General features: G+C 36.1%; 54 protein-coding genes (2 of these 54 running past the window's edge). 18 read left to right on the top strand and 36 right to left on the bottom strand.

Going from position 1 to position 57,671, the window contains the following annotated elements:
- The 4 genes from ACVYAD_RS08365 to ACVYAD_RS08350 form a co-directional block, all read right to left on the bottom strand.
- Positions 1–326, bottom strand: the 5' portion of a protein-coding gene (locus tag ACVYAD_RS08365) for a VanZ family protein (protein WP_476425783.1). The gene continues 208 nt to the left of window position 1, outside the view; the window shows 326 of its 534 coding nt (coding positions 1–326); it begins with the start codon at positions 324–326; its stop codon lies off the left edge, out of view.
- Between the two features lie 165 nt (positions 327–491).
- The gene (gene vanY, locus ACVYAD_RS08360) at positions 492–1,379 is read right to left on the bottom strand and encodes a VanY-A/VanY-F/VanY-M family D-Ala-D-Ala carboxypeptidase (protein ID WP_476425781.1); all 888 of its coding nucleotides are present in this window, start codon (positions 1,377–1,379) and stop codon (positions 492–494) included.
- 431 nt (positions 1,380–1,810) lie between these two features.
- Positions 1,811–2,521: an IS3 family transposase gene (locus ACVYAD_RS08355; protein WP_476425814.1), complete on the bottom strand. Its 711-nt coding sequence runs from the start codon at positions 2,519–2,521 to the stop codon at positions 1,811–1,813.
- 204 nt (positions 2,522–2,725) lie between these two features.
- Positions 2,726–3,145, bottom strand: a complete 420-nt coding sequence (locus ACVYAD_RS08350; protein ID WP_476425779.1) for an HTH domain-containing protein — start codon at positions 3,143–3,145, stop codon at positions 2,726–2,728.
- A gap of 216 nt (positions 3,146–3,361) precedes the next feature.
- On the opposite strand from ACVYAD_RS08350, the gene ACVYAD_RS08345 reads away from it, so the two are divergent.
- Positions 3,362–3,484 (top strand): hypothetical protein, encoded by a 123-nt coding sequence (locus tag ACVYAD_RS08345; protein WP_349660934.1) that lies wholly within the window; start codon positions 3,362–3,364, stop codon positions 3,482–3,484.
- Positions 3,485–3,732: 248 nt separating this feature from the next.
- The gene (locus tag ACVYAD_RS08340; protein ID WP_476425777.1) at positions 3,733–4,104 is read left to right on the top strand and encodes a hypothetical protein; all 372 of its coding nucleotides are present in this window, start codon (positions 3,733–3,735) and stop codon (positions 4,102–4,104) included.
- Between the two features lie 524 nt (positions 4,105–4,628).
- On the opposite strand, the gene ACVYAD_RS08335 is transcribed toward ACVYAD_RS08340, so the two are convergent.
- From ACVYAD_RS08335 to ACVYAD_RS08320, 4 genes are all read right to left on the bottom strand, one after another.
- The gene (locus ACVYAD_RS08335; protein WP_476425775.1) at positions 4,629–5,897 is read right to left on the bottom strand and encodes an MFS transporter; all 1,269 of its coding nucleotides are present in this window, start codon (positions 5,895–5,897) and stop codon (positions 4,629–4,631) included.
- A 345-nt stretch (positions 5,898–6,242) separates the two neighbouring features.
- Entirely contained in the window at positions 6,243–7,430 is a 1,188-nt protein-coding gene (locus tag ACVYAD_RS08330) for an MFS transporter (protein WP_476425773.1), read from the bottom strand.
- A gap of 191 nt (positions 7,431–7,621) precedes the next feature.
- Entirely contained in the window at positions 7,622–7,777 is a 156-nt protein-coding gene (locus tag ACVYAD_RS08325) for a hypothetical protein (protein WP_386827026.1), read from the bottom strand.
- 328 nt (positions 7,778–8,105) lie between these two features.
- Complete coding sequence (locus ACVYAD_RS08320) at positions 8,106–9,053, bottom strand: bile acid:sodium symporter family protein (RefSeq protein WP_476425771.1); 948 nt, start codon at positions 9,051–9,053, stop codon at positions 8,106–8,108.
- Positions 9,054–9,202: 149 nt separating this feature from the next.
- Here ACVYAD_RS08320 and ACVYAD_RS08315 point away from each other — a divergent pair, with 149 nt between their 5' ends.
- Complete coding sequence (locus ACVYAD_RS08315; RefSeq protein ID WP_349660940.1) at positions 9,203–10,228, top strand: S-layer homology domain-containing protein; 1,026 nt, start codon at positions 9,203–9,205, stop codon at positions 10,226–10,228.
- 198 nt (positions 10,229–10,426) lie between these two features.
- Here ACVYAD_RS08315 and ACVYAD_RS08310 read toward each other — a convergent pair whose 3' ends face one another.
- Entirely contained in the window at positions 10,427–11,317 is an 891-nt protein-coding gene (locus ACVYAD_RS08310) for a LysR family transcriptional regulator (RefSeq protein ID WP_476425769.1), read from the bottom strand.
- A gap of 113 nt (positions 11,318–11,430) precedes the next feature.
- On the opposite strand from ACVYAD_RS08310, the gene ACVYAD_RS08305 reads away from it, so the two are divergent.
- On the top strand, positions 11,431–11,988 hold the full coding sequence (locus ACVYAD_RS08305; RefSeq protein WP_476425767.1) for a flavodoxin family protein: 558 nt from the start codon (positions 11,431–11,433) through the stop codon (positions 11,986–11,988).
- A 238-nt stretch (positions 11,989–12,226) separates the two neighbouring features.
- On the opposite strand, the gene ACVYAD_RS08300 is transcribed toward ACVYAD_RS08305, so the two are convergent.
- The 3 genes from ACVYAD_RS08300 to ACVYAD_RS08290 form a co-directional block, all read right to left on the bottom strand.
- On the bottom strand, positions 12,227–12,865 hold the full coding sequence (locus tag ACVYAD_RS08300) for a hypothetical protein (protein ID WP_476425765.1): 639 nt from the start codon (positions 12,863–12,865) through the stop codon (positions 12,227–12,229).
- A gap of 86 nt (positions 12,866–12,951) precedes the next feature.
- On the bottom strand, positions 12,952–13,299 hold the full coding sequence (locus ACVYAD_RS08295) for a hypothetical protein (RefSeq protein ID WP_476425763.1): 348 nt from the start codon (positions 13,297–13,299) through the stop codon (positions 12,952–12,954).
- Between the two features lie 257 nt (positions 13,300–13,556).
- Positions 13,557–13,979, bottom strand: a complete 423-nt coding sequence (locus ACVYAD_RS08290; protein ID WP_132359637.1) for a pyridoxamine 5'-phosphate oxidase family protein — start codon at positions 13,977–13,979, stop codon at positions 13,557–13,559.
- Positions 13,980–14,138: 159 nt separating this feature from the next.
- Here ACVYAD_RS08290 and ACVYAD_RS08285 point away from each other — a divergent pair, with 159 nt between their 5' ends.
- The 3 genes from ACVYAD_RS08285 to ACVYAD_RS08275 all read left to right on the top strand — a co-directional run bounded on the left by ACVYAD_RS08285 (position 14,139) and on the right by ACVYAD_RS08275 (position 15,789).
- Positions 14,139–14,765: a YczE/YyaS/YitT family protein gene (locus ACVYAD_RS08285; RefSeq protein ID WP_349661022.1), complete on the top strand. Its 627-nt coding sequence runs from the start codon at positions 14,139–14,141 to the stop codon at positions 14,763–14,765.
- A gap of 144 nt (positions 14,766–14,909) precedes the next feature.
- Positions 14,910–15,197: a PadR family transcriptional regulator gene (locus tag ACVYAD_RS08280; protein ID WP_349661023.1), complete on the top strand. Its 288-nt coding sequence runs from the start codon at positions 14,910–14,912 to the stop codon at positions 15,195–15,197.
- A complete protein-coding gene (locus ACVYAD_RS08275) occupies positions 15,184–15,789 on the top strand; it encodes a DUF2812 domain-containing protein (protein WP_476425761.1) in 606 nt (201 codons plus the stop codon). Before ACVYAD_RS08280 ends, ACVYAD_RS08275 begins: the two co-directional genes overlap by 14 nt.
- A 49-nt stretch (positions 15,790–15,838) precedes the next feature.
- On the opposite strand, the gene ACVYAD_RS08270 is transcribed toward ACVYAD_RS08275, so the two are convergent.
- The 4 genes from ACVYAD_RS08270 to ACVYAD_RS08255 form a co-directional block, all read right to left on the bottom strand.
- Positions 15,839–16,474 (bottom strand): 50S ribosomal protein L25/general stress protein Ctc, encoded by a 636-nt coding sequence (locus ACVYAD_RS08270; protein WP_349660946.1) that lies wholly within the window; start codon positions 16,472–16,474, stop codon positions 15,839–15,841.
- Between the two features lie 237 nt (positions 16,475–16,711).
- Positions 16,712–18,001: an opine metallophore biosynthesis dehydrogenase gene (locus ACVYAD_RS08265; protein ID WP_476425759.1), complete on the bottom strand. Its 1,290-nt coding sequence runs from the start codon at positions 17,999–18,001 to the stop codon at positions 16,712–16,714.
- 24 nt (positions 18,002–18,025) lie between these two features.
- Entirely contained in the window at positions 18,026–18,817 is a 792-nt protein-coding gene (locus tag ACVYAD_RS08260) for a methyltransferase domain-containing protein (RefSeq protein ID WP_476425757.1), read from the bottom strand.
- Positions 18,818–19,437: 620 nt separating this feature from the next.
- Positions 19,438–20,139 (bottom strand): YjjG family noncanonical pyrimidine nucleotidase, encoded by a 702-nt coding sequence (locus tag ACVYAD_RS08255; protein WP_349660949.1) that lies wholly within the window; start codon positions 20,137–20,139, stop codon positions 19,438–19,440.
- Positions 20,140–20,405: 266 nt separating this feature from the next.
- On the opposite strand from ACVYAD_RS08255, the gene yfkAB reads away from it, so the two are divergent.
- Positions 20,406–21,518 (top strand): radical SAM/CxCxxxxC motif protein YfkAB, encoded by a 1,113-nt coding sequence (gene yfkAB / locus ACVYAD_RS08250; protein WP_386827057.1) that lies wholly within the window; start codon positions 20,406–20,408, stop codon positions 21,516–21,518.
- Between the two features lie 292 nt (positions 21,519–21,810).
- Here yfkAB and ACVYAD_RS08245 read toward each other — a convergent pair whose 3' ends face one another.
- Complete coding sequence (locus ACVYAD_RS08245; protein WP_476425755.1) at positions 21,811–22,812, bottom strand: LLM class flavin-dependent oxidoreductase; 1,002 nt, start codon at positions 22,810–22,812, stop codon at positions 21,811–21,813.
- 73 nt (positions 22,813–22,885) lie between these two features.
- Complete coding sequence (locus tag ACVYAD_RS08240; protein WP_349661374.1) at positions 22,886–23,311, bottom strand: hypothetical protein; 426 nt, start codon at positions 23,309–23,311, stop codon at positions 22,886–22,888.
- A 216-nt stretch (positions 23,312–23,527) separates the two neighbouring features.
- On the opposite strand from ACVYAD_RS08240, the gene ACVYAD_RS08235 reads away from it, so the two are divergent.
- Positions 23,528–24,295 carry a TSUP family transporter gene (locus ACVYAD_RS08235; protein ID WP_476425753.1) on the top strand — a complete coding sequence of 256 codons (768 nt, stop codon included), beginning with the start codon at positions 23,528–23,530 and terminating at the stop codon, positions 24,293–24,295.
- Positions 24,296–24,569: 274 nt separating this feature from the next.
- On the opposite strand, the gene ACVYAD_RS08230 is transcribed toward ACVYAD_RS08235, so the two are convergent.
- Positions 24,570–24,764, bottom strand: a complete 195-nt coding sequence (locus tag ACVYAD_RS08230; RefSeq protein ID WP_386827062.1) for a hypothetical protein — start codon at positions 24,762–24,764, stop codon at positions 24,570–24,572.
- 611 nt (positions 24,765–25,375) lie between these two features.
- Between ACVYAD_RS08230 and ACVYAD_RS08225 the strand changes: the two genes are divergently transcribed.
- The 8 genes from ACVYAD_RS08225 (at position 25,376) to ACVYAD_RS08190 (ending at position 33,772) form a co-directional block, all read left to right on the top strand.
- Positions 25,376–25,894 (top strand): sigma-70 family RNA polymerase sigma factor, encoded by a 519-nt coding sequence (locus tag ACVYAD_RS08225; RefSeq protein WP_349661378.1) that lies wholly within the window; start codon positions 25,376–25,378, stop codon positions 25,892–25,894.
- Positions 25,887–26,777 carry an anti-sigma-V factor RsiV gene (gene rsiV / locus ACVYAD_RS08220; protein ID WP_476425751.1) on the top strand — a complete coding sequence of 297 codons (891 nt, stop codon included), beginning with the start codon at positions 25,887–25,889 and terminating at the stop codon, positions 26,775–26,777. Before ACVYAD_RS08225 ends, rsiV begins: the two co-directional genes overlap by 8 nt.
- A 293-nt stretch (positions 26,778–27,070) precedes the next feature.
- The gene (locus ACVYAD_RS08215) at positions 27,071–28,195 is read left to right on the top strand and encodes an endospore germination permease (protein WP_349661383.1); all 1,125 of its coding nucleotides are present in this window, start codon (positions 27,071–27,073) and stop codon (positions 28,193–28,195) included.
- Entirely contained in the window at positions 28,195–29,658 is a 1,464-nt protein-coding gene (locus tag ACVYAD_RS08210; protein WP_476425749.1) for a spore germination protein, read from the top strand. The genes ACVYAD_RS08215 and ACVYAD_RS08210 overlap by 1 nt, the downstream gene beginning before the upstream one ends.
- The gene (locus tag ACVYAD_RS08205) at positions 29,655–30,806 is read left to right on the top strand and encodes a Ger(x)C family spore germination protein (protein ID WP_349661385.1); all 1,152 of its coding nucleotides are present in this window, start codon (positions 29,655–29,657) and stop codon (positions 30,804–30,806) included. Before ACVYAD_RS08210 ends, ACVYAD_RS08205 begins: the two co-directional genes overlap by 4 nt.
- 759 nt (positions 30,807–31,565) lie before the next feature.
- A complete protein-coding gene (locus ACVYAD_RS08200) occupies positions 31,566–32,327 on the top strand; it encodes a TerC family protein (protein ID WP_349661386.1) in 762 nt (253 codons plus the stop codon).
- A 194-nt stretch (positions 32,328–32,521) separates the two neighbouring features.
- A complete protein-coding gene (locus ACVYAD_RS08195) occupies positions 32,522–33,154 on the top strand; it encodes a Bax inhibitor-1/YccA family protein (RefSeq protein ID WP_476425747.1) in 633 nt (210 codons plus the stop codon).
- Positions 33,155–33,262: 108 nt separating this feature from the next.
- Positions 33,263–33,772 (top strand): ferritin, encoded by a 510-nt coding sequence (locus ACVYAD_RS08190; protein ID WP_349661388.1) that lies wholly within the window; start codon positions 33,263–33,265, stop codon positions 33,770–33,772.
- A 200-nt stretch (positions 33,773–33,972) separates the two neighbouring features.
- On the opposite strand, the gene ACVYAD_RS08185 is transcribed toward ACVYAD_RS08190, so the two are convergent.
- The 17 genes from ACVYAD_RS08185 to ACVYAD_RS08105 all read right to left on the bottom strand — a co-directional run bounded on the left by ACVYAD_RS08185 (position 33,973) and on the right by ACVYAD_RS08105 (position 57,148).
- Complete coding sequence (locus ACVYAD_RS08185; RefSeq protein WP_476425745.1) at positions 33,973–35,154, bottom strand: iron-containing alcohol dehydrogenase; 1,182 nt, start codon at positions 35,152–35,154, stop codon at positions 33,973–33,975.
- Between the two features lie 17 nt (positions 35,155–35,171).
- A complete protein-coding gene (ahlS, locus tag ACVYAD_RS08180; protein ID WP_476425743.1) occupies positions 35,172–36,017 on the bottom strand; it encodes an AhlS family quorum-quenching N-acyl homoserine lactonase in 846 nt (281 codons plus the stop codon).
- Positions 36,018–36,234: 217 nt separating this feature from the next.
- The gene (locus tag ACVYAD_RS08175; protein WP_476425741.1) at positions 36,235–37,656 is read right to left on the bottom strand and encodes an aldehyde dehydrogenase family protein; all 1,422 of its coding nucleotides are present in this window, start codon (positions 37,654–37,656) and stop codon (positions 36,235–36,237) included.
- 105 nt (positions 37,657–37,761) lie between these two features.
- Positions 37,762–38,751 carry a LacI family DNA-binding transcriptional regulator gene (locus tag ACVYAD_RS08170; RefSeq protein ID WP_476425739.1) on the bottom strand — a complete coding sequence of 330 codons (990 nt, stop codon included), beginning with the start codon at positions 38,749–38,751 and terminating at the stop codon, positions 37,762–37,764.
- Positions 38,752–38,847: 96 nt separating this feature from the next.
- The gene (locus ACVYAD_RS08165; protein WP_476425737.1) at positions 38,848–40,074 is read right to left on the bottom strand and encodes an RtcB family protein; all 1,227 of its coding nucleotides are present in this window, start codon (positions 40,072–40,074) and stop codon (positions 38,848–38,850) included.
- A 239-nt stretch (positions 40,075–40,313) separates the two neighbouring features.
- Complete coding sequence (locus ACVYAD_RS08160; RefSeq protein WP_476425735.1) at positions 40,314–42,164, bottom strand: dynamin family protein; 1,851 nt, start codon at positions 42,162–42,164, stop codon at positions 40,314–40,316.
- A gap of 231 nt (positions 42,165–42,395) precedes the next feature.
- On the bottom strand, positions 42,396–43,277 hold the full coding sequence (gene rbsK, locus ACVYAD_RS08155; protein WP_476425733.1) for a ribokinase: 882 nt from the start codon (positions 43,275–43,277) through the stop codon (positions 42,396–42,398).
- A gap of 316 nt (positions 43,278–43,593) precedes the next feature.
- Positions 43,594–44,787: an MFS transporter gene (locus ACVYAD_RS08150; RefSeq protein ID WP_476425731.1), complete on the bottom strand. Its 1,194-nt coding sequence runs from the start codon at positions 44,785–44,787 to the stop codon at positions 43,594–43,596.
- A gap of 380 nt (positions 44,788–45,167) precedes the next feature.
- Entirely contained in the window at positions 45,168–45,758 is a 591-nt protein-coding gene (leuD, locus tag ACVYAD_RS08145) for a 3-isopropylmalate dehydratase small subunit (RefSeq protein WP_476425729.1), read from the bottom strand.
- A gap of 30 nt (positions 45,759–45,788) precedes the next feature.
- Positions 45,789–47,198: a 3-isopropylmalate dehydratase large subunit gene (gene leuC / locus ACVYAD_RS08140; protein ID WP_476425728.1), complete on the bottom strand. Its 1,410-nt coding sequence runs from the start codon at positions 47,196–47,198 to the stop codon at positions 45,789–45,791.
- 16 nt (positions 47,199–47,214) lie between these two features.
- The gene (leuB, locus tag ACVYAD_RS08135; RefSeq protein ID WP_476425727.1) at positions 47,215–48,315 is read right to left on the bottom strand and encodes a 3-isopropylmalate dehydrogenase; all 1,101 of its coding nucleotides are present in this window, start codon (positions 48,313–48,315) and stop codon (positions 47,215–47,217) included.
- Between the two features lie 445 nt (positions 48,316–48,760).
- Complete coding sequence (gene ilvC, locus ACVYAD_RS08130) at positions 48,761–49,795, bottom strand: ketol-acid reductoisomerase (RefSeq protein WP_197144330.1); 1,035 nt, start codon at positions 49,793–49,795, stop codon at positions 48,761–48,763.
- Between the two features lie 98 nt (positions 49,796–49,893).
- Positions 49,894–50,409 carry an acetolactate synthase small subunit gene (gene ilvN / locus ACVYAD_RS08125; protein ID WP_349661400.1) on the bottom strand — a complete coding sequence of 172 codons (516 nt, stop codon included), beginning with the start codon at positions 50,407–50,409 and terminating at the stop codon, positions 49,894–49,896.
- Positions 50,406–52,172, bottom strand: coding sequence for a biosynthetic-type acetolactate synthase large subunit (ilvB, locus tag ACVYAD_RS08120; RefSeq protein WP_349661401.1), 1,767 nt, complete (start codon positions 52,170–52,172; stop codon positions 50,406–50,408). The genes ilvN and ilvB overlap by 4 nt, the downstream gene beginning before the upstream one ends.
- A 467-nt stretch (positions 52,173–52,639) precedes the next feature.
- Complete coding sequence (gene ilvD / locus ACVYAD_RS08115) at positions 52,640–54,310, bottom strand: dihydroxy-acid dehydratase (protein WP_476425725.1); 1,671 nt, start codon at positions 54,308–54,310, stop codon at positions 52,640–52,642.
- Positions 54,311–54,662: 352 nt separating this feature from the next.
- Positions 54,663–55,985 (bottom strand): D-arabinono-1,4-lactone oxidase, encoded by a 1,323-nt coding sequence (locus ACVYAD_RS08110; RefSeq protein WP_476425723.1) that lies wholly within the window; start codon positions 55,983–55,985, stop codon positions 54,663–54,665.
- Positions 55,973–57,148 (bottom strand): amino acid deaminase/aldolase, encoded by a 1,176-nt coding sequence (locus tag ACVYAD_RS08105; protein WP_476425721.1) that lies wholly within the window; start codon positions 57,146–57,148, stop codon positions 55,973–55,975. The genes ACVYAD_RS08110 and ACVYAD_RS08105 overlap by 13 nt, the downstream gene beginning before the upstream one ends.
- 434 nt (positions 57,149–57,582) lie before the next feature.
- On the opposite strand from ACVYAD_RS08105, the gene ACVYAD_RS08100 reads away from it, so the two are divergent.
- Positions 57,583–57,671 carry the 5' portion of a cysteine hydrolase family protein gene (locus tag ACVYAD_RS08100; RefSeq protein WP_476425720.1) on the top strand. It continues 457 nt past the right edge of the window, so only the first 89 of its 546 coding nucleotides appear in the window; its start codon is at positions 57,583–57,585; its stop codon lies off the right edge, out of view.

The raw sequence follows: 57,671 nt of genomic DNA, 5'->3' as shown, positions 1-57,671 counted from the left end.
TTAAATGAGTATTGCAAGATCTCAACTGCCACACTAATAAGAACGCTCCATAAAGTGTTAATGAATATCCTTTTATTGTGATTAAACAAAATCAAATAGATACCTAATGGTATAAATAAAACAATATTACCCAGTACATTAACTAATGAAAAAATACCACCAATAGATAAATAATCTGTTATAGTATAAAACGGTATAAGATTTATAGATTGAAATGAATTCGCTTTTAAAAATAAAAATGCAAATAAAATAAAAATATAAAATCCTAATCCTATAATTAACAAAATATAGTTGTGTTCTGTTTTTTTGCTTTCATTAATCTTCATAGAGTATTCTCCAAATTCTAATTTATTTTCTTATAAGATATCTGCCTATATTATTATAATCCCCTGTAAACATTAATATTTTACTTAATTTAATCCCTATTTTCGCCGTGTGGTAATACCGTTCATCAATTTCGTTCAGTTTATTCCGCACCCTCACCTAAGTTTCTACACGTTATCAGGAAATATTGTCACTATCACACCATCCGTATTATTGCCCGATACCTCAAAACGAAGATTTGCTGGCACATTAATAGTGGTATTTTCACTAACAGGATAATAAAAGACCTCATATTTTTGACCATTTACAGTAGCAGAAATATGCTTTTCTTCTTTTAGATAGTCTAAATATTCCTCTAACACAAAATTCTTTTCTTTCATAATCGCACTATGTGGTAAACCGACATAGCGAATATGCCATGGTTCATTCATAATTCCCGTTATGTCCGTTTTATCCTCTGGATAACGTAGAGTAAACCCGTATTTCCAAGCGTTCTCTGCAATCCACTCTCCCTCAGGTGCTACCTCCATCTTCCCTTGGGTACTTCCCACATCAAGCGATAAACCTAAATTGTGTTCGCTGTAACCTGCTGGCAAGGCTCGAATGGAACCCATTTCTTTATAAAGTTTAGATTGCTCATCAAATCCTCGAAAACCACTTGTAATTAAAAAACTAGAAACTTCATCTTCTTCCGCATCAAGAACCATATCCGAAAATTTCCTTGCAATATCTTCTGATAAATATGTTTCGCTATTAAACAATCTGTATCCTTTTACCAATTCTTTGCGAACATTTAAATTGATGACATCTGATTTTATACTTTCATTGTGAACTGGATGCTTACTGTTGACCAAAAGTAAATTTCCTTGATAAATTTGTTCTACTGGAATTTCTACTTTTTTTATATTTCCAAAAGACAACTTTCCCTCCACTACACCATTCTCATTATAGGCATTTCCTATTACACCTTTTTCATCTCGAAAGAATGGTCCTATCTTAAAGGCTGTCACACCCAAACATATTGAAAAAATTAATAAAAAGCCCCACTTTTTCATTCTTAATTTCTCCCTTATTCTTCTTTACTTAAAAGATTATAAGTAAAACTAATTAAGAAAAAAGTAGGATGATTCTTAAGTTTTTCTTAAATTACTTACTTAAAATATGAAGCTATCTTAACTATAGTGAAGAAAAAATAATTTGCCTCTTCATTTATAAAAGTGTTTTGAATTTATTTATAATTTACAAGCTAGGTGTACGCTTCGCTAAAACCCAATAGAAATAATTAGCTTTTTATCCACTATCTGATGCACAATGGATCTCTGCGATATTTATGACGACGACGTACCCTACCAAACGTCAACAAAGGAATATTTTTAGATACATAAAAAACCAATGCTATATTCATAACTTTTCTTTCATTTAAAACCTCAAAAAAAGCTTAGGAACAATTAAGTGTACCCTTTATAAAGGACATTTTGAAAAAAAGCTAGGCAACCTTTTGAAGCTGCCGTCTGTATTTTGCAGGCGGCATTTTTTTCAACTTCCATTGCCCTCGATAATGGTTGTAATACATCATATAACTTTTTACTTCTCGTTTTACTTCTTCTAATGTTTCGCACGCTTTCAGATTGTTTTCATCTTTAAAATGACCGAAGAAGGATTCTTGAGGGGCGTTATCCCAACAGTTTCCTCGGCGTGACATAGATTGCCCTAGTCCCATTTTCTTCACAAGTTTCTGGAATTTTGGATTCGTATAATGGAATCCTTGATCTGAATGAATACATGCATCTTTCGTTAAATGGTGGTGATTTCGCTTCAATTTACGAAGAGTATTGAGCGCAATATCCATACTTAATGAAGCAGATACTTCATACGCTAAAATTTCGTTTGTTTCAGCGTCCTTAATCGTTGATAAATAAGCACGTTTGCCTTTTCCGGACGTCAAATACGTGATATCAGTTAATAATACTTTTCCTGCTACGCCTTGTTTAAAGTTACGCTGTAATTCATTTGGACATGTACGATGTTCTTTTGTTGCTTTGGCCATTCTACGTGCCGGATTCGCTTTTCGAATTGGGCATACAATCTCGAATTTCTTCATAATACGGCGAATACGTTTTAAGCTATATGTAATTCCATATTGATTTTCTAACGTCATCTTAATCTGACGTGCACCTTTTCTACGTCCTCGGAAAATGATACGCTTTTAAAATGATTTCTTTGACGGCTTCATCTGCTAACTCATGGGTTTCACGCTTTTGCGCTGATTTTTCTGTGAAATAATTATAGTAACCTGAACGAGATACGCCCATGATTTCACATAGATAGCTTACTAAACGTTTTAGTTTATATTTTTGAATCGTTTTACTGATTAATTCAAACTTTAGTTCCGTTGCGATTGTTATTTCTTCTTTAACATCTGCCTTTCGAGTAGATCGAGCTTTTTTAAAAGTTCATTCTCCGCTTGTAATAATTGATTTTTTGCTTCTAATCGTGCAATTTTTTCTTCTAAACTTAATTCCCGTTCTACTGGACGACCTGAATTCGTTTTACGTGTATCTTGTAGACCAGCCACTCCAGTTGTGCGATAAGCTGCACGCCAACGCTTTCCCGCTGAACTAATGCGCTTCAAACCAATCAGTTCTACATCTAAACCAGCCTCTTCAAAAATCGTTCTTGGGAGTTTTCCTTTTTCATTTTCTGCAATAAAATGGCGTTTAAACTCCTCAGTATAAGTAATTGCTTTATCACTAATAGCCTGGATATTAGAATTACATTTTAGTTGTTCTTGCTCTTTTTTAGTAAATATTCTTTTCGTCATTTATTACGCTCCGACATCTTTTTTCTCATTATAAACAAAAGTACCCTATAGGATAGACTTTTTTCAAAGTGTCTATCTTATAGGGTACAGTTTAAACGTTGCGGGTTTTTATTTATCAAAAATCATTGGACTACACAAATCTATTCGAAACCTTTTTTAATTTCATTCGTACATTAATTAGAAAGTTTACCTTTATTATTATTCGGAGGTATTTAAATGGACTCTTTTGCACTGATGGCTTTTTCTTTTGCTTGTTTGTCATTTGTTTTTGCTGTCTCAGCAGATTCTAAAATCAAAAAGTTAGAAAAACGTATCGAGGAACTTGAAAGAAAAAAGTAGTTTTTTAATACATAACTGGATTATAGAGCGATATTTTAAGCGCTGTTTAATCCTTATATTGTTCAATACTTTATGTTTGTGTATCAGAAAACTGATGTTAAAAGTTCTGAACGAATTTCATAATAGAACCCCCATTTATTAACTTTATAGGTTATAACAAATTATACAAAAATACATAATTAAACCTATTTTAAGTTTATTTAACACAAGTTTGATTTACTATATTTTGAAACGAAGGAGAATTATGAATGAAAATTCAAACCGGTAGTACATTAAATTATTTAAAAACAGAGGTAAATAAAAATATAAAAAATGAAAATCTCTTAGATTTATTTGGAAATGAAAATATACATAAAGACGAAGACGAAAAAAATAACAAATCTAAACTTGAGATCAGATATGAAAATGGTTATATACGTAAATATATTGTGAAACCAAATGGACAAAGAGTACTTATTATGGAGGTTAAACAAACCCAAAAAAATATGAAAGAGTCCGGAGATTTAAATGATATGTTGATACAACAGATTGAAAAGTTATCTAATCCAAAAAAATATGAACAGAGTACTTCTATTTTTGAAAAAGAAAAAAATATTTCTAAATATAAAACAGGTATTTGAGGACAATAATTTTATTGCACATTAGAATCCTTAAAAAAAAAGATGTCTGCTTCCCCCATAAGCAGACATCTTTTTATCTTAATTATACTTTGTTGTATTTTATATCATCAAAATGACTGTAGGAAATGGGTTTCATTTTCACTTTGAAACATCCCCTTAAAGCCGTTGGTTACCCCTAAACATTTCCAAGTGTTGTTGTTACCTTATTTATAATAATTCTTCTGCTTTGGCATATTAGTAGTCTCTTGCCTGAAATCAAAGTCTTATCATCGAATGATCAATTTCTAATTCTTTCGCTACTGTTTTATAACCCATACCCTCTATTGAATAGAATTAATAAAGGTATTTATTTTTAATCAAAAGGTAAGAGCCCTACTACAATTTATAAGTAGCAAAGCTCTTGAAGTTGTAAGTTTTATTTAAATTCACTCTAAATACTTGATTTCACTGCTTGTTTAAAAAAAGATTGCATTGGTTACTTTGAAACTATTTTAGTAACCATTGTTAGTATCATATAATTTATCTCAAGCTTTTTTTGACCAAATGACAACTGGAATAAGGATCAAAGATAATAGACCTCCAGCTAAAGATAATGTTGCATAGCTTGCATTAGCCACTACCATGCCTGAGAGAGCACCACCAGAAGCTCCTGCTAGTGCAACTAAAACATCTATTTTCCCTTGCGTTTTTGCACGTGTAGAAGGCTCTGTTGAATCTACTATTTGAGCAGTTCCACTAATTAAGCCAAAGTTCCACCCTAACCCAAGTAAAGAAAGAGCTATGATTAATAGAACCATAGAATCACTCGGTGCGAATGCCGCCAATAAACCGGCAAATAACAGAGTCACTCCGGAAGCAATACTCATGGCAGTACGTCCGATTTTATCAACAAGAATACCTGTTACGAGCGACGGAAGATACATGGCTCCTACATGAAATCCGATAACCAGTCCAACCTCCGATAAACCATGGCCATGATGTTTCATATGTACGGGTGTCATTGTCATGATAGCAACCATTACAATTTGAGTAAGTACCATAACCGTTGCACCTACTGCAAGACCACTTTTATTAGAAACTTTTTTATTAAAGGATTCGATCTTATTCCCATGCTCAGTTTCTTGTTTGTGCGCTTCAATCATTTTCGCTATTTCTAATGGATCCGGACGTAACATAATAAAAAGGACCAAACCTGCTAAGATATATGCTGTTGCTGATAAGATAAATGGACCCGCAAGAGCCGGCACACCAATAGAAACAGCAAATCCCCCCATAATATCTACTAGATTTGGCCCTGCAACAGCACCGAATGTTGTCATCACCATTGTTGTACTGATAGCCGTTGCTCGTTGTTTATTATTGGCTAAATCTGTCCCTGCATAGCGGGCTTGTAAATTTGTTGCAGTTCCTGCGCCATAGATTAGTAGAGAAGCGAATAATAAAATGACACTATTTATGATGGCAGCAATCACTACACCAATTGCACCGAGTCCTCCGACAATAAAACCTGCCGATAAACCTGTACGACGACCATAACGTTGAGATAATTTCCCCACAATTAAAGCTGTCCCTGCCGACCCTAAAGTTAATAAAGCGGAAGGTACACCTGCATAAGCATCCGTTCCTAGCATTTGTTGAGCTAAAAGAGCCCCTACCGTAATACCTGCTGCAAGTCCTGCCCCACCAAAAACTTGTGAGAGACTAACAACGAGTAGCACTCGTCTATATAAGCTCTTTAGCTTTTCGGGTGATTCTATATAAGTCTCTATCGGGTCTTGTGTTTTTCCAAACATTTTTTTCAATACCTTCTTTCTACTTATCTTAATGATTAAACATAACCATTTTGTCAGCCCATTCGACAACTTCTACAAAATCATTCATTGCAGAGATTGGACAATAGATGTTTTATCAAGAGATCGCAATATTATTTAGAATTCAAATAAAAATACCATCTATTACTTTTATTACTTTTCCATTCAACAAACCTGTCCTCGTTAGTCATAAAAGTTCTTAGCAAAAGAAAGCAGAAGTACCGTCCATAGACCGTATCCTAAATATTCCTATGTAAAATGTATATAGAACGTAATAAGAAGATAGAACTGTCAAAGTAGAATACAAATTTGACAGTTCCTTTTTAATTAATGCGCTTGCATCACAACATTCTTTTTCTTTGAATATAGTAAAAAAGTGATCGTTAAGCTTAAGCTGATTATACCAAAAACTAGTCCCAATCCACTTAAACCAACTAAATCTAGCATCATGCCTGTTGACAATAAGACGACTTGAAAGATGACAGAATCGATCATATTACGGAATGAGAAAAATCGGCCATGAAAATCTTTTGGCACTTGCTTTTGAAAAATCACCATGGTCGTTGGGAAAAAACAGCCTACTGAAAAACCAAAAACGCCAAAAGCTACTAATGCAAAAAATTTAATATCCGATAATAGTAGCATGAGCTCCATTGAGCCGATGATAAATGCTAAAGTAAAGAGGAGTGTACCAATTTTCACCCGTTCCGTAATCAATTTTAAACCAGCTGCACCAAGCATAAAACCAATGCCCTCAACTGTATACAATAATCCAGATATTGTCGTTGAATGATGAATCTCAGAAATTTTCATAATAACTAAATTAAAGGAACCTAAAAATAATGTTGGAATTAACATTAAAACAAGTGTCATTAAAACTATTGGGTGCTCCTTCACCATCGGTAACACTTCTTTAAAGCCGCCCTTTTCCTTAGTTGCTAAAGAATGAATATCCATCTCATCCAATTGTAGGAAGCTCGTAATAACAAACATCAAAATATAGACAATAAATGAAATGATGTACAACCATTTCAACTCAAAGAAACTTAACATGAATCCTGCTGCAGCCGTACCAATAATCCTTGAAATCGTTCGGGCATTCATTTGCCAAGCATTAAGTGTGATTAAATCCTTATCCTTAACAATCATTGGAATAATAGATTGTAGAGCAGGCATATAAAAGGCTGCTGCTATTTGCAGCGTGATTAAAAAAAGAATCATCCATACAACCGAATTTGTAAAAAGTGCCATAAACATAAATAAAACACTTATAATTCGTCCTACACTTGCCCACTGTATAACTGTTTTTTTCTGCGAATTATCAATAATACGTCCTGCCAACGGACCTACTATTAAGCCAGCCAATATACCGCAAGAAATAATTAATGATTTGTGAAAGTCAGAGGGAACGACCTCTTGCATAAAAGCTAGATTGCCTATTATCCCAGCCCATAAGCCAAGACCAACGACAAATTCACCCAATAAAATAATCCATACATTCCGATTATGCCACATGCCGTATCTCCTTGCTGTTTCATTTATTAATTACTACATAGTAACAAAATTACAAATAATCGTACATAGTCGTTTTCTAAAGTAAGAACTATGCAGAAGATTAGAGGCAAATGCAAAAAAACACCGTTTGATTCCAGTATCAAACGATGTTTAGCTTTTTTGAATAAAGCTGGCTGTAACTCATATTCGATTTATAGTGATTTTCTAATAAGGCGCCGCCAGCCAATCCAGAAAATAATAATCAGCATACCTGCTCCAACAGACTCGGTCAGTTTCCACAAAAGTATAAGAATCAGTAAAATAATTAACGGAAGAATCGTCAGCTTCAAATCATCTAATTCTTTCATTCGCGCACTCTTCTTTCTTATGAGACATAATTAGCATTCATAATACTTTCGCAAACACAACTGATATTTTCTTTCAAATTATTATTAATGTAAAATTTTAAAATAGACTTCTCCCCTACCCCACATGACGATGGATACTACTTATCTTCATCATATTCTGAAGGTAGCATAATGGAAACCTCATATTTTGATATTTTCATTTGATGATATTACATCACATTTTTTGTTCTCTTCTTCTTTTGGGACAATTAATGTGGCGTCTTAATAACAATCGATAGCGTAAGTCTTAAAAAATTTATTCACTTCCACATAAGAATTGCAAACATATTTAGCCTTTCGAAACTTTCAACTGATACTGCTCAACTATTCGGCTAAAGAACGAGGCTAGAACTTGCTGAAATAACATACCAAATACTACTGGCATGACCGTTTTTGTAGGAAAGTATGTAGTGGCTATCACTACTCCAACAGCAATATTCCGCATCCCTCCTGTAAAAACAAACATTGTTATAATACTTATATCCTTCCAAAGAATATGACCGAGTACTAAACATAGCGCATATCCTGATACAGCTAGAACAAATACGACTACTATAACACCGACAAGTTCCCAGCTAAAATGTTTAATATACGGGGCGATTGCGCTACTATTAATCATCACAATGCTAAATAAGCTTAGTTTTGAAAAAGGGGCTAATTTCTTTCCTAGTGTCATTGCAATATTGCCTTTCGTCAACTCGTTTAACGCTACACCTACAAGTGAAGGCACAACAATCATCCAAAGTAAATCTAGCATTAGACCTGCAGTATCAATTTCGATTGTTTGCCCCATAACAATATGTAGTAAAGCAGGAATAACTACGGGTGATATAAGTGTGTCGATTAAAATAATCGCAAGACACAATGGAAGATGTCCTCTACAAATACTTACCCAAATAAAACTCGTTACTCCAGTTGGCACAGCGACCGATAAGACAAAGCCAATCGTAAGTAAGTGATCGTTAAAGATAACGGTTGATACAAAATAAGCCCACATTGGCATCATCAGATGTAAAAATACAAGGGCTATTACTATAACCTTTGAGTATCTTCGAAGATTTTTTATCCCTTCAAAACTCATATTTAAACTACCTGCAAACGTCATAAAAGCAAAAAGCCACGGCATTAAAAATAGAAGCTGATGCCCTACATTCCCCAATAAAACACCCACCACTAAACTTAGTGGTGTTAAAATAGGCATCCATTTTTGGAGATATTTATTGAAACTATTCAACATCTCTGTTTATTCCTTCTTTCCCAAAAGAATCTCTTATAGGATTGCACTATCTCATCCTTTCTACTTAAAATAAACTAGAAAAATTTGCAGTTTTTATCCATATCCTTCAAACTATTAATAGTACTAGAAAGAAAGGATGACAGAGACAAATGAAAAAAATAGTGTTCGCTTTATTGCTTCCCATACTTGTTGTGGCAAGTGGATACACTGTGCAAGCTGCTGGTTTTAAAGATGTGCCAGAAGATCACTATGCGTATGAAGCCATCCTGTGGGCAGAGGAATATGATATCGTTAATGGCTATGCAGATGGTACATTTAAGCCCAATGCAACAATCACGGAGCAACAATTCGCAAAACTACTTGCTAATTTTTATGAGCTCGAATCACCTTATGATGAGCTAAAAAAGCAAACCCCTCTAGCAAACTGGTCTGATGAATTTTACAATCGACTTGCAAGCTATGGTGTACCATTAAACGGGTATTTCGATAACAATATTCGAGGAGCTAATGTGAAGCGCGGGGTTGTGGCACAGGCTATTTCACATTTAGTTAATGGTAAAAGTGGATTAGATCAATCCATACAGTTTTTACTCGATTATTACATTTCCACTGGTCAAAATTTACAGTATGAAAACCGTAATTTACAGAAATTTTTTGGCGTGTCAAACAATATGACGCGAGCTCAAGTCGTTACAATGCTTCACCGTATGGATGAAAGAAATTTTTATGAGATTTCAGATTACGCACAAAAAATCAACGAAAATATGAGTAATGCTTCATTAAATACACGAGCGAAAAATGGCCAAAATCAGCTAGATAAAACAATGCAGCTGACAACACCTTCTAATAGTGCTTGGAATGGCACCTATTCGTATTACTATAAATGGGGGACTGGATCAACTGATTTTAATCGCCGTGATGCCTATATTTCAAACGCAACAAGCAAAAGCTTTACTATTTTCATGACTGCCAATGATGGGACAGCTGCAGGGAGTGTCGATGGGACAGCGACGATTACTTCTAACACTAAGGCCGTGATGAATAAATCCTCAAACGGCAATCGATGTGTCTTGGAATTTGAACGTCATAATAATGCGCTTAAAATTACCGAGGTAGATTGTCGTAAAGAGCATGACGAAGGAACGAATTTTTCCGGGACTTTAAAGAAGCAATAAATTCCCCATAGTTCAAACTGTATGGCCCTTTATTAATCACAATAATACTCTTCAATTGTGAAAAGAACTAAAAAGTGCAAATGGATTAAAAAATTCATTCGCACTTTTTTGATATAACTGTGTACTTTAAAAGATTGCTTAGTCAGTAAACAAATAGAATCCATTTTGAAAAAGGTCACGGGTAAACAATATATGCCCTTAAAACTTCTTATACATTTTCATAGCAATCTCTATAAAATCAGCGAGATACGGAGATATATGCTTATCCTTATGCCAAGCGATATCCGTAAAAATGTTTGCTAATTTCGTTGATGTAACCAATTCTTGTAAACGTTTGTTTTTTAGCTCCTCCTCCACCACCATTTTGGGTAAAAACGTAATACCTAAGCCCGCCATCACACATTGCTTAATGGCTTCAATACTTGCAAATTCAATCATTTGTATTGGAAGCGCAGCTTCTTGTTGCAGCTGTACTTCCAATTGATTACGGTAAGAGCAACCGCTCTCCGTCAGAAGCATCGTTTCATTTGAAAGTTGCTGTAAAGAAAATACCGCTCTCTCCTCATTGCTATCAGTAGGTGCACTGACAAAAACTAATTGCTCTTGAATAAGTCGCTCACGATGTAACATAGGTGTTTCCTTATAGGCATCCGTAATAAATGCTATATCTAAATTGCCTGACTGTAATAAATCTTTGGCTATTTCGGTTGTATGCACAGGTTTAAAAATGATTTTGACTTGTGGATGGGATTTCTGAAATTGTTGTAAAACACTTGGCAGACGGTATACACATTGACTTTCCTGTGCACCAATTTTTATTACCGCTTGTGTTTGTTCATTTAATACAGCTTTTTTCATTTCCACATTTAGATCTAACATTTTTTGTGCATACTGTTGTAATCGCTGGCCCTCCTCCGTAAGAGTGATGCGTTTGCCAAGCCGCTCAAAAAGGACTACGCCAAGCTCTTCTTCAAGCGATTTAATTTGTGCTGTAATACTCGATTGAGCATAATCTAATAGCTGTGCTGTTTGCGTAAAACTTAACGTTTCTGAAGCTGTTAAAAACGTTTGCAGCTGTTTAATATCCATCTTCCCCACCCCTAAATCGTTTTTTTCGATACATTCCATCGAAACATTCAGCTTTATCGATAATAAAGATAAGTTTACACTAGTTATAACCTGAAGGACAGAGGAGGATTTTCATGAACATTACCGCATTTATTGGTAGCTCTAGAGCCGATAGTAATAGTGAACAATTAGCTAATTATGTTTTAGAGGGCTTACATCATAAAAAAATAGATCTAAAAAATTTTACGATCGAGCCTATTCACGATTTGCGCCATGATGATAATGGCTTTCAGTTTGTAGATGATGATTATGATCAAATTATCCATGCGCTTTTAACAAGTGACGTCGTTATTTTTGCCACACCGATCTATTGGTACAGCATGTCAGGAATAATGAAAAACATGGTAGATCGACTGAGTCATGCTATTCGAGATGAGCGTTTCCCACAGCTAAAAGAAAAGCTACAAACTACCGAGGCCATCGTTCTTGCCGTCGGTGGTGATGCCCCATATATAAAGGGCCTACCAATGATTCAGCAATTCCAGTATATTTTTGACTTCTTAAAGATGCCGTTCTCCTCGTACATTATTGGAGAGGCAAACAAACCTGGTGAGATACGTCACGATGAACAAGCACTGACACAGGCTTCTATATTAAATAAGCAGTTAAAAGCACGTATCTATCCCATTTAAAAAAACGACCTGAAAGCAGCTATGCTTTTAGGTCGTTTCATTATGTTGAAACAGAATGATCGAGGAAATTTTAGTGAGAATTAAGGCAGCCTCTATAATGTCCCCCTTCATCAAAACAAGTGGTTGATTTCCGCTCCGACTGATTTCTTTTTCCTAAGGGCAGCCACCCCATGTATATAAGGTGACTTCTCCTTTTGCTTGTAATCTTCACTAAATTTCAAAAAAAAAATTAAAAATCCTATTCGCTAAACAATTTTTGTGTAAATTTATCTACCAAGCAGCTGATGCTTTTTGATTGTTCACTTTCATCTTTATATTTTAAATCAAGATTTGACAGCGGCTCAATAATGAAGTTACTCCCCTTACTTTGTAAACTAAATGGGACATTGTCATATATAGCAAATAACACAAAATTATAATTTGGTAACGTACTATATTTAGTAAGAAGTTTATTTTTTATCCCTTCCCAAACCATTGGAATTACATCCCCTGATAGTTGGTCTCCTATCCGATATCCATTATAAGGACTGAACCACCAAGCTTTAAAGGACTTCAATATTTGATCAAATGTCTCCTTGCCTTCTATATTATTTTTAAAGAGGGTTTGATAATTAAAACTATTTGGCTTATTTATAAAATTGATATCCATTGTTAGAACCTCATTGTCAACAATACGATCGTGGAGAGAATGAATATAATTTCCCCAATGTTTGGATATTTCATCTATAAAAACATCCATTGACAAAAGTGTATTTTTCTCTAAATACAAGAAAGGAAATACTTTTGGTTCATCACTATATTCATTGTAGTTTTTATAAACGTTTGAAACATAGACAAGAAAATTTAATATGATTGAACAATCATTTCGAAGAATCACTACTTCATCCCACCTTTAGTTTTTAATTGACTATTACCTTATAATAGCAAAAAACTAAGCCTCAAGGACTTAGTTTTTTTAATTTTTTATTTTCTATAAGCAGTACTACAGTTTGGAACCACAAAACTCGATGTTCCTTGATTGTCTCTTGCCACTCCTGTTAGTTTTGCTGAGTAAGTTTTCCCTCCAGTTGACGGTCCATAGGCAATGTCAGTTAATGCCTTTGTCGCTTGACCCATTCCACTTACTGGGATTATGGTAACAACTTTTTTTCCATTTGAAATTAAAATTTCTCCGAAAAATGAATATAGAGTACTAAATTTCGGGTTAATATACCACCATATTTTTCCACCTCCCTGATCTTCAATTTTTGCTACCCCTCCATTTCCCGTACATGTAACAAATGGCTGTACAGAATTTACTTCGTGACTCATACCACTTCCTCCTCTCCTTGATAGTTAAGTTACATTTACATATTCAACTTAATTTACAAATAACCGGTCATTATTGAACTTTTGAATATGTATCTAATAAAGAGGTTTTTACTACTTAAAAAACAACCATAAACCGTAAATTAGAAAAAAAATTAATAATACGAAGCTATTAATATAGTTAACGCAAGTTCCCGAGAAAGCTATTTTCGTTATACCATGTTTTTTAAATCACACTGTAATCAAAAAACGACCACATTTTAATGGTCGTTTGTAAATTCTAGCTCTTTAGGTGGATCACCTTTTTTATTCATTAATCGCATACGGATTGGCTCGATTTTTAGTGTAATCATTTCATCTTGATTACCAACGAAAATGCTTGTAAAAAGTTCGGCTAACTTATTTTTTATTCCTTCCTCTAAAATCTCTGTTAGCTTTCCTTCAATTTCAACGTACGTGTCACCAAAACCTCCATTTTCGTATCCATATAATATATGTGTATATGGGTTTTTACGAAGCTCTTCCATTTTTTCAGAATGTTTATTCGTTACTGTGTACAATACAAAATCTTCATGTTGGAATGTCATATAACGTGAGTACGGTTTGCCATTCTCAACGGTTGCCATCGTTCCTATTTTTTCACGATTTAAAACTTCTAGTATTTCATCTCGCACAGAGGTCATATCATCTCATCCTTTCTTATCCATACTATTTTGTCCTTATTTAGCTTAGCTAATCATATTTTTTGAAAAATATGAATTGACAATTTTCGATTCATTTTAAAATCTATTGTTATAATAATTTGTTGAACAACATGAATTTTTAGAATGAGGGTTATAATGATGAAGGAAGCATTTTTCACACGGTGTCTGTTCTTCTTAACGGGTATTTTGCTTTTATCCTTAGGTATAACATTGACAATTAAAGGTCAGATTTTCGGTGTTGGTTCATGGGATGTATTACATATTGGACTAGCTAAAACATTGGGATTAACTATTGGTACTTGGTCCATTCTCATCGGACTAGCCATAATAGCATTTGATATAGTAATAACAAAGAAATTCCCACTGCCGGGTACGTTTATAGATATGTTTTTAGCAGGAATTTTTATTGATATTTTTAACTATTTGATTCCTGATATAGATGGTTTTTGGTTGCAACTGCTTTCATATGTATGTGGCTTACTATTACTTGGCTGGGGTTGCGGTATGTATATGGTGGCAAATTTAGGGATTGGTCCTCGTGATTCATTAATGCTTCTAATGGTTCATAAGCTTGGCTGGAGTGTCACACGCTCTCGAACAACTATGGAAGTAACTGTCGCTTTGATCGGCTTTTTACTAGGTGGTCCTATCGGCGTTGGTACTGTGCTAATGGCTTTCGGACTAGGACCTATTGTACAGTTTGCTTTAACGTATAATGAAAAATTATTTATGAGATGGACTGGCGTGAAAAGCGCTGTAGTATAGGCTTACAAGACAATGTAAAAGTGCATTGTCTTTTTTTATTCGGTTGAAATATACAGTTCAACTATATATAATCGAACTATATAGTTGAACTGTATACGAGGTGAACTTGTGAAAAAACATAAATTACTACCTTTATCTGAAACCATGCATTATATTCTACTCGCCTTACGTGAACCGCTTCATGGCTATGCGATGATGCAAAAAATCGAGGAAATGAGCGCTGGTAGTGTAAGGATTGCGGCCGGCACTATGTATGGCGCAATTGAAAATTTGTTGAAATACCATTGGATTTCACCTGTAGAGACCCAAGATACGAGACGTAAGGTTTATCAAACAACAGCTGAGGGATTAGAAATATTATCGGCTGAGCAAAAAAGATTGCAGCGAATTTTATCTTTATATGAGGGAGCTGATGGACATGATCAAGTTTAAACTCTTTTTTGATATCGAAAAAGAAGAAAAATGGTTAAATCATATGTTGTCCAAAGGATGGGTTTGTACAAATGTGATTTCTGGCGGTTTTTATACATTTAAAAAGTCAGATGATCTTGAACAAGTTATCCGTATTGATTTTCAGCAAGATCTTAAAAAAGCAGAGCGAACTAATTATAAACAATTGTATGAGGATTTTGGATGGCAAGTATTAAAAGAAAAATCTTATGATGGTTCCTATTATTGGTTTAAAAGAAAAGATGGCAATGATGAATTATTTTCTGATCATGATTCGCAAATTGCTAAATATAAACGATTAATGAAGCATTCTAGCTATTGGGCCATATTCTTTTTTATATGGTTAATGATGTTTTATTCCAATGATAACTTTTACCCTTTCAATATAAAGGATGCTTATTTTACGCCAGGTTTGTGGGATGAAGAAGGTTTTTCTTTCCTTTTTTCTTTTTTATTTGAAACACCCCTTGCCATCATGCGGTTTATCCTACCTTGGCTCTTTTTCGCAACTTTCGGTATGTATGTAGTGACGTATTTCCGTTACCGCAAATCTTTACAGCAGTTTATGCAATAAACAGCAAGGAACCTCTTACAGCACGTGTAAGATGGCTCCTTTTTTGTTGCTATTCTTCTGACGCAGATGGATTTTTTCCAGTAGCCTCGATTACTTCTGGGGTCCCATCCACTATGTCGTCCTCCTGTACATTTTCAGCGGCAGGAGGTGTAATCGTCACTAATGTATAGTCATCTTCTTGTAATATTTCAAAAGAGAACTTTTCGCGAATATCTCCTACATAAAGTGATGTCCCGATTGCTACATCAGTCACATCCACCTCTATTGTTTCAGGAATTTCTGACGGACTTACTTTTATGCGAACTTCACGGTTAGGCTGTAATAGGAAACCACCATCAGCTACTCCAATAGCATGACCCTTAACCGTTACTGGAATATCAACCTCTAGTTCTTCGGACATATTGATGGACTTAAAATCTACATGCTTAACATTGCCCTTTAACGCACAGCGTTGTACTTCTGTTAATACCGCGTTGACACGTTTACCGTCTACATCTAATTGAAAGACATTTTTATTGCCGAATTGAGCTAACATTTTTGCAAATTGTCTGGCATCCAGTGATACTGCTGTGGATTCCATTTGATAGCCATAAACAACACCCGGAATAGCACCGTTCTGTCTAAGTTGAGTTAATGATGAATTACGCCCTTTATCGCGTTTATTTACAGTTAAAACAGTATTCATCGTCTTTTCCCCTTTCATGGAAACTAGTCTCATAAAAGGTTTTGCCCGTTCTAATGATTTTTATACCTATTGAATCTACTGTTCAATAAATAGCTGTAGGTTAGTAAACAGCTACTCCATTCAATTACCCGCTAAAATTACCCTAAAATGATACGTAGCATATTTCCTTCAATCGTATACCATGCCCTAAACATTAAAATGCCACCGAATGAAATGTCCACCATTATTCACTCGTTTTTATATTAATTCTTTACAAATCATATTAATATCTTTTGAAAAAGTTTTTATTTGAAATGCTTCAGAAAAGGACATTTGCTCAGATGCTGCTACTACTTGCTTGAGCTTTTGTTCATACGTAAATATAAATTGATCAATCGTTGGACATTCAAGTTTTAAGGCTCTAGCTACCCCTTGAATAATTTTCAGACGATAGTAATCCTCTTTTGGCATTCTAGGGATATCCCATATACCTTCATGATTCATAAATATCCTTTTTATAGGCACAGCTGAAAAATCAAAGTATCTTCCCTCTTGATCAGGTTTAGAAAATGGATCAATCAATAACGATGCATAACGTATATACAGCAGATACTCCTGATGAATAGACTCCAGTTTTTCAAAATTTTCGACATCTTGTCGTGCTATACTTGACGGTTGTAATGAATAATTATCATCTACCATAAATTTCAAAAGATTTAGAGGCTGAATATTGACATGTGTTACTATTTTCATCATTTCTTTCCAATGATTTAGTAAATGGCGAATCATTGTGTACGTAATAGGTCCCTCAGGATAAAGCTTATAAACATACTTTATAGTCTCTTGCTCTTCAAATATTGCCTTTAATGAAAAATCATTCATAAACAGTGCTGGATGTACGTATAAGGAAATATTTCTTGTTTCCGCTTCTAATGGTGATGCTAAAATTTTCACATAAATTCCTAGCTGATTAAATAACTTGCTTAGTTTATCCATATGTTCCGATTTTGATTGATTCGATCCAATATAAACCGTTTTCTTTATCCCAGTAGTTAATACTTCATTCGATGGCACACCGTTTAACCATCTAGTATCACCATAATATGTAGATAAACTAATTACCTCAGCACAGGAGGATATCTGTTTTAAATAGTTAGAAATTAATTGATTCGAGCCAAATGTAGGAGAAATCAATATAATACACTTGGCTTGCTTCAAAACATGGATATCAATTTGTGATAATACAGCCAAATAGGAATCTGTAGTCACACTGAGAATAATGGCATCCCAATCTCCTGATATTGTATTATAACCTTTAAAAAGACAATCAATCACACATTCTCCAGCTGCAGTCTGATGTTGTTTATTTTGTATATGTGCTTTAAGTGTACGTTGTTGTTTGATTGTTTTTTCAAAGAACAGATTTGAACGTGAAGACTCTCGACCAGCAATCCCCACTTTGCTATTGAAATGACTTCTAAAATTTACAGCTAATTGAACAGATGTTGGCCCTGTTCCTAATAATAAAACCTTTTTGAAAAATGTCATATCATTCTCCTTAAAACTTAGTATTTACAATTTTTGATATAAAGCGATATCAAATACACCTTGAGGGACTGCAATTTGCTCGACTATACGCCATTTTGTTGCATCTACTATTTCCATTGGGTAATTAAAAAGAGACTTTAAAGCATTCCCATAACGCATCGCAATCATCACGTCCTTTTTTGTTAAATTATGTAATTGTTCTAATATGTCATATTTACAATTGACTGTTGAACTAAAAATAATATGACTAATCTGTTGAATGGATTGAAGTTCATTCACTGATTTATTTTCAATCTGAATTGTATGATTTCCAAGTTTAGCAGCCACTTTTCTCCCCAACAGAATAGCTTCATCGTCAATATCAATTCCAAAAACTTTTGCTCCTGTACGTTTAGCAATCGATAATAATGTTATTGGAAAAGGACCTGACCCTACTACTAACACCTTTGATTTATTAGTAATAGGAAAACCACTAAGTTCTTTTTCAATGCAGACCTCTATATTGCGAAAATAATCCGTCATCTCTTCGGTTTCATGTAAGTATTTCAAAGCCCAATATTTTTCCATTATTTTCACACAATTAGCAGACATTTTTCTTAACTTCTCGATTAATAGTGAGATTTCATATGTTTGTTCTAAATTATGCCATTGATTTTCATTCTCACTGTTAGTTATAAAGGAAGAATAATCATCAATCACTTCCTCTAGCTCTGAATAATAACCTACCATTTGATCTTGATTATGTTTGTCAATTAAAAACTCAAGCTTACTAGCAAAGTAATGTAATTTCATTAATAAGGTTTCTGGATTTTTCACTTTTGTCACTCCCAAAGTTTGTAGATTATTCAACTATCCCTCTCTCGCAACCGCACTTTTTTATATAAGATAAATAAACCGACAGATTTTGTTCTTATGCTTCTAACTAGCATGTTCACTGTACTATGACTTATCTAGGTAGCAATAAAAATTATATGTGGTACCTCTTTTGTTTAATACTTACACTAAAAAAATTCATGCTAATATTGACAAATTCATTCACTGAAAAAAACAACAAAAAAAGTCGAGAGACATCATGTCCTCGACTTATACTGACTACTTTTATATTCTACGTACAACATCCAATGACACCACTAGCATTTTTAATAAATTTGTCTGGTCATTTGGGGCAAATTATGACGCAATGCTTCCCCCTGACGATAGTATTTGAATCAAAAGTAGATGGCGTTTTCCGGTTTAAAATTCCTAAAGCAAGCAAAACACCAACATAACTGTCATACCAAGATTTATTGGCATCTATGTCTTTAGCTGAATACATGAACAAATACTGGATTCAACTCCCAAAAGTATAGTACTTTTCAATAATTGTTCAATCAAAAAACTACACCTCAACTGTTCAGACTTACGAACAGTTGAAGCGTAGTTCAGACATGTACTTATCAAATTGTTACTTTATTATCTAATAATACGTGTAAATCATGAAGCTTTTTAATTTCAAAATGTGGTTGAATATCGCTTGTATTTTCAATATCACGTATATTAAACCAGCATGTATCAATTCCGGCTTGTAGTCCACCTTTAACATCGGATGTTAAGGAATCACCAATAATCAAGGTTTTATCTTTATTTATATGTTCGATACGCTCAAAAACATAATCGAAAAAAGCTGGCATTGGTTTTTGATAGCCTGTTTGTTCTGAAATAAAAATGTCTTTAAAAAATCGTGCTAAATTTGCATCCTCTAGACGTTTATTTTGAGTCATTGTTTTACCATTTGAAACGACATATAATTCATAGTTATCGGCAAGCTGTTCGATTACTTCGTAGGCACCATCTACAAAATGATGTGCCTCCTTCAAATATTTTTGAAAGACCGCTTCAAAGTACTCCCCATCTACCTCTAAGCCGAATTCCTTTAACGCAATCGAAAATCGAGTGTTATGTAATGTATTTTTAGACACCTCACCACGTTCAAAAGCACGCCACATAGATTCATTAATCTCTTTATAACGCGCAATCATCGTCGGAGTTACTGCAATATTTTCCTGTTTAAATAAACGATCAAGTGCTGCATTTTCAGCCAAGTCAAAATCCAATAATGTGTCATCCACGTCAAACAATAGTGTTTCATACTTAGTCATGTCTATTCCTACTTTCTTCGTTGCTGTATTACCATATCATTCCTACTATCATAACGCTTTTTTAGAAAAATAACAGTAAATTTACCCACCTATCAACTTTACGGAATTTTAGGAATAATCACACAAGGGAAATCTTAAAAAATATTTCCTTCATTGCGTAATAAAAATGATCATCTTGCCAAAAAATAGCCCTTTCGATAATTTCATATTTGAAAATAACAGCGAATATGAGACAATAGAATGCTAGAAAGGAAGATGTACGAATTATGACGACTCTACAAAAAATTACGCCTGCCTTTGATCCATGGGAAGCGTATTTAGATGTTGAACAACATGGGCATATGACCCTCTCTAATATTGAATTTACAACAACAACTCTTTGTAATATGCGCTGTGCTCACTGCGCAGTTGGATATACATTACAAACTAAAGATCCAGATGCACTGCCAATTGAGCTAATTATAAAGCGTCTTGATGAAATACCACATCTTAAAACAATTTCGATTACTGGTGGAGAACCGATGATGTCTAAGAAATCCGTTCAAAACTATGTATTGCCTTTATTGAAATATGCGCATGAACGAGGTGTGCGAACACAAATCAACTCCAACCTAACATTGGAGCCTGAACGTTATTTACTGATTGCTCCGTATTTAGATGTTTTACATATCTCACATAACTGGGGTACGATTGATGAATTCGTCGAAACAGGCTTTGCCATGATGGAGCGAAAACCGACTTATGAACAGCGTGCAGCTTTGTTCCAACGTATGATTGATAACTCAAAAATGCTTGCAGAACACGGTGTAATGGTATCAGCTGAGACAATGTTAAACAAAAAAACTTTACCTTACTTAGAACATATTCATAACCAAATCATCAATGAGATGAAATGTGCTCGCCACGAGGTGCATCCAATGTATCCTTCAGATTTCGCAAGTGCCCTTACATCTTTATCACTTGAAGAAACTCGTGATGCGATTCATCATCTACTTGATGTTCGAGATGAAAATACTTGGATGCTTTTTGGTACCCTACCTTTCTATCCATGTAGCATGAATGAGGAAGATCAAAAACTCCTAAAACGACTACGAGAAGAAAAGAACGTTACGATGCGTAATGATCCGGATGGTCGCTCTCGCCTAAATATCAATATCTTTACAGGTGATGTCATTGTGACAGACTTTGGCGATACACCAGCACTCGGCAATATTGAAAACGACGAATTATCAGCAATTTTTGATAAATGGATGGCAACAGATTTAGCGAAATCACTAAACTGCCACTGTCCAGCCGTAAAATGCTTAGGTCCTAACGTTCTTGTTAAAAATATGTATTATAAAGATACACAGTTTGTTAGTGGTTCAGCCAAAATGTAAAAGGAAAAATGTCCAATGCATACATTTGCATTGGACATTTTTTATAGGATTTATGAAATTTTCGCCTTAACAATCTGTTTAGCTATTATCTGTTACTTCTTTTTATTCCTGAGGTAAATTTAATGACAAAGTTCTTCATAAATATAAAGGGGAAATCAAAAAAGCCATGCTCACATACTGAACATGACTTCCTTTTACATGAATAATAGATTTTTTTGATAGCAAATTCGGATTTATTTCTATTCATTAGTAGATTCAATATACTAATACAGTAATTCTTCTTTCACTAAAGCTATTGTGCTCTTATTAATTCTTTTGCCATTAACTTGAAAGTATTCAAGCGACTTTCTAGTGCGTATTGATTGCAGTTTAGCATCACTTCGTCAAACCCATATTGCTCTTGCTCTGCTACTAAAAATTTCGCTACTTCCTTCGGTGTTCCGACCAGATTGGCTTTTCGATTATTGGCGATTGTCATTTTATCCAACTCAGTAAGTGGATAATCCTTTGCTTCTTCGGGTGACATCGCTTGAATAATTTGCCCCTTCATGAGATGAAGACGTGTAATATCAATCGGTTTCGCCAAATATTCCGCTTCCTCTAACGTATCTGCAACCGTCGCAGCATAAGTAACGATAATTTGCGGCTTCTCCATATAATAAGAAGGTATAAAGTAATCTCTATACGTATCAAATATATCCTTTGACATATTGCCAGTGAAAAATTGTGCATATGAATAACCTACACCAAATCGACCTGCCTGCATAGCGCTTTGACCACTTGACCCAAGTAACCAAGCTTCAGGTAATTGGATATTCACTGGTGCCGCAATTACTTGATCATAGACATCTTCCCCTGTTTTTTGATTATTCATCAGTTTTAAAATGATCTCGAGCTTATCGTATTGCTCTGTAAATCGTTGTCTTCGTCCCTCTGCCAGTGCATAAATAGAGGCATGGTCACCACCAGGGGCTCTGCCTACGCCAAAATCAATACGATTCGGTGCTAAGCCACTTAATGTTTTAAAGACCTCTGCCAGCTTATATGGAGAATAATGCATCATCATTACGCCTCCAGTACCAATACGAAGACGTTTTGTTTTCGCCGCCAGGAAAGCAGCTGTAACCTCTGGAGCTGAACTTGCCAGTGAATGGCTATTATGGTGCTCTGCTAACCACATTCGATGATAGCCAAGCTCTTCACCTAATAGCGCTATTTGTTCTGTACGCTGAAAGGCCTCCTCAGCAGTATGATCTTTTGGTATAGGCATTTGATCTAATATACTTAATCTCATTGAAAACACCCTCTCTGTCTAAGCACTCCTCTCTACTGTAATATAGTAAGCTCTTTATACAAAGTAAAAGACCTTACTCATAGGCAAGCCGCTTTGCATGCCATGTGTCATAAACCATGCCAATAAGGAACCGTTTTTGTTCGGGACTCAATACAACATCATTAAATTTCATTGCATAAATAGAAAATTTATTTGTTTGTTCATCCACTACGAACTGTAAAATGGCATGTCCTTTTTCATTTTCAAATGTAATATCACCTGATAATTCGACAACATGCTCGCCAGTTTTTGCCTGGTAATAGCGCCAATATGGTTCAAAAAATGCGTAATTAAATGCATTACGAACAGATACATCTGAAAAACCCCCCAAATACCCTTCTTTTACAGTATCGATAAACTCATTATCAGTTATATCTTTTTTCGCATTATACACACATCCGACAAGTAGCCCCATACATACAACACAAACAAATACTCTTACATGATTTCCTAAACTCAAATGTCATCACGTCCCCTTTACGCAAAAAACACTATCAACTACATAATACATTAAAATAAATACATAAAGTAGAATATATTAGCTTTTTATAGAATTTAAAAATATCAAAAGAGATCGAATCCTCGAAATTAACAGAAAAAAATTATTGAAGCTATTTACAGTTACTTTTCATTTCGCTACTATCAGATTATTATTATAGAAAAGAGATGAACTGCTGTGCCTTTTGATTTAGATGTAAACATTTTACTCATCCTTATTCTTTTTGGCTTTCTAGCCGCATTTATCGATTCTGTTGTAGGAGGCGGCGGGCTTATTTCTTTACCAGCTCTTATGTTTGTTGGTCTTCCACCATCTGCAGCCGTAGCTACGAACAAGCTAGCAGGCACTATGGGGTCATTAACGAGCACCATAACATTTTATCGCTCTGGTAAATTGGATATTAAAGCCGTTTACAAACTATTCCCTTTTGTTTTTATAGGCTCCATGATCGGTGCATGGATTGTCCATCTTATGGATCCTAGTGTTCTAAAACCACTTATGCTTGTCATGCTAGCAGCTGTGGCTATTTATACTATTTTCAAGAAAGACTGGGGTAGCATTTCTACCTATAAAAGATTGACACCTAAGCGTTACGCATTTTTTGTGGCGATTATTACATTAATCGGCTTCTATGATGGCTTTTTAGGTCCGGGGACAGGCTCATTTCTATTGTTTGCCTTTTTATTAGTTGGCTTCGACTTTTTAAAATCGGCAGGTAATGCTAAATTTTTAAATTTCGGAAGTAATATCGCAGCCCTTCTTATGTTTATATACTTAGGGCAAATAAATTATGCCTATGGTTTACCTATGGGACTTGCACAAATTGCTGGAGCAATTGTTGGTTCTAAGTTTGCCATTAAACGTGGCAGCGGGTATGTACGTAATTTATTTATCGTTGTGACAATTTTATTACTTTTGAAAAATACATATGACTATTTTTCATGATTGATTCTTTATATCTACCAATTTTTTAATGCAGATCCATTATGCCCAGCATGATGTGTTTTGCGCGAAAGCGAAGCGACAGCGGCATGATGTTGGTCACTCAGTCATTATCACAGGACATTGTTGTTCTTAGAATGAGTTCCACTCAACTGTGGCAATCTTCATTAAAGATATTTTGTATTCGTACTTATCAATATATCGACTAAATAGAAGCATGCTAAAAATACAGCATGCTTCTATAATAATTTTATTATCCAAAATTCTCCGTCTATAATTATTCTTGCTTCCTAAAAATTCCGTAAGCAATAACTCCAAATAAATAGCCTATTCCAGCCCCTAAAGCAATTGTAAATACTAGAAAGTTTGGTTTGAAAAACATGCCAAAAACCACACCGAGAGCACTCCCAAAAATCATTCCCAATGGAATTAAACTATCTATTAAATCTTTAGCGTCGCTTGACTTTTTCATACCTAATGCTCCTTTCTGTTTTTATAATTGTGAAAAAAATATCTATTCCAGAGCCAAGATGGTGCTGCCCTAAATCAAAGAACGGCGCCATTTAATTGTGTTTTACACTTCCTTTTACAATAAGCATTCTTCCTCTTCAAATCTGATTATAAGAAGTATAGCTTACTTGCTTTTATTTTCAATCTACTATATGTATGAGGTGGTTCATGTAGAAAAAGGACCGTTGACACTTTCTCAGTTCGATACTATTTTAGGACATTTTCTTCGATTGCAATGCCAGTTATTTAGATCCTCCCCGGGCAATTTTATTTGTAATTGTGACCAATTTACCTTTTCCCCTTTCTAAGCAATTGTAAAAGGTTTATAATTTGCTATGATTTTTCTACACAATAAAATGTACAGAAAAGCGCAACTTAACAAGTGGCGGATTTCTTCATCCCCACTGATGATTATCACAGAATTTAATACGGGATAAATTACTGGTATCAATGACTTATCTTTGAAATTAACAGAAAAAGATAAGTTTTTTTATGCTATCAACTTTTTTTCCCCTTTCATACGTCTATTAGTTGTATACAATTTGAAAATGTTAAAAAGGAGCTTCTTTGGACATGAAAACAAGAAATGCATTTCAACATGAAGAGGTGTTTGTCCAGTTAATTCGTGAACAGAAAGAGCGTTTTTATTTGCTCGCGTATAGCTATACGAAAAATGAACAGGACGCACTTGATGTTGTACAAGACAGTATTCAAAAAGCAATGCTTTCTCTCGATCGATTAGAAAATGTCGAATATATGAAAAGCTGGTTTTATAAAATCGTCGTACGTACATCTATAGATTTTTTACGTAAGCATAAACGCTTACAAGTGACAGACGATGATACATTGCAATTTTTAACACCTGCACAAGAGGATATCTACGAAAACGTTGATTTAGAGCATGCGTTAGATGACTTACCCGTAATGTATCGTGAGGTTGTTATTTTACATTATTTCGAAGATTTAAAACTCGCTGATGTTGCAAATATCCTTAACATTAAGCTGAGTACTGCTAAATCACGTCTTTATAAAGCGTTAAAACTATTGAAAATACAGTTGGAAGATGTGAAGGGAGAAACAGCACATGGATGAAAAATTAAAAGAATTAGAAAAACAATATAATGAGGTATCTATTCCAAAGGAGCTTGATTTTGTGGTTGAAAACGCACTAAAACAAGGTAAAAAGAAAAGGAAAAAACGAGCACCACAATGGTTTCTAGGATCTGCGGCAGCTGCAATGCTTTTTACAGCTGGATTAAATGTCAGTCCTGCAATGGCACGAACACTTTCAGATATTCCTGTTGTTGGTAGTGTCGTAAAAGTCTTAACTTGGACAGAATATGAAGTAAAAGAAGAGACATATGATGCAGACATTAAAGTACCTTCTATCGAAAATCTAGAAAATAAAGATCTTGCAAATGCTTTAAATGAAAAATATCGTTCAGAAGGTAAAGCTCTTTATAATGACTTTGTTGCCGAAGTTGGTGATTTAAAGGCTAACGGTGGCGGCCATTTAGGCGTAGATAGCGGCTTCGACGTAAAAACAGATAATGACCAAATCTTGTCGATTGGTCGTTACACTGTCAATACAGTTGCATCATCTTCTACAACGATGCACTACGATACAATTGATAAAGAAAATGAAATTTTAATTACACTGCCAATGCTATTTAAAGACGATAGTTATATTAACACGATCAGTGAAAACATTAAGGGACAAATGCGCGAACAAGCTGCTGCATCTAACCAAGAAAAGGTGTACTGGTTAAAAGGAGCAGGTCTTCCTGACGAAGAAGTTTTAGATGAATTTACAGCTGTTAAAGCTGATCAACAATTCTATATTTCCGATGAAGGTAAGCTTGTTATCTCCTTCGATAAATACGAAGTTGCTCCTGGCTATATGGGTGTTGTGGAATTTGAAATCCCAACAGATATCTTAAAAAGTCATCTTGTAAGCTCAAATTATATTCATTAATAATGTAAATCTATAATCCGTGGGGGATTTTCTTTTTCCCTCACGGATTATTCGTCTCCACCCAACTGGACTTTTACGCACTCCATTATGGTGCGAGAATAAAAACATTTCTCAAAAACGAGTTATTTGACATTTCATTCGTCAAATAACTCGTTTTTTTCGGTGATAAACTTTTCATGAATGTGATGAAATACAGATTTAAATTCTTCTTTTACAAGTAGTTGGTCATGCTTATAATCCTCCCACTTTTTGTCTAAGCTAAAGTGTATCAATTAACGTTAGAGGGTTTTCATATGAAAGGTGTAGGATCAATTAGTATTTTACATGTTATCTTCTTATCTATGACTGTTATTGGCTTAAAAAATCACGTGACCATTATTCCCCCGCTACTAGATGTTGTTGGGAGAGATGGTTGGATATCTGTCATAATATCTGCAGTTATTATATTCTTCTGGCTATTTTTTTTAGTTTATATTCAAAAAAAGACAAATCAGGAACCTATTCGAGACTGGTTAGATGGGAAAATTGGAAAAACTGGCTCTACAATTGTCATATATATTATAGCTATTTTTTTATTCATTCTTGCTGCCTTTACAATGGTTGAAACATTGCAATGGGTAAACACAACATTTTTACCTCAAACACCAGTCACTATATTATTACTCATTTATACAATTCTTTGTATTTTTCTCGTTACAACAAGTTTACAAACCATTGTTATTTTAAATGTCTTTGTATTATTCGGTGTAGTAGTCTTTGGCTTTTTTGTAGCCTTTACAAATATACAGGTAAAAGAATACGAACTACTACGCCCTTTTCTTGAGCATGGTTTCCAACCTGTTATAAAAGGAATGATTTATCCTGCATCAGGATTTATTGAATTATTAATACTTTTATTTTTACAGCACCAATTTAAAGACCGCATTCGTTGGTATCATTTTGGCATCATGCTTTTCATTTTAATGGGGCTTACTTTAGGACCACTTATGGGCGCAATTGCAGAATTTGGTCCAACCGAGGCTGCAAAGCAAAGATATCCTGCCTACGAGGAATGGGGCTTAGTATCAATTGGTCGCTATATTGAGCATCTTGACTTTTTCTCAATTTACCAATGGCTAACTGGAACATTTATACGAGTTAGCTTCCTCTTATATGTTATAGCAGATTTGTTTAAGATGACTGGTGATCCAAAGCAAATATGGAGAATGATAGCTCCACCCTTCTTTCTTTTATGTCTGCCGCTAATTATTTTAAATGAAAACATATTTTTGAAGGTGAAAGGGAACTATATATTAACAGTTACTTTTGTTTTCTTTTTTCTTTTGTCAATTTTCTTCTTACTAGTAGCTTTCTTTTCAGGTAAGTCTTCTAAAAAGGGGCAACCTGAAAAACAAGAAATGGAAAGTGGTGAATCATAATGCCTCAGCAGGAGAAGGCGATAGACCTAAACACCTTAAAACAACTATTTCAAAAATCAGCAGATATCCAATTTCAGGAATATGTATTTAATCAAAAAAAGGTTCAATTCATTACCTGTGATGCGATGGTAGACCAGCAAATGCTCAATGAAGTAATTGTTCGGCGTGTTCAATATCTTTATGACAATTTAGCTGATACATCGTTAGAAGAAAATATTACAAATCAACTTCATGTTCCGACGCTTGAAAAAGTTAATGATAAAGAACAAGCCATGAACTTTGTATATACTGGTTTTCTACTGCTTTATTTTGAAGAGGAAGATCTTTTGTATGCTAGTTGTATTGCTAAAAAGCCTAATCGAAATCCTGAAGAAACTAGGATGGAAGTTCTCGTTAAGGGTCCAAGAGATAACTTTATTGAAGACATCCGTGTCAACATTGCACTATTGCGAAAACGTTTACCTACAAATTCATTTTGCGTTGAGAAAGTGGAGTTAGGATCACGTTCAAAGACAAGCGTGGCTATTCTTTATTTTGACGATATTGTCGATATGGATATTTTACACGGAATAAAAAAACAGCTTGCTGCAGTAGACACAGATATTGTCTTTAGCGGGGACGTTTTAATGGAGAGAATTAATAAAAACTCTAAGCTCTTCCCCAAATTCGATTACACCGGACGACCCGATTATGCTATTCAAGCACTAATTAGAGGACGTTTTCTCATGTTCGTCGACGGTGTAGCTTATGCCATGATCACACCGGTCAATTTATTTTTATTATTAAAATCCGCTGAAGATAATGAGTACCCTATCATTTTCAGTTCTATAGAACGACTTTTGAGGATTCTTGGCATTTTAATTGGGTTGCTATTACCTGCATTTTGGCTCTCACTGACGACCTATCACCAGAATCAGCTACCATTCCAACTTTTAGCAACAGTTGTCCAAGCAAAAACAGGTTTACCTCTCCCCTCCTCTCTGGAGATGCTAATAATGCTACTCATGTTTGAATTGTTTCGAGAAGCTGGGTTACGTCTGCCTTCTGTTATTGGTGGAACGATAAGCGTTGTTGGCGGTTTAATTATTGGTGATGCGGCCATTCGCGCAGGTGTAACAAGCCCAGAAATGATTGTAGTTATCGCGATTTCTACAATTGCATCATTCACTCTTGTGAACCAATCACTTGTCACAACCATCAGTTTATTGCGTATTACATTCATTATTGCCAGTGCTTTTTTTGGTTTATTTGGATTTTTTATATCACTATACTTTACACTTCTTTACTTGTGTAATATTCGGATCTATGGGTACTCTTACATGAATCTTGCAACAGATTTAAATTGGATGACTATTAAAAAATCGATATTCCGCTTATCACCAAAAGGCTACACTGAACGTAATAAAGCACTTGCACCCCAAGATAGCACTCGTACCTCTATGAGAAAGAAGAAGCAGCAATGAAGAAAAAAATTATTTTACTATCAAGCTTAGCTACTTCACTACTTCTTTCAGGCTGTTGGGATGTTACCGAACCTCAAAAAATGTATTATGTTGATGGACTCGGTATCGATTATAAAGATGGTCAGTATGAAATCTACTTGCAATTAATTAGCTTCTCTGATGTTGTAAAATCCGAAAATTATACTCCTCAAGCGGCACCAGCTGAGGTTGGACAATCTAAAGGCAGGACGCTGGAAGAAGCACTTTTTAAATTATATCGATCCATCGATCAAAAAGTGTTTTGGGGGCATATGACTTACATTATTTTCTCTGAAGAAGTAATGAAAGATAAAAATACTGTCTCCATTATAGACACTGTATTGAGATATAGGGAAACAAGGTATCAAATATGGGCCTATTGTACACAAGACCCTATTAAAGACATTCTTCTAGTAACGCCAATTTTGAATAAGCCGCTTACTACGTCAAAGCTTAGTAATCCTTTAAATACAGAAGATAAAGAAACATTCGTCGAACCCGTTAATTTCCGAAATCTAGTTATCGGCTTAAATGAACCGAATTACGAAATTGGCATCCCTTATGTAACCATTAACAAAGACTGGGGCACTGAAGATCGTCAAGAACAAGAAACTGCCTTTATAGGGATTGGCGTACTTTCCAAAGATGGATTTAAAGGCTTTATTAAGAATGATGCTGCAAGAGGAACGCAATGGATGCATGATAGAACGCAAAGAGGTGAAACAACCTTTAAGTTAAATGAAAATAATTATTTAACGACAACATTGGAAAAAGTCAAGGTCGATATCAAACCGATTGTTAAAAATGATCAAGTAACATTCGATGTTGAAATATATTTAAACGCAAGGATAAACGGTCTCAAAACTAATGTTTCAGAAGAAGAAATAAGAAAAAAATTAATAAAAGAAGTGAAAAAAGAAATTAGAACAACATATAAAGAAGCATTAGCGAAAGATATTGATATTTATCGCCTCTCTGAACATTTATATCGAAAAAATGTGAAAGTATGGAAAAAACTTGAGAAGGATGGGAAAATCCCATTAACATCTACTTCTATTAGTAAATTAGAAATAAACATTAACCAATTAAAATCCGGTCGTAAAACATTTACACGAACAATTAATGAATAATCTAACAATATCCCCTCAAAGGCGACTTACCTATTTGAGAGGATATTTTTATTTGTTGATTAAATCTGGATTAGGATTTATTCTTTTGGTCTTTCAATTCATCGTCTCAACATTAAGAGGCTGGGACATAACTGGTCAAAACCTTAAAAAGCGTGAGAAATCAATTTTGGTAACATTGATTTCTCGCGCTTTTCTGATGTAGAATTTTTTAATTTTGCCGTAAAAACATATTTATGTCCCAGCGTCTTCGTTCCTCTACTCACTTCTTTGTAGTATCCCCTAAGGAGTTGCCTATTCTCACGCCCAACCAACTTAATACGACTTTTATTTTTATAACCTTTGAAATATCCTGCTTAATTTTTTAACAAAAAATTATTTGTATAATTGCTTAAATTGCCTTTTCATGAAAACAATCACCAAATTTTTTTAACATAACTTCACATTTTTATTTGCAATTGACGATCACCATGCTATAATCCATGTATAAAGAATTGAATAGCTTTTGACAATTATGTCAAAGGGGAGTAGCTAGCAGATGTGAACGAGCATCTGATTTCACATTCGTCATTACATGGTTATTAACCATCGGGTGTGAAGGCATATCTTGGCGAACAAGATATTTTCTGTATAACAGTGATCGCTTAGCAAGACCTTTGCCTATTTTTTAGGCAGAGGTCTTTTTATTTTGCCTAAAATAGCAAAGACTACGTTAAAAGCAGTATGTTCATTTCTGTTCTAAGTAAAAAGGAGGAAATAAATTTGGAGGCAATCTTACTCGAATACGCATGGGTACTCGTCGTATTAATTGTTTTAGAAGGTTTATTAGCTGCTGATAATGCAGTTGTAATGGCCGTTATGGTTAAACATTTACCAAAGGCACAACAGCAAAAAGCACTATTATATGGTTTGGTAGGAGCATTTGTTTTCCGCTTTGCTGCATTATTTCTTATTACTACGCTCGTTAATTTTTGGCAAATTCAAGCAATTGGTGCTGCGTACTTATTAATCATGTCTGGTAAGCATATTTATGATTCACGGAAAGCCGCGCAAAATCCTGAAGAAATTCATGAGTCTAAAAAGCAATCTGGCTTCTGGATGACAGTCATAAAAGTAGAATTAGCCGATATTGCCTTTGCGGTAGATTCAATTTTAGCAGCTGTTGCCATTGCAGTGACACTACCTCATATCGGAAATTTTGATGTTGGCGGCATTAACGCAGGTCAATTCTCAGTGATGTTCCTAGGAGGTCTAATCGGTGTTATTATGATGCGTTTTGCAGCTCGTTGGTTCGTGAAAGTTCTCGATAAATTCCCATCACTTGAAACAGCTGCATTCTTAATCGTTGGCTGGGTTGGTGTAAAGCTGGCTGTTTTAACATTAGCACACGAAAAACTAGGTATAATTCCACATGAATTCCCACATTCAACGATATGGAAGGCCATTTTCTGGATTGTCTTAATTGGAATTGCCCTTGGTGGTTATTTAGTTGGTGTGAAAAATCAAAGAAAAAATGTAAAATAATCTGTAAAAATATTACCTGGTCCTCACGAAGACCAGGTTTTTTTGCATTACTAAACGAAAGATATTTGGCACTTGGTCAACATTTGAACCCACATTATGTTAAAAATACAAATTTTTTGTAATTGAATCTTTTTATAAATCGACACGTATGTTACTATATAAAAGTTATTTTAAAAAAGAAAGGATTATTCTATATGACGTATGCTAAAAATCAAAACTTAAACAAAATTTTAAAACACTTTGCTTTTATGTGGGTATTGACAGTTGTCGGAATGTACATAGCAACATTATTACCTCCAGCGGTTGTCATGCCGCTATCTATTATTACTCTTGTACTTCTTATCATCGTTTGCTTTGTGCGAAGTGTGAAGCTTGCTAATTCCATTATGTATACAATCCCCTTTTTAATGGGAATTACACTATTTTGGACAACACAATTTTACATTGCGGAATTAGGGGAACAGCTTGTTTTACTTGTATTCGTAGCGACCGTAGCTATTTTCATTGTGCTAGCACTGATTGGTATGATGATGAATAAAGACATTTCCAATTGGGGAAGCTATTTATTCACTGTCCTAATTGTCGTTATTGTATTTTCATTAGTCTTTATGTTTTTCCCTGTTAGCAACTTGCTCGCATTGATTATTGCGGGAATTACTGTACTACTTTTTAGTCTCTATACGGTCTATGACTTTAACAAAATCCGACATAATCACGTTTCAGATGCTGAAGTCGTTGGTATGGCTTTAAATTTATACTTAGATTTCATTAATTTATTTGTCAATCTTTTAGAAGTAATTTGGCGTTTAAAGAACGAATTTGATTAATTCCCCTAATTGAGAATAAAAATCAATTAAACTTTGCCATACTACCATTCTTCGCTGTATACTATAGGAGAAGCAGTAAATATTTACTGTAAAGGGAGGAAAATATTTATGTTATCTGAAAAACTACACACAGCACTAAACGAACAAATGAATTTTGAATTTTACTCTGCGCATGCTTATATGGCGATGGCGGCATATTGCACAGATCAAGATTACGATGGCTTTGCCAATTTCTTTTTAGTACAGGCTGAAGAAGAACGCTTCCATGCGATGAAATTTTATAATTTCCTAAGTGATATGGGTTACCGTGCAACAATCCATGGTTTTGATAGTCCAGATAATCATTTTGAGTCTATTTTACATGCCTTCAAAACTGGCCTTTCACACGAGAAAGAAGTAACGCGCCGTATTTATCATTTATCGGATATCGCTTTAGATGAACGCGAGCACGCGACTATGGCTTTCTTAAAATGGTTCATTGACGAGCAAGTAGAGGAAGAATCAACGTTTGACACGTTAATTCGTAAAATCGAACGCATTGAAAATGACTCCAATGCAATCTTTATGCTTGACGCCGAATTAGCTACACGTTCATTTTCACCTGATGCTGAAGCATAAAATATAATTTTAAACAAAAAAGAATCTGTATGAGCAGATTCTTTTTTATTTATTTCAGTGGAAAAACAATTTTTTGAGTTCCATCTATAAGTTTCCATGATTTTAGGCTTCGATAAGCTGCTTCTTGTACCGCTTTGCTTTCGCTACATAAAACATAGGAAGAAAAGAGAAACGCCGGCATTCAACGTTTCTCTTTTCTTTTAAAATGGCTGCGGTTCTCGAACCTCTCCATCAAATGCAGCACGAAAAATAGTATAGATGTCTTCTCGCTTAAGTGGCATTGGACTACGTGCTAGAATTCTTGTTTGCTTTGTCGCATCATCCGCTAGTTGTTCCAGTGCTATTTCTGGTATATTAAATCCTTGTAATGTTGACGGAATATTAACATCCTGCACAAGTTGCTTCAATGCATCTACACATTTATAGGAAGCCTCTTCTTGCGATAAATACGCAGATGAAATACCCATTGCATCTAAAATATCTTTCATTCGTTTTTCGCAACTTTGACGAATATAGCCCATGACATATGGTAATAGCACTGCGTTGGAATCTCCATGAGCAATATGGAATTGGCCACCAAGTGGATAAGCCAAAGCATGTACTCCTGCAACACCAGCATTGAAAAAGGCTAAGCCTGCCAAATAACTGCCATAACTCATATCCGAGCGTGCCTGCTTATTTTGACCGTCATCCACAGCAGTTCGGATAGAGCCACTAATTAATTTTATAGCTTGTAGAGCAAGTGCATCAGTTACTTCGTTTGCATTTACGGAAACATAGGCCTCAATTGCATGTGTTAAAGCATCTACACCTGTAGCAGCAGTCACTTTTGGTGGTAAAGAAATTGTTAACGCAGGATCTACAATAGCGACATCTGCTAATAAGTAATCATGTGTCACAACATCCTTCGTCGTTTCAAGTGACAGTACTGAAATATTTGTCACTTCTGAGCCTGTTCCAGATGTAGTTGGAATTAAAATTTTAGGTAATCCTTTATTTTCAAGAGAATTTGTTCCCGTTAAATTTAAGTAATCTGCCACTTTCCCATCATGTGTTGCTAAAACCGCGGCAAGTTTCGCTAAGTCTAATGCACTTCCTCCCCCTAAACCAATTACTAAATCAAAATGATGCTTTCTTGTAAACTCAACTAGTTTTTCACCAATTGCGAGCGGTGGCTCAGGGGCAATATCGGTATAAATAGTTGTAGAGTAGCCATTTTCAAGTAAAGGCTTTTCAAGATGATCTGTTAAACCTAACTTTTTTAAAAATGGATCTGTGATTATTAAAATATTATTTGCTTTCAATTTTTCTACTTCCGGTAGTAGCTGATTCAAGCAACCCCAGCCTGTATAACTCGCAGGAGTAAAGGTTAATTTATGCATAATTGTTCTACTCCTATCTATTCATAATAGCCTTCTGTCGATTTTCTAAATGACTTAAATTGGACTGGATCATGGCCAAACCACACTTGCGAATTTGTTTCATTTGCTAATCTTCTAATTCGGTCCACTGTAGAATTATAGCCAACAGAATCATATAGTATACCAGGCGGCTTGATAGGTGGACCAAAGCTTTCGGCAGTGTAAATGGCATCCGAAGCTAAAATAATCCTCCCGGTTTCTGGCATATTAATATGCAAACCTAGCATTCCCCAAGCATGACCACTTCCAAAATTCAAAACTTGGATTCCTTCTGCAAGTTTCACATTATCCTCACCACGCTTAATTAATCGCCATTGCAAATTGTTTTTTATCCACATATCAATGTCACCCCAAATATAGGCACCTTCTTTTACATTTCTTGCGTATGTTTGTAAAGCTCCATTGAATTCATCTTCCTGTACAATAATTGTTGCATTCGTAAAAAGCTCTAAACAGCCTGCATGATCTAAATGTAGATGTGAAGCTACAACATATTTAATATCTTCTGGACGCACATTTAACTCTTCTAATCGATGATGTAAATAGCATTCCTCTGGCATATTAATTGGGAATGCTTTCTGAGTAAATTCACCCCAGCGCCCTTCAGATCCCATTGAATTTGGGTTACATGCTGTATCAAATAATATTTTTCCTTCTGGATGATCAATTAATACTGTATAAACTGGAAACTCTACAAATTCATTTGGCTTGTTTGGATAATCAATAGTTGCAGGACTATGCATGGCAATCATAAAGTTTTTATCCATTCGCATTGTTCCATTGTCCATAACATACAATTTCGGGTGTTGTTTGATAGTATTCATTTACAACCATCTCCATTCGTGATTAATTATGCCTCGCCATAATTACGTCAGGAATCCGCCGGAGGCTTCGGGCCAACAAATGTTTTCTGTGCGAAAGCGCAGTGCTAACGTAGCGTCAGCAACAAGATGTTGGTCACTCAGTCGCAGCCACAGGACGTGGCGTTCTTAGACTGAGTTCCTCTATATCAGCGGGTATCGAAACATCCGCCGATAGAAATTAATTATTATTCCAAATCACAAGCTTCATTTCTGTCATTTCCTCAACTGCATATTTGATTCCTTCACGACCGGTTCCGCTTTCTTTAACGCCACCATATGGCATTTGATCTACACGATATGTCGGAACGTCATTTATAATGACACCCCCGACTTGTAATTTTTTTGAAGCTTTAAAGGCCGTCTCAATGGAAGGTGTAAATATCCCTGCTTGTAAGCCATAATTTGAGTCATTAACAGCGTCAATGGCTTCTTCTACTGATGAAACAGTATTGACAATAACTACAGGCGCAAATATTTCCTCACAAGATACACGACTAGTAGAAGATACATTCAATAACACTGTCGGAAGTAAAATATTGTTTTCAATACGACCACCTGTCAGTACCTGCGCACCTTCTGCTACCGCCTCTTCGATCCATGTGATAGCACGCTGCTGCTCAGTTTCTGAAATCATCATCGCTAAATCTGTTGTTGCATCAAGTGGGTCCCCTATTGTTAAGCGCTCTACTTTTGCTTTTAGCTGCTCTAAAAATTCATTCATTATATTTTCTTTTACATATATACGCTGTAGCGAGATGCAAACTTGACCTTGATTTGAAAAAGCCCCCATAACAATTCGGTCCATTATTTGATCGAGTTGAACGCCTTCATCCACAATAACACCCGCATTCGAACCTAGTTCTAATGTTACTTTCTTTAATCCAGCGCGATTGCGAAGGGAAATACCTACAGCTGGGCTCCCGGTAAATGTAATCATTTTTACTTTTGGATGTGCTAAAAATGCATCCCCTATTAGTTTGCCTTGCCCAGTTACTAAGTTAAATGCACCTTTTGGTAAATTTGTTTGTGCCAATAGGTTTGCTAGAAAATGAGCAGATAGAGCTGTTTGTGTTGCAGGTTTCAATACAATTGTGTTACCAGCTGCTAATGCCGGTCCAACTTTATGGGCTACTAAATTTTGCGGAAAATTAAAAGGTGTAATGGCCGCAATAACGCCCAATGGTTCACGAATTGTATAACCAAATCTACCCTCTCCGCTTTTAGATGCATCCATCGGAATCATTTCACCAGATAGTCGCTTCGCTTCTTCTGCTGCAAATTTGTAAGTTTCAATCGTTCGATCAATTTCAGCATAGGCATACTTTAACGGCTTTGCTGATTCTAGCGAAATAATGCTAGCTGCCTCATCTCGATTTTCAATAAATAGAACAGATAGCTGTTCTAAAATCTCTGCCCTTTGAAATGCTGTTAATGCTGCCATTTCGAATTCTGCTGCATGAGCACTTTCAATTGCATGCTGTACATCATCTTCAGTTGCCATCGCAAATTGTGCTACAACCTCTTTTGAGTAGGGGGCTTGAACCTCCATATACTCTTCTGTCATTTGCCATTGTCCATTAATAAATAAGCCCTTTTTCAAGACCTCACTCACTCCTCTCTCCAAATGGTTACGTATTCATTTTAGGTAACAAAAAAATGAATACGTAACCATTTTTGAGTGAAAAACAAACTGATGTTCATCAGTTCATTTCTTACTCGTAGTATTTCTTGGGAAAAGTTTAACAGATTCTGTTTGTTGGATGCAAGTGCTTTTTTTCTCCATTACCTCAAATAATTTTTCAATAGCAATAAATCCGAGGCTTTTCTCGGATTCTAAGCCTACTGTTGTTAAAGCAATCGAATGGTGTTTACTAAGCTCCACATTATCAATCCCAATAACATTAAAATCTTTAGGAACTTGAAAACCCCGTTCTAAACAAAGACTTAATATTTCAATGGCAATTGCGTCTGTTGCAGCACAAATAGCTGTAGGTTTTTTAGGAAGCTCAAGTATTTCTTCAAATGCTCGTTTAATATCATTTTTGTTAGTATTTGTTAAAAACGCCGACACTGTTTTCGCATCTATACCGCTGTCCTTTAATGCATTTTTAAAGCCTTTGTACCTTCCATAAAAAGTACTTATTTCATGTGGACCACCAATCCAGCATATATCTTGATGACCTAAAGATAAAATATGATTCGTCGCTATATAACCAGCTTTCACATTATCAATTTCTACAAAATGCCTATTTTCCTGATGCTTGCGATTATACATAATAAATGGGATACCTAATTTTTCAAGCTTAAAAAATAAGTCATCTTCATATAACATAGACGATAAAATAATCGCATCAGCCTTCGTTTCCAAAACAGCATTATAAATAGAATCTAAATTATCTTCCGTACCAAAATAAACATTTACTTTATAGCCTCGAGCATTAACATAATTAACGATTGCAGTTGTTGTATCGACAAAAAAAGGATTATGTAATGGCCCCGAAATCAATGTAATAATGCCTGTTTTTTTCTGTACAAGTGACCTTGCAATATCATTTGGAATATAGTTTAATTCTTCAATCGCCTTCATCACTTTTTCTATAGTTTTCGGCTTTACGAGTTCAGGAGTATTTAACACTCTTGAAACTGTTGTTTGAGAGACACCCGCATACTTTGCCACATCTTTTGAAGATACCAAAAAACCACCCATTTCATCTTTGTAAGCCTATTTTATACTATTACAGATATAATGTTAATAGATAAGGGAAAGTACAAGTATCACTAATTTCTATTATTAGGGATTATTTTTCCGCTCATATGGCTTAGCTGCTTCACTAGCTTTGAAATTATAAACGGGTGTGATCACTTTTAATATTTCCGCAGTTTCCTCTAGAACAGATGTAATTTCTGACATCGGTTTATATGCCATTGGGGCTTCATCCAATGTTTCTTCGTTTACAGATGTTGTCCAAATACCTTGCATCGTTTCTTTAAAAACTTCCATATTTAGTGCTTTTTTTGCAGCACGTCGAGAATACATACGACCTGCCCCATGTGGTGCAGAGTAATTCCAATCTGCATTCCCTTTCCCCATACAAATGAGTGAACCATCTCGCATATTCATAGGAATAACGAGCTTCTCCCCTTTATTTGCTCGAACGGCGCCTTTTCTTAACGTCATTGTTTCCGTATCAATATAGTTATGGATCGTATCAAATGTTTCGCTAAAATGCCAGTTCATATGCTTGGCAATTGTTTCGGCAATTGTCCAGCGATTCATCCGAGCATATTGCTGAGCGATTTTCATATCGTGAATATAATCATGGAAATATTCGCCCTCTAAATAAGCTAAATCTTTCTGTACAATTGGATTTTGTTCTTTATGAGCTTTAATCATCGCTTGAATTTCTTTTTCACGCCCCTGATCTTTCAGTTCGGCTATTTTCACTTTTAAATCTTCCCGTTGCAATGTTTCAAAAGCCCTTTTTTGATGCCAATTTGCTACCTTAGCTCCGACGTAACGCGAGCCAGTATGGATAAGTAAGTAATGTGTACCTGCTTCATCTTTAGCAAGTTCTATAAAATGGTTTCCTCCCCCAAGTGTACCAAGCGATAAATTTGTATAGTCATCCTTTAAACCACTCGCTACAAACTGTCTCCCCTCGAATTCAGCAAAATAGCGTTCAGGAGATACTTCCTGATGGATATCCTTTCCGCTTGGTATATATGCTCGAATTGTAGCATCGAGTTTAGAAAAATCTATATCCGCTTCATTTAACTCAGCTACAAATACCCCGCAACCAACATCAATGCCCACAAGGTTAGGCACTACACGATTTTGAAGCTGAATCGTTGTGCCTATAACACAGCCCTTACCTGCATGATAATCTGGCATAATCCGTACTTTTGTTCCTTCCATAAAAGCCTGATTTGCCAATTCTTTAATTTGATCGATAGCTGATTGTAATGCTGTATTTGAATAAATTTTTGCTTCCGTAAAACGTCCGTTAATTCGTATCATTTTAACCCCTCCTTCTATTTATACGAAAAAACAATTCATTTTGTTTCAATATAATCCCAATTTTTAATAATCAAAGGGCATCAACATTACTTGTTGTTGATTTCTGTTCCGACTGGACGCTTTCCTGGGGACGTCCTCTAAATGTCATCCACAACTTTGGGTGATGAGCAAAAAAAAAACGAAATACTAAAAAAATGCTCTAAAAGTTTAAATTACTTTTAGAACATTTCCTTTATTATTTAATCTTCATACTGAATATCTAACTTTTTCGGAATTTCTGGTATATCGTTTGATTTTACATCTACTTCTGCTAAAGCTAACGGATGAAATGGATATTTCTTCTGAACATCGAAAGGAATTGCAGTATTCTCCATTTTATTGTTCATCTGACTACGTGCAAGTAGGCCATTATTCGACAGATCAATGCTCATAATACTGTTAACCGCTTCTTTTAGCATTTCAATATCCTTTGCTTTAAGCGGCATTTGTTCGTCCATTAAAAACGGTTGAATATTGTCTTTAATATAGCCCTGCGCTTCCATTAAACAAGAAAATTCATTCAATTTATTTGCGTATAATTGTAATTGGGACTTTTCTTTTGAACGTTGTTGATTTAGTTCTAGTACTTTTTCCTCAATACGTGCTAAACGTATTTTCGTTAACTCCATAAGATAACTTTGTATGGAATGGATGGAATGAAGAATTAATTCCTCCGCTTCTTGCACTTTTTCATATTGAGCAATACAAACCAATTGCTGCTCATTTAACTTGTTAACACGTTCCTTGAAAAATCCATTTTGTGTATGCTGACCAAAGATAGCCTTCATAAGACCTTTTCCGTGAATTTTTTTATGCTGTGCGTCCAATCGATCGTATTCACGTAAATACTCACTATGCATATTTCGATATTCTCGTAACACTTGTTGATAAGATACAGCCTTTTCTGTAAAGCTTTCTACAATTTCATCCTGCAAATAATCAGTTTGTGAAATGATTTGTAAAAGTTGGTATAATGTTTGAACATTTTTAAATACATTGGCAACCTGTTCGTATTCTTGCTCATATTCGGTCACAATCGCTAAGTCACGTTGATAGCGCGAAAATTCATATTGTGTATCACCTGTATACTTTTCAATGTTCTTAACAGCAGATTGGAATGGGTCTCTTTGTGGAATAACAGTTAATTCGAAGCGGAAACGTTCAAGCCATTGCAAGAAGCGAATTAAAATGCCATACGTTTTCTTATCACTATTTTCTGCAACTCGATGAATTTCTGAAATTAATTGCTCGTACTCACTTTTTTTCCAAAGCTCATCACTTTTAATCTGTTTAGCTTCAATTGCTTCTCTTGCAGAGATCGCAACAAAATCACTTATTAAATGACCAAATCGTTCTCTCTCAGCTTCAATAAACGCCTTCGTATTTTCATTTGAATCGATGGCATTGATGACACAAAGCGGCTCAACACCTTTGTTTTTTAACGTTTCCATTAATAATATTTCTGGATTAATAGCCATCGAACCTGAACGTACTACCCAAAAGATCTCGTCCACACGGTTCATCAATGCTTCTGGGAAGTAGGCCATTTCTCCTCCCCCAGCTTCCAATGAAACAGAATCAATAATTGTCACAGATTTTAATAAATCATTTTTTAAATATACTTCTAGATAATCTAAATGTTCTCGTAGTATTTGAGAGGCGAAAGTATCGCCAGTCGTCAATAATTCTAGCTTGCTCATATCGAATACAGCTACGACACCATCTAAAAAATACGCCTTTATTTCTTCATGTTCACCGTATCGCAAAAATGTATTTACCCCAGTTGGATGCTGCTCACTAACAGGCAAAACTTGACGTCCTAGTAATCCATTTACCAATGTTGTTTTTCCGACACGCTCTTTCCCAACAATAAGAATCATTGTTTCGTTGTCAGCATCTTGAATGATACGATTTAAGTGTTTAGCTGTATCTTTTACATATGTATTTTGTACAATAATGCCATGTAATTGTCGCAAATGATCCACAAGCTGTGGCAAAATATTATTCGCTGAGGCTGTATATTCGATCGGCACATTATCAATATCTGTCATCCTCAATACCTCTTTTCTATGTATCTAAAGTTATTATAAATGAAAAGATTCCTTTATTAATACATAGTACTAAGAATTAACGATAAAAAAGGACAATATACTTAAATACCGCCGTCACAAATAGGTAAAAAATCTTATTCCACAAAACCTTCTATCGCAGATATTATTCCTCATTCAGACTAAAAGAAATAATAATTATTAGTAAATATTTGTACTGAGTTGATCTTCTCTTTATTCATCAACTCCAGTCATACGTGCATAAACTGCTCCAAGTGTTGGCATACCACCTTGTGCACCGAATTTCTCCACTGATAACGAAGCAGCAATATTTGCAAAATACACTGCCTGATCTAAAGATTGCCCTTCAACTAAAGCATAAGCGAGTGCACCGTTAAACGTATCACCTGCTCCTGTTGTATCTACCGCTCTCGTCATATAACCCGGAACATGAATAGGGTATTCACCATCATAATAGCGTGCGCCATCACTACCTAGCGTCATTATCAATTTATTAGGATATTTTTCTAAAACCTGCTCTATATTATCTCCAAAAATTTCAGCACACTCCGTTTCATTCGGTGTGATATAGGTAATATCCTCCATCCATTGCACATCAAAATTTGCCGCTGGTGCTGGGTTTAATAAAACAGGTACATTTGCTTCTTTACAAAGTTTTATTGCATACGCAGTCGTTTCCATTGGGATTTCTAGCTGCATAATGACCATTTGACTTTTTTGTATGATTTCTTTCGCTGCCTCTATATGTGTAGGCTTTAATTCATAATTAGCACCAGGTACTACAATGATACGGTTATCATTATTATAGAGTAAAATATTAGCAATCCCAGTAGGTGCCGATACACTTGTAATAGCTTCAGTTTGAATATGCTCTTGTTGTAAAACAGTGCGTAATGTTTCACCAAAACTATCGGAGCCCACACAGCCGATCATTGTGACTTCACTTCCAAGGCGTGCCGTAGCTATTGCCTGATTAGCCCCTTTTCCCCCTGGAATCGTTTGAAAATCTTTACCGAGGATCGTTTCTCCCTGCTTTGGAAAATTCCCCATTTGTACAACTAAATCCATATTTATGCTACCGATAACTGTAATCATCTTTATACCCTGCCTTCCATCTTATTTTTTCATTTTAACTGAGAAATCCGTAGAAAGACAGGGCATACCATTAGAAAATTGTGGAGTACTAATCTTCTTATTGATGTTCACCAATTCAGCACAAGCTTCAATTTAAAGTTTTCCCAATAAACCTTTCCTTGACTCCAATTCAATTTTTCTATCACAATCTTCACAAGAAAATTTCCCTTCCATATTTTGTTTATACAATCTATATTTATTTGATCCTTCTACAACCTCAAATGTTTTCTTACAAAAAATACAACGAAGCGAATAGCTAATCATAATATTTCCTCCTTTAAGCTGATATAGTTTTTTTAGAATATAGAACAAAATATAATGAAATCGAAAATAAAATACTAATACTACCGAAAATAATTGCAGTCATTTGAAGTGTAAATAATTCTGCAAATAGTCCTAATAGTAAGGTTAAGGATATTTGCAAAATATTTTGAAATATATTCGCAAAACTACCGAATCTACCCATTATTTCAGGCGGTACATTTTGCTGATAAAATGTTTCATAACCAGAATTACTAAATGCCATAAAAAATCCTAGAAAAACTAAACTTACAAATGCCAAAATACTTGATGTCGAGGCATAAAAGGCAGTGTAAAACAGCATTGTCAAAAACAAACCAAAAGCTATATATGATCGAGTGGACCATTTTTGGGCGAAGCTTGCGGCAACTATCCCACCGAAAATTGCTCCTGCTCCTGCACTACTCACAAAGGCCCCATATAAACTATCAGATAAAGCTAAATCATGCTTGATAAAAGTGGCTTCTTGAGAATCAAGCGCAAATGCAATCATTAATGTACTTTGAAAGAGTAAATAAATCGTTATAAAAAATACATTTTGGCGAATGAAAGCTAGTACAGCTTGATAGTCACTTTTTAATAGTTGCCACGTAATACGTTGCCGTGAAGTTTCCTTCATATCATCTACATCTGGTAAAAAGGAAATAATCAAAGCACAAACAAAAAATGTAAAGCTATTGAACCAAATTGTCACTGTCGTATTAAAAAGAATGATGAGGAGTCCTGCTAGTGCTGGACCTATTAAAAACGATCCTGAATTGAACGTGCCAAGTATTGCGTTAAAACGTTGTCTATCTTCTGAAGGAACAAACTTCGTAATATAATATGTACTACTAGGTCCAAAGAAGCTACTTGCTATATTCACTATAAATAACAGCGTATAGATGAGCCAAATAGATTCCATAAACGGCATACAAAAAACGATCAAGCCTCTGATCATATCCGTTGTAATCATCAACTTGCGTTTATTCATACGGTCAATGAAAGAGCCAGCTACCAAACTTGTTAAAACTCTTGCAACTGGTCCGACAATAAAGATTCCAGCCATCGCTGCAGGTGATTGTGTTAAATGCCATACAAATAAATTGAGCGCTACAAGATAAATCCAGTCCCCTAATTTAGAAAAACCTAAGCCCCCAATTAACAAGCTGTATTTTCGAAGGATTTTCATGTTGCTCCCCCTTTATTTTTCACTTGAGTTTTTTCTGTAAACATTTATATAAACTAGCTCATTACTAAAACATGTAGTTGTCTCTGTTTTGGACTGCGCGCTTTAGTGATGAATCAATAAACTGGATAGCATTCCATTTATTTACCATAACCCTATTTATATATTATCAAAATATTGCTTCAATTCGTTATACATTTTTTACAAATAAATGACGAATTAAAATAAAGTATTTTTATTATGTAAAGTGATTAAGTCTAGACATTTACCGGTCAAAGAGCTTTTTTTCATTACCACTCCTACCCGAACAATTCCTAAATTAAGCAATAAAAAAACTGAAGACAACAAGTCTGTCTTCAGTCATAAGGAAATCCCTTCAGCTATTAAAATGCAATACGATTTGCTTCATAAGCAGCGATTTGTTCTTCGTATTTAAAGGTAAGAGCAATTTCATCCCAACCATTCAGCAATGTTTCTTTATAGTAAGGGTCGATGTTAAATTTATAAACTACATCATCTTCACCCGTTACTGTTTGTGCCTCCAAATTGACTTCCATCGTGTACGTTTTTTCTAAGCCTTTTGCTAAAATTTCATCACACTCTGCTTCAGCCAGTTTGATTGGTAATATCCCATTTTTGAAGCAGTTATTATGGAAAATATCTGCGAATGATGGTGCAATCACTACATTGAAGCCGTAATCTAATATTGCCCACGGTGCATGTTCACGAGAAGAACCACAGCCGAAGTTATCTTGTGCTACTAAAATCTTAGAGTTTTTGAATTCAGGTTTGTTTAACACAAAGTCTTTTATTTCATTACCATCTGCTTCGAAGCGCCAATGGTAAAATAAATACTGCCCAAATCCTGTACGCTCAATACGCTTTAAAAACTCTTTCGAAATAATTTGGTCTGTATCGACATTTTTACGATCAAGTGGTGTTATCACACTTTTTACGATATTAATTGGTTCCATTTGCAATCATCCTTTCCGTGTAAATGGAATTTACACAGTTTCCTTTACGAATTCACGAACATCCACAAAATGACCAGCAATTGCTGCCGCTGCTGCCATTGGCGGTGAAACTAAGTGTGTACGAGAACCGGCTCCCTGGCGTCCTTCAAAATTGCGGTTTGATGTTGATGCACATCGTTCACCAGCTGGTACTACATCATCATTCATCGCCAGACACATTGAGCAACCTGTCTCACGCCATTCAAAGCCAGCATCTGTAAAGACTTTATCTAATCCTTCTGCTTCTGCTTGTTGTTTCGTCGAATAGGAGCCAGGTACAACAATCGCTGTTACATTTTCATGCACCTTACGCCCTTTGATGACATCTGCTGCTGCACGTAAATCACTTATGCGTGAATTTGTGCAGGAACCGATAAATACGTGTTGAATATCGATTGAAGTTAACGGTTGACCTTCCTCTAAGCCCATATAAGAAAGCGCTTTTCGAAGAGCCGCTCTATCTGACTCATCCTCATAATCTGCTTGTGTTGGAACATGGCTTGACACACCTGAACCCATTGACGGATTCGTTCCCCAAGTGATGATTGGCTCTATGTCTTGTGCTTGAATGATTCGAACTGTATCATATGTTGCATCTTCATCTGATGCTAAGCTTAACCAATAATTTGCCGCTTCTTCAAACTTTTCTCCTTGAGGTGCATGTTTTCGTCCACGGATATAATCAACAGTCGTATCGTCAGGAGAAATTAACCCTGCCTTTGCGCCCGCCTCAATCGACATGTTACAAATTGTCATCCGTTCTTCCATAGAAAGTTTGTGGATAGCCTCTCCGGTGAATTCCACAATATGTCCTGTACCTACTCCAATCCCGAACTTAGAAATAATCGCTAGAATAATATCTTTTGCAGCTACACCTACAGGAAGTTCACCTTCCACACGAATTTCCATTGTTTTTGGCTTGTTTTGCCATAGGGTTTGTGTTGACAATACATGCTCTACCTCAGATGTACCAATACCGAAGGCAATCGCTCCGAACGCACCATGTGTAGACGTATGAGAGTCCCCACAAACAATCGTTTTACCAGGCTGAGTTAAACCTAGCTCAGGTCCAATTACGTGAACAATACCTTGGTCAGGGTGCCCCATTCCTGCAAGCTCGACGCCAAATTCTTCAGCGTTTTTAGCTAACGTTTCAATTTGGTTACGTGCAATTGGATCATGAATCGTCGGTAGATTTTTTGTAGGCACGTTATGATCCATTGTCGCAAAGCTTAAATCTGGACGACGCACTTGACGTCCGTTCAAACGTAGACCTTCAAAAGCTTGCGGAGAAGTGACTTCATGAATTAAATGGAGATCAATATATAACAGGTCCGGTTTGCCCTCTTCCTGATAAACGACGTGTTTATCCCAAATCTTTTCAATTATATTTTTTCCCATTATCTTCACTCATTTCTTAAATGTATGTTGTCATAATGCTTTCTGAAACAAAGCTTGTATCTATTTCGTTAATTACTTTATCTGTCCATTCATTTGTCGACAGTATACGAGCGCCGTCACTTGCAAGATCTGCAGTGAAATAACCATCATCAAATACTGCACTCACAGCACGTTCAATTTCTGCTGCTTCTTCTTTTAAGCCAAATGAATATTGTAGCATCATAGCCACCGAAAGAATTGTTGCTGCTGGATTAGCTACACCTTGACCTGCAATTTCTGGTGCTGAGCCATGTACTGGTTCATATAGACCAAAATTATCTCCGCGAATGGACGCTGAAGGTAGTACGCCTAAAGAGCCTGTAATAACAGATGCTTCATCACTTAAAATATCTCCAAACATATTTTCAGTAACTACCACATCATATTGACTAGGATTTGTAATTAATTTCATAGCAACTGAGTCAACTAAATTATGCTCTACATGCACATCTGGATAATCCTTTTTCTTCGCTTCTACTACTTCGCGCCATAAACGACTTGTTTCAAGTACATTTGCTTTATCAACAGAGCATAATTTGCCTCCACGTAAACGTGCTAATTCAAAGGCATTTTCAACGATACGCTCAACTTCTGCAGTTGAGTAAACCGTTGTATCAATCGCGCCATTTTCAGTACGCATACGTGGTTCCCCGAAGTATACGCCGCCTGTTAATTCACGTACAATTATTAAATCGACATTTTCAGCTACTTCACGCTTTAATGGGGAAGCATCTAGTAAACTCGGGAACGCCTTTACTGGACGAAGATTTGCGAATAAGTCAAAATGTTTGCGAATACGTAGTAATCCTTTTTCTGGACGTAATTCAGGAGGATTATTATCCCATTTCGGACCACCTACCGCTCCAAGTAAAACTGCATCACTGTTTTCGCACATCTCAATTGTTTCATCTGGTAGTGGATTATTGTGTTGGTCGATGGCAGCGCCTCCGATTGTTGCATAACCTAAATGGAATGTATGGTTGAATCGCTTACCAATCACCTGTAATACACGTACAGCAGAAGCAACAACCTCTGGCCCAATTCCGTCACCAGGAAGTACTGTAATTTTTTTCTCCATCGTCAAAACACCTTTCTTTGTATAGCGTTGACTACGCTATTTTAGTAATACTCTCACCAATTTTTATAGGTGAGGTCATCAATATTACGACTACACGTTATTGGCATAATTGCGTTTGGAATGCGCATTATGCTGATTCCATTCACTACCATCAAAACTTGCGACATTTACACAGAGTCTTGAAAATCGATTAACTTACAGGCTGTGAACGAAGGTTTGCTTGTATCAAATGACGGTTAATGGCATTTAAATAAGCTTTTGCCGATCGCTTCCCAAGTTGTGTCGATATCTTTTATACACAGCGGGCTAATCCTGTTACAGTAGAGTTTTTTACTGTTCCTACACTGCATCAAAGCCACCGGGTGACGAAGCAGGAAAACCTGCTTCACTAATTGTCACTCCTAGGCGCTCCTGTTACTTGGCAATTTGTGTTGTATCGAAAATATTAATTTTTCGCGCTTGTAGCCACTTCTCTCACAACTTTTTCTTTACCTTCATTGATGAATGGCATCATAGCACGTAATTTAGCACCAACTTCTTCGATTTGGTGATTTGCACCAGCTTCTTTGAATTTTGTATAATCTGGACGACCATTTTCGTTTTCTTGAATCCAGCGACGAGCGAATGTGCCATCTTGGATATCTGTTAAAACATCTTTCATACGAGCTTTTACGGAGTCGTCGATAATACGTGGTCCTGCAACATAGTCACCCCACTCAGCTGTATCTGATACTGAGTAACGCATTGTTGCCATACCACCTTCAAACATTAAGTCAACAATTAATTTTAGTTCATGAAGAGTTTCAAAGTATGCTAACTCTGGTTGGTAGCCTGCTTCTACTAATGTTTCAAAACCTGCTCTTACTAATTGTGTAGCGCCACCGCAAAGTACTGCTTGCTCACCGAATAAATCAGTTTCAGTTTCTTCTTTGAATGATGTTTCAAGTAAACCACCACGAGCTGCGCCGATTCCTTTACCGTAAGCTAGAGCTAAATCTTTTGCTTGACCAGTTGCATCTTGATGGATTGCGAATAAGCCTGGTACACCAGCACCTTCTTGGAACTGACGACGAACTAAGTGTCCTGGACCTTTCGGTGCAACTAAGAATACGTCCACATCTGCTGGTGGTGTAATTTGACCGAAGTGAATGTTGAAGCCGTGTGCAAACATAAGTGCTTTACCTGCTTCAAGATGTGGAGCGATTTCAGCCTCATATACAGCTTTTTGACGCTCATCCGGAAGTAAAATTTGGATAACATCTGCTTCTTGCGCTGCTTCAGCAACAGTCTTTACATCTACTCCATCCGCTTTTGCTGCATCGAAAGATCCACCTGGACGAACTCCTACTACTACATCGAATCCTGATTCTTTAAGATTTAGGGCATGTGCATGACCTTGTGAACCATAACCGATGATTGCGATTTTTTTCCCTTTTAATACTTCCTCGTTGATGTTTTGATCATAATACATAGTAGCCATTGTTGTTTCCTCCTAATTTTTGGTTTGTTTTTTTAAACTTCGGATGCCAGTAAACCACTAAGGGCTATGTATCCAAAGCTATCCATTTTATATGCAAACTATTTTAAAATAGAGAGCTGCGAATTTGAGATTCTTTGTGTTTCACGAACAGATGCAGTAGCCCCTGTACGCGTTAATTCTTTAATACCATAAGGTCGAATAAGTTCAATAAAGGCATCAATCTTATCTGGATCTCCTACAACTTGATAGGTGACAACGTTTTTCGCCGTATCAATAATTTGTGGACGGAATGGTTCAACAATTGAATTCATTTCCAGACGTAAATTTGGTGGTGAAATTACCTTTACAAGCGCTAACTCGCGTAGCACGATTGATTTATCTGTTATGTCATTGACCTTTAACACATCAATTTGCTTTGATAATTGCTTCACTAGCTGTTCAATTTTACGCTCATCCTCTACGTTTACAACAAAAGTCATTTTCGAAAAGTTTGGCTGTTCAGTATGACCAACTGTGATTGATTCAATATTGAATTGGCGCTTCATAAGTAAACCTGTTACACGATTTAAAACACCGCTTTGGTTAATCACTGTTACTGTAATTACTCGTTTCAATTCTTTTTCACCCCAATCATTTCATGTAAGCCTTTGCCTGGTGCTACCATTGGGTAAACACATTGAAGTTGTTTTACACGACAATCAATTAACGCTGGCTCATCAGAAAGTAGTGCCTCGCGGAAAATACTCTCTGCTTCATCGATTGTGTTAATTCGATAGCCCTTCAAATTATATGCATCGGCTAATTTAACAAAATCTGGTTGAATCGGCATAAGTGAGGATGAATAACGCTCTTCATAAAATGTTTCTTGCCATTGGCGTACCATTCCTAAACAGCTGTTATTTAAAATCACGATTTTTACCGGTAAGTTGAATTCTTGCAGGATAGAAAGCTCTTGCGCAGTCATTTGGAATCCTGCATCACCTACAATGGAAACAACTTTTTTGTCTGGCTTCGCAAACTGGGCGCCAATTGCAGCTGGGAAGCCGAAGCCCATCGTACCAAGTCCACCAGACGTTACCCATCCATGATCATTGTTTAATCGATAATATTGTGCAGCCCACATTTGATGCTGCCCAACATCTGTCGTGACAATTGCATCACCTTCAGTAATTTTATGCACAAGCTCTAATGCTTCCTGCGGTAATACTTCTTTGTCCCCCGGCTCCTTGCTGTACCATAATGGATATTCCTTTGTATGATTATTTAAGAATGTTAGCCATTCTGCTGTATCCGGACCATCGAAGTCTTTTTTCAATAATGCTTTTAAAGCTTCTTTAGCATCTGAAACGATTGGGATGTCTGTTGGCACGTTTTTTCCAATTTCCGCTGGATCAATATCGATGTGTACGATTGTCGCATTTGGAGCAAATGTCGCCAAATTACCAGTTAAACGATCATCAAAGCGAGCTCCGATATTCAACAATAAGTCTGACTTTGTAATAGCTGTATTGGCTGTTACAGTTCCATGCATTCCTGCCATGCCGATGAATAATTCATGCTCTCCATGGATTGAACCAAGTCCTAGCAAAGTGTTTGCTACCGGAATTTGGTATTTTTCAGCGAATGCTGTTAACTCTTCTTTGGCATCTGCGAAGAGAACACCAGCACCAGCTAAAATAACTGGTTTTTTGGCCAATGAAATCGCCTGTATAGCCTTTTGAATTTGTAAATAATTTGGTTTGTACGTTGGTTGATAACCTGGTAAATATATTTCATCAGGGGCCTGTGGTGGGGTCTCTACATCAAATAGCATTTGAGACACGTTTTTCGGAAAATCAACTACAACAGGGCCCTTTCGACCAGTACTCGCAATATGGAATGCCTCTTTAACAATACGCGGGATATCATTAACATCCTGCACCTGATAATTGTGCTTCGTAATTGGTGTCGTAATCCCCATAATATCCGCTTCTTGGAAAGCATCTGTACCAATTACAGCCGTTGAAACTTGACCTGTGAAAACAACTAATGGAATAGAATCAATCATTGCATCAGCAATACCAGTTACTAAGTTCGTTGCCCCCGGTCCACTAGTTGCAATAACAACACCCGGCTTATTGGAAACACGTGCATAACCTTCCGCTGCATGAATTGCACCCTGTTCATGTCTAGTTAAAATATGACGAATCGGATTTTTATAAATGGCATCATAAATTGGTAGTACCGCTCCACCTGGGTAACCAAAAATAATTTCAACACCTTGTTCATGTAGTGCCTGCACTAATACGTCAGCACCATCTTTCGCTTGATAGGTTTGTTCAGCTTTTGCTGATGTTGCTAATTCTTCTTTTTCATTGATAGAAACATTCGTACTCATCAAATATGCCTCCTTCTTATCATTCAATTTCACATATCAGTAATGCGCATCATTGAAGTGTTACTAGCTGGTTCTCCCATTGAAAAGAGGTAACAGACTCTTTCAAACGTCGTTAAAAAAATAAAAAGCCTTTTTCTCCACACGCAAAGAACTACCTTGCGTAGGGATGAAAAAGACTTTCCATGGTACCACCCTTGTTTATAGCAAATAATTGCTACCTCGCGAATAAATGTAAGTATTTATGCACCTATGCGAAATCACTCGCATCCAAAACGATGTCATAAATCATTTATTCATTAATAACGAGCACTTTCGATTATGCCCGGAGCTATCTAATTGCGTACACGCGTTTAATAGCTCACTCCGAGGGGATGTCGGATCTAGTTGTATCGCCGGCTTCCAGCACGACCGGCTCTCTGGTAGATACAAGGCTCTAGAACCTTTAACCTCATCAACGTTTTACCTTTTTAAATTTTCATTACGCCACCTGTAGAGGCGTTTGTTACTAATTTTGAATATCTTGCTAGCCAACCACGCTTAATTTTCGGTTCAAATACCGGTAATTTTGCACGGCGCTCCGCTAATACTTCATCTGAAACTTCTAAATTGATCGTACGATTTGGTAGATCAATTGTGATCACATCGCCATTCTCTACTAAAGCGATAGGACCGCCTTCTGCTGCCTCTGGTGAAATATGTCCGATTGAAATACCGCGAGATGCACCGGAGAAACGTCCATCCGTAATTAACGCAACCTTTGTACCAAGACCGCGACCTTGAATTGCAGAGGTTGGTGCTAGCATTTCAGGCATCCCAGGGCCACCTTTTGGTCCTTCATAGCGAATGACGACTACATGACCCTCTTTTACCGTTCCGTTATCAATATTTTCCTGTGCTGCATCTTGTGAATCAAAGACAATTGCTTCACCTTTGAATACTTTGATAGAAGGGTCTACAGCGCCTACTTTAATAACTGAACCGTCTGGCGCGATATTACCAAATAAAACTGATAAACCACCAACTGGGCTATAAGGATTATCTTTCGTACGAATAACTTCATCATTTGTAATGTGATAATCCTCTACAAGTTCGCCCATTGTTACTCCTGCAACAGTTTGTCGATTTGGGTGAATAGCACCCGGAATAGATACTAATTCATTAATAATGGCACTAACGCCACCTGCTTTATTTATATCATCCATTGAAATATCTGAAGCAGGCATAATTTTCGCTAGATACGGTACACGCTCTGCTACTTTATTAATATCTTCAATGTTATAATCGATTTCAGCTTCATTGGCGATTGCTAATGTATGAAGGACTGTATTTGTCGAACCACCCATCGCCATATCAAGTGCAAATGCATCATCAATTGCTTCTTTAGTAATAATGTCTCGAGGCTTAATGTCCTCTTTAACCATACGGACTAATTGTTTAGCTGCTTCTTTAATAAGCTTATGGCGCTCATCAGAAGTCGCTACGATTGTTCCATTACCAGGTAAAGCTACTCCTAGCATTTCCATTAAGCAGTTCATAGAGTTTGCAGTAAACATTCCTGAACATGAACCACATGTTGGGCATGCATTGTTTTCAATATCTAACAGCTCTTCAGATGACATTTTGCCTGATTTAAGAGCTCCTACACCTTCAAAAACTGAAGTTAATGAAAGTTGCTTACCAGTAGCAGAAGTACCTGCCTCCATTGGACCACCAGATACGAAAATTGATGGTACGTTAGTACGAACTGCTGCCATTAACATCCCCGGTGTGATTTTGTCACAGTTAGGAATATAAAATACGCCATCAAACCAGTGTGCATTAATAACTGTTTCAGCAGAGTCTGCGATAATTTCACGGCTTGGTAACGAGTAACGCATACCAATGTGCCCCATTGCAATACCATCATCTACACCGATTGTGTTAAATTCGAATGGAATTCCACCCGCTTCAATAATGGCCTCTTTGACAACATCAGCAAATGTACGTAAATGAACGTGACCTGGTATAATGTCGATATAAGAATTACAAACCCCGATAAATGGCTTGCCTAAATCTTTCGCTTTTACTTTGCCTGTTGCATATAAAAGACTTCGATGTGGCGCACGATCTACGCCTACTTTAATCATGTCACTTCTCATTTTAAACGCCCCTCATTTATTGCTATGTTCGTTGCTATATACGAAATGTTCTGTCTATTTTATTTTTGCGTATATGTTAATCGCCTAAGACAACTAACTGCTGTAACGAACTTGTTAAATTGTTGTTATCATAGTACGAAAAAAAGGTCTCGTCAACAGTATTTTTTGAATTGTCTAAACAATTTAAAAAATCTACAAAATTTGAAATCGTTTTCATGCTGACTAATTGTCGTTTTTATCTCGCTTCTGTGAATATTTTGACATTTCGTTCAAATTTTAATTTTTTCAATAATCTTTCGATACTTTCACTTAATCTTTCAAAAGAGATGAACTGCAATTAAAGAAATAGCGCTTATAATGTAAATAATTTTCTTAAGTACCCTGTCAAAAACACATTATCAGGATCACATTGACTTCGAATGGCTAAAAATTTTTCAACATCCGGGTATAGCTCGTATACATAATTAGCAGTTAAATGATTTAGTTTGCCCCAATGTGGTCGTCCCTTATATTTCTTCATCATCGTATGGACCCATTCAAAATAAGGACCTTCCTGCATTCCTTTATACATATGAAAGGCAATAAACGCTGTTTCTCGACCTTGGGTTGGACTTAAAAAACCTGCTTCACCTGCTGTCGTCCGACATTCTAACGGAAAATGCACATTAAAAATTCCACTATTAAAAGTTGCATGGATCTCCTCCATACATGACTCAAATTGCGTTAATGGAATAGCATATTCACTTTCTTGGAACTTTACGCTACGTGGAGACGGATAAATTTCATAGCTTATCCCCATTTTCTCCCCTTCTACAACATTTGCTGCCGCTAACTTACTCATAGCACCACTAAACGATGGCTTCCATTTACAAAGTTCGGACATAGCAAAAAAAGCACCGTTCTCTACTATTTGAAGTTTCAATGTTTCAATTCTTTTACTCCATTCACTCTGATAAACAGGCGCTATAGCGTTCATACGCTTTACTTGAATTGTTTCGCTACTAGGGAAATAAAACCACTCAACATGTCGATGCCGTCGAATATCTTCAGCAAATTTCGCCAGCCCATTTGCTAAAGTATCTCTTGTGCTTACATAATGTAAACTGTAAAGAGGAATTACTTTGATCGTCACTTTAACAAGCACACCAAGCATACCTAATGAAACATGTAAAGCTTCAGATAAATCATCCATTCCTCTCATATGCTCCCTATAAGTACCTGTACCATCTACAAATCCCCATTTTGTTACAGCTGAGGATAACGACCCGAGTGTTACGCCCGTTCCATGAGTACCAGTTGACACTGCACCCGCAATCGTTTGCTCTTGAATATCGCCCATATTTATTAGAGCAAAGCCATGTTTCGCAAGCAATGGGCCTATTTCATATAAATAAGTCCCTGCCCAAAGTGTCGCCTCTTGCTTCTCTTCATTCACCGCTATAAGCCCACGCATATTATGTAAAGACAATGCTATATGCTCAGGCATCGCAACAGCGCTAAAGGAGTGAGCTGCACCTGTGACACGAATCGTTTTTCCAAATTCACGTGCATGCCCCACGATATTTGTAACCTCTTCAATAGAACGAGGTAAGTACATCTCAGATGGATAAGAGATTACATTACCTGCCCAGTTTGTCCACTTCTCACCATTTTTCCATTTATCTATAGAAAACATTGTCCATCCCCCCTATAGGTTGCATAAGCTCCTACATACTTGTCCCCTCTAACTCCATGTAGTTCTTGAAATCTTTCGCAAAGTTCTCCAGCCTTCGCATGTCGGAAATAAAGCGTGTCCCCAACATGAACATTTTTCTGTTTTACCTTAACGGGTGTCTGAACTTCTCCTGCGCCTTCTAGGTTAAGATATGAAAAAAAGGTTGGGTCATAGAATACCGGTAAGCGATCAGCACTAATTGCCCCTGACGCCGTATAGCCTCCGCCGTGACAAACAACAATATTTTTTTCTGGCTTTCTTGTGACACTTAAAGCAAATCCAGCTGCCTTTTCCAGCTGTAGATGCGTAAATTGGTCGAATAAGGCAGGTGCATAAAATGCAGAGCCAACCGTAATTTCTGTTACCTCCTTTTGTTGTGCTGTGTATGCCATACTTCCCGAACCACCACCATTTACAAAGTGCAAACTTGGAAAATATGCTTTTATATGCGCAATGGCTAATCTACGAAACTGAGTAACTTGCTTTTTAGCTTGCAATTGCATAACTTCAATCAATTTTCCTTTCACAGCATTAGCTGGACGATTACCAACTCCTGCAATTTGGGCCTCGTAACCCATCGCTCCAACTACCTCAATAAAAGCCTGATTTTTAATATATTCGAGGAATGGTGTTAGTGACTCAAGTGAATGGAGCGAAGAGCGTTTTGTACCAAAATAAAGCATCTTAAAATCCGTGGATACATTAATATCAATACATACCCTCACACGAACGCCTAGCTCTCGCCCTAGTTCTGCCAAAAATCGAACATGTTCTAACCTATCGACCATAAATGTGACAGTTTTTTCTGCCTTTACGAAGTGCAATAACTGACGTACAGCAGCCTCTTCCATCACCGGATATCCTAGCAATAAATCATCAAAATGCTGTTGAAGTAAAAATATTGTTTCTGCCGCAGTAAACGTCATAAATCCCTTCACATTGGGGAGATTATTTTGTATATAGCGTAATATCTCGACAGAACGAATCGATTTCGTAGCAACACGTATATTTTTCTGCCCACAGAAGTCATATACAGTCGCTATATTGTGATCCAGTGCATCAAAGTCCACCCAAGCAAAAGGACGCTCTAGTTCATGGAACGCTCGATCAAATCTAGTGGTCATCCTACCCCTCCTTTGTTTATATTTTGTCTTTGACATTTACCGTAGAAATTCCTTTTAATTCTATGCAAATTCTATGAGGACAAATAAAAAACAACCGTGGACATGTAATAAAATATGCCTTCACGGTTGTTTTAATAATGGACAAGCATTTAACTCACCTTTCTATTTTTTTAGAGATTACGAGGAGAATATAAAATCCGCTGCTAAATTTAATAAAACTAGCAGATGCAAGCCTGCAATAAGAAATCCTTGGCGGTTTAAACGTTTCATAGCTGTCATATTCATATAGACCACTCTCCTTTTTTCACATTATACGCTCAGAAAAATCAATTTTCAAACTATTCTTAACATTAAATTTATTCATTTTTCTGACAAACAGACCCAAATATGGCATGATAATAAGTGAAATTATACCTATAAGGAGTGTGAAAAGGTTGAAAAAGGCTTTATTAGTAATTGATTATACGTATGATTTTGTCGCTTCTGATGGAAAACTAACATGTGGGGAGCCCGGTCAAGCATT

The sequence above is a fragment of the Lysinibacillus sp. G1-3 genome (genome assembly GCF_056322905.1).
The sequence above is the reverse complement of the archived record's forward strand: the minus strand, read 5'-3'. Positions and strand labels throughout refer to the sequence as shown.

Bases quoted from the DNA above. Each gene is read 5' to 3' on its own strand.
- vanY (WP_476425781.1), bottom strand. From the start codon at position 1,379: ATGAAAAAGTGGGGCTTTTTATTAATTTTTTCAATATGTTTGGGTGTG.
- ACVYAD_RS08350 (WP_476425779.1), bottom strand. From the start codon at position 3,145: ATGACGAAAAGAATATTTACTAAAAAAGAGCAAGAACAACTAAAATGT.
- ACVYAD_RS08345 (WP_349660934.1), top strand. From the start codon at position 3,362: ATGGACTCTTTTGCACTGATGGCTTTTTCTTTTGCTTGTTTGTCATTT.
- ACVYAD_RS08340 (WP_476425777.1), top strand. From the start codon at position 3,733: ATGAAAATTCAAACCGGTAGTACATTAAATTATTTAAAAACAGAGGTA.
- ACVYAD_RS08335 (WP_476425775.1), bottom strand. From the start codon at position 5,897: ATGTTTGGAAAAACACAAGACCCGATAGAGACTTATATAGAATCACCC.
- ACVYAD_RS08330 (WP_476425773.1), bottom strand. From the start codon at position 7,430: ATGTGGCATAATCGGAATGTATGGATTATTTTATTGGGTGAATTTGTC.
- ACVYAD_RS08325 (WP_386827026.1), bottom strand. From the start codon at position 7,777: ATGAAAGAATTAGATGATTTGAAGCTGACGATTCTTCCGTTAATTATT.
- ACVYAD_RS08320 (WP_476425771.1), bottom strand. From the start codon at position 9,053: ATGTTGAATAGTTTCAATAAATATCTCCAAAAATGGATGCCTATTTTA.
- ACVYAD_RS08315 (WP_349660940.1), top strand. From the start codon at position 9,203: ATGAAAAAAATAGTGTTCGCTTTATTGCTTCCCATACTTGTTGTGGCA.
- ACVYAD_RS08310 (WP_476425769.1), bottom strand. From the start codon at position 11,317: ATGGATATTAAACAGCTGCAAACGTTTTTAACAGCTTCAGAAACGTTA.
- ACVYAD_RS08305 (WP_476425767.1), top strand. From the start codon at position 11,431: ATGAACATTACCGCATTTATTGGTAGCTCTAGAGCCGATAGTAATAGT.
- ACVYAD_RS08295 (WP_476425763.1), bottom strand. From the start codon at position 13,299: ATGAGTCACGAAGTAAATTCTGTACAGCCATTTGTTACATGTACGGGA.
- ACVYAD_RS08290 (WP_132359637.1), bottom strand. From the start codon at position 13,979: ATGACCTCTGTGCGAGATGAAATACTAGAAGTTTTAAATCGTGAAAAA.
- ACVYAD_RS08285 (WP_349661022.1), top strand. From the start codon at position 14,139: ATGAAGGAAGCATTTTTCACACGGTGTCTGTTCTTCTTAACGGGTATT.
- ACVYAD_RS08280 (WP_349661023.1), top strand. From the start codon at position 14,910: ATGCATTATATTCTACTCGCCTTACGTGAACCGCTTCATGGCTATGCG.
- ACVYAD_RS08275 (WP_476425761.1), top strand. From the start codon at position 15,184: ATGATCAAGTTTAAACTCTTTTTTGATATCGAAAAAGAAGAAAAATGG.
- ACVYAD_RS08270 (WP_349660946.1), bottom strand. From the start codon at position 16,474: ATGAATACTGTTTTAACTGTAAATAAACGCGATAAAGGGCGTAATTCA.
- ACVYAD_RS08265 (WP_476425759.1), bottom strand. From the start codon at position 18,001: ATGACATTTTTCAAAAAGGTTTTATTATTAGGAACAGGGCCAACATCT.
- ACVYAD_RS08255 (WP_349660949.1), bottom strand. From the start codon at position 20,139: ATGACTAAGTATGAAACACTATTGTTTGACGTGGATGACACATTATTG.
- yfkAB (WP_386827057.1), top strand. From the start codon at position 20,406: ATGACGACTCTACAAAAAATTACGCCTGCCTTTGATCCATGGGAAGCG.
- ACVYAD_RS08245 (WP_476425755.1), bottom strand. From the start codon at position 22,812: ATGAGATTAAGTATATTAGATCAAATGCCTATACCAAAAGATCATACT.
- ACVYAD_RS08230 (WP_386827062.1), bottom strand. From the start codon at position 24,764: ATGAAAAAGTCAAGCGACGCTAAAGATTTAATAGATAGTTTAATTCCA.
- ACVYAD_RS08225 (WP_349661378.1), top strand. From the start codon at position 25,376: ATGAAAACAAGAAATGCATTTCAACATGAAGAGGTGTTTGTCCAGTTA.
- rsiV (WP_476425751.1), top strand. From the start codon at position 25,887: ATGGATGAAAAATTAAAAGAATTAGAAAAACAATATAATGAGGTATCT.
- ACVYAD_RS08215 (WP_349661383.1), top strand. From the start codon at position 27,071: ATGAAAGGTGTAGGATCAATTAGTATTTTACATGTTATCTTCTTATCT.
- ACVYAD_RS08210 (WP_476425749.1), top strand. From the start codon at position 28,195: ATGCCTCAGCAGGAGAAGGCGATAGACCTAAACACCTTAAAACAACTA.
- ACVYAD_RS08205 (WP_349661385.1), top strand. From the start codon at position 29,655: ATGAAGAAAAAAATTATTTTACTATCAAGCTTAGCTACTTCACTACTT.
- ACVYAD_RS08195 (WP_476425747.1), top strand. From the start codon at position 32,522: ATGACGTATGCTAAAAATCAAAACTTAAACAAAATTTTAAAACACTTT.
- ACVYAD_RS08190 (WP_349661388.1), top strand. From the start codon at position 33,263: ATGTTATCTGAAAAACTACACACAGCACTAAACGAACAAATGAATTTT.
- ACVYAD_RS08185 (WP_476425745.1), bottom strand. From the start codon at position 35,154: ATGCATAAATTAACCTTTACTCCTGCGAGTTATACAGGCTGGGGTTGC.
- ahlS (WP_476425743.1), bottom strand. From the start codon at position 36,017: ATGAATACTATCAAACAACACCCGAAATTGTATGTTATGGACAATGGA.
- ACVYAD_RS08165 (WP_476425737.1), bottom strand. From the start codon at position 40,074: ATGATACGAATTAACGGACGTTTTACGGAAGCAAAAATTTATTCAAAT.
- ACVYAD_RS08160 (WP_476425735.1), bottom strand. From the start codon at position 42,164: ATGACAGATATTGATAATGTGCCGATCGAATATACAGCCTCAGCGAAT.
- rbsK (WP_476425733.1), bottom strand. From the start codon at position 43,277: ATGATTACAGTTATCGGTAGCATAAATATGGATTTAGTTGTACAAATG.
- ACVYAD_RS08150 (WP_476425731.1), bottom strand. From the start codon at position 44,787: ATGAAAATCCTTCGAAAATACAGCTTGTTAATTGGGGGCTTAGGTTTT.
- leuD (WP_476425729.1), bottom strand. From the start codon at position 45,758: ATGGAACCAATTAATATCGTAAAAAGTGTGATAACACCACTTGATCGT.
- leuC (WP_476425728.1), bottom strand. From the start codon at position 47,198: ATGGGAAAAAATATAATTGAAAAGATTTGGGATAAACACGTCGTTTAT.
- leuB (WP_476425727.1), bottom strand. From the start codon at position 48,315: ATGGAGAAAAAAATTACAGTACTTCCTGGTGACGGAATTGGGCCAGAG.
- ilvC (WP_197144330.1), bottom strand. From the start codon at position 49,795: ATGGCTACTATGTATTATGATCAAAACATCAACGAGGAAGTATTAAAA.
- ilvB (WP_349661401.1), bottom strand. From the start codon at position 52,172: ATGAGTACGAATGTTTCTATCAATGAAAAAGAAGAATTAGCAACATCA.
- ilvD (WP_476425725.1), bottom strand. From the start codon at position 54,310: ATGAGAAGTGACATGATTAAAGTAGGCGTAGATCGTGCGCCACATCGA.
- ACVYAD_RS08110 (WP_476425723.1), bottom strand. From the start codon at position 55,985: ATGTTTTCTATAGATAAATGGAAAAATGGTGAGAAGTGGACAAACTGG.
- ACVYAD_RS08105 (WP_476425721.1), bottom strand. From the start codon at position 57,148: ATGACCACTAGATTTGATCGAGCGTTCCATGAACTAGAGCGTCCTTTT.